The sequence below is a fragment of the Curtobacterium sp. PsM8 genome (assembly GCF_030433875.1).
In the GTDB taxonomy this organism is placed as follows: Bacteria; Actinomycetota; Actinomycetes; order Actinomycetales; family Microbacteriaceae; genus Curtobacterium.
The window spans coordinates 1-47,562 of the sequence record NZ_JARUXD010000024.1 but is presented as its reverse complement, the minus strand read 5'-3'; the positions used below and the strand labels follow the sequence as shown (position 1 = coordinate 47,562).

Sequence of the window (47,562 nt, the reverse complement as noted above, 5' to 3'; positions counted from 1 at the left end):
GCCCGGTACCAGCTGGTACCGGGCCTCCCGTCGGTCAGGCGGTTGCGTCCGTCAGGCGGTTGCGTCCGTCAGGCGCGCGCCGCGCCGACCCGCCCCGTGAAGGAGGCGTGCAGCGGGTGCTCGCCGCCGAGACCGGTGATCTCGGACGCGATGTCGGCGTCCGAGCGGTCCGAACGCAGCAGCGCCTGCAGCTCGACACTCTGCTCGTCGTCCGCGACGTCGAACCGCAGTGCGGCGCCCATCGCGTCGAGGAGCGCGGTCGGCTCGGTGCCGTTCTCGGCCAGCGCGGCGGCCGGCGACACGAAGCGCTCGTCGCGGGACAGCTTCCGCAGCGGCTGGCGGCCGACGCGGGTGACCGTGTCGGGCAGGTGCGGGTTCTCGAAGCGACCGATGATCGCCTCGACGTAGGCGCGGTGCACCTCGGGGTCGAGCTCGTGACGACGGACGAGCAGGTCGCTCGTCTCGGCGAGCACGGCCTCGAGCGCGGAGCGGACGGCGGGCATCGCGACGGCGTCGGAGATCTTGTCGGCACCGGCGAGGAACCCGTGGTACGCGACGGTGGCGTGCCCGGTGTTCACCGTGAAGAGCTTCCGCTCGATGGACGCGGCGAGCCCGTCGACGTAGTGTGCCCCCGGCAGCTCCGGCTCGGCACCGTGGAACGGGGTGCGGTCGATGGCCCACTCGAAGTAGGTCTCGACGGTGACGTCGAGGCCGCCACCGGGCGCCTGAGCCGGCACGATGCGGTCGACGGCGGTGTTGGCGAACACGGCCTTCGCGAGGGCGTCCTCACGCTCGTCCTCCGGCAGCGCGTCCACGATGAACTCGCGGAGGCGATCGGTGGCGTTGATCGCGTTCTCGCAGGCCATCACGGCGAGCGGGGCGGCGTCGGCGGAGCGCTGCTGCAGCCCCTTCGCGATGACCGGGGCGATGAACTTCAGGACGGTCGGTCCGACGGCGCAGGTGACGATGTCGGCGGTCGCGATCTCGGCGACGACACCGGCCTCGTCCTGGGCGCTGTTCACGGCACGGAAGCCGGTGACGACGTGGTCCTGGGCTCCGGCACCGACCTCGTGCACGGTGTACGAGTCGGCGGCGGCCAGCGCGTCGATCAGCGGGGCGGCGACGTCGGCGAAGACGACCTCGTACCCGGCCTGGTGGAGCAGCAGACCGACGAACCCGCGGCCGATGTTGCCCGCACCGAAGTGGACGGCGGTGCTCACTCGTTGACCTCGCCGAGGATCGCGAGGATCGCGGCCACGTCGGGTGCGTCGGTCAGCGCCTGGACCTGGTCCTCGTCCGAGAACACGATCGCGATCTTGCTGAGGATGTCGAGGTGCTCGTTGTTCACGCCCGCGATGCCGACGACGAAGCGGACGTCGTTGCCGTCCCAGTCGATCGGGGTGGCGTAGCGGACGAAGGACAGCGCGGAGGCCTTGATGGCGTCCTTCGCGTCGTTCGTGCCGTGCGGGATCGCCAGGTAGTTGCCCATGTACGTCGAGACGCTCTTCTCGCGCTCGAGCATGGCGGGGTAGTAGTCCGCGGTGACCGCGCCGACCTCCTGGAGGATCGCAGCCGCCTCCTTCATCGCCTCCGACTTGGTCGGCGCAGCGTCCTCGGTGTGGATGCGGATCTGGCTCTCCTGCAGGACGGGCATACGGTTCTCCTTGTTCGTGGTGGACGGCGGAAGAGGGGACGGTCGCCCGTCCCCTCCCCCATCGTGCTCTTGTCTTACTGGTTCTTGAGCTGGTCGACGACCTGGTCGTACTGCGGTGCGTTCATGAAGTTACCGACCGACACGTGCTGGGCGTTCGGGTTCTTCTGCTTCGCGCGGTCCGTCAGCTCTTCCTGGGTGATGATGAGGTCCTCGTCACCCGAGAGGTTCGCGATCGCCTTGTTGGTGACCGTGACGTTCTCGATCCCGGCCTTCTTGATCTTGTTGCGGAGGACGCTGGCGCCCATCGCACTCGAACCCATGCCGGCGTCGCACGCGAACACGACGTTCTCGACGCGCGTCGCCGTGGCGGTGCTGGCGGAACTGACACCCCCGAGGGAGGCCTCGGCCTCTTCCTCGTTGGCCGGGGAGTTGTTGCCGAGCAGGCCCGAGGTCGCCGAGTTCACGTCGCGGCCCTTGTTCTGCTGCAGCTTCGCCATCGCGGCGCTCATGTCGCCGCCGGTGCCGGAGGCCAGGTCACGCTTGCGGCTGGCGAGGAGGAAGAACGACGCCACCGCGAACGACACCGCTGCGGACAGGACGACCGAGAGGATGACGCCGACGTAGCTGTCCTTCGCCGTCGCGGTGAGGACCGCGATGATCGAACCGGGCGAGGCCGGCGCGACGAGGCCGGACTGGAAGGCGACGTTGGTGGCGACACCGGTCGCGCCACCGAGGATGACGGCGACGAACAGGATCGGCTTCTGCAGCACGTACGGGAAGTAGATCTCGTGGATGCCACCGAAGAACTGGATGAGGATCGCGCCGGGAGCGGTCGAGCGGGCGATGCCGACACCGAAGAAGGTGAAGGCGAGCAGGATGCCGAGACCGGGGCCGGGGTTCGCCTCGAGGAGGAACAGGATCGACTTGCCGGATTCCTGGACCTGCTGCGCGCCCAGCTGGTCGAGCACGCCGTGGTTGATCGCGTTGTTGAGGAAGAACACCTTCGCCGGCTCGATGATGACGCTGGCGAGCGGCAGCAGCGAGCTGTCGACGAGGAACTTCACTGCGGCACCGAGACCCTCGGCGATGAGCTTGAAGAGCGGAGCCAGCCAGAAGAAGCCGACCAAAGCGAGCAGGAACCCGAGGATGCCGGCTGCGTAGTTGTTGACGAGCATCTCGAAGCCGGGCTTGATCTTGCCGTCCCAGATCTTGTCGATCTGCTTGATGAGGTAGGCACCGAGCGGACCACAGATCATCGCGCCGAGGATCATGATCGTGCCGTTGGCACCGATGATGACGCCCATGGCCATCACGGAACCGACGACGGCGCCGCGGGTCTCGTACACCATGCGGCCGCCCTGGAAGGCGATCGCGAGCGGGATGAGGTAGGTCAGGATCGGGCTGACGAGGCCGATGTTGGCGACGCCGTTGGTCTCCCCGAAGCCGCCGAGGACGCCGACCGGCGTCCACCCGGTCTCGATGAAGAACGCGGTGATGAGGCCCCACGCGATGAAGATCGCGATGTTGGGCATCACCATGCCGGACAGGAACGTGCCGAACTTCTGGACGGCGACGCGAGCGCCACCCCGCGACTTGTCGCGGGTGTCTGGCGCTGCAACGGACGACGTTGTCATGTGCGTTGACTCTCTGTGTGGGGTGCTGCTGCAGGGATCGGGTGGGGTGCTGTGGGGCGTGGTGCGGGCTCAGACGGTGTGGGCCGCGGCGGCAGCGGACCTGGCGGTCGCTGCCGTGCTCGCGGCGAGTGCCGCCTGGGCCATCTCGAGGGCTTCGTCGAGGGTGTGCTTGCCGAGTTCGGCACGCACGTCGGCGAGGGCCGCGGGGGTCATCGAGAGGGTGGTGGCGCCGAGGCCGACGAGGACGACGGCGAGCAGCGGGTCGGCCGCGGCCTCACCGCAGATGCCGACCGCCTTGCCGGCGTCCGCTCCGGCCGCGCCGAGCTGGGCGACGAGGCGGAGGACGGCGGGGTGCCACGGGTCCTGGTAGTGCGCGACGGTGCCGAGCATGCGGTCGGCGGCCATCGTGTACTGGGTCAGGTCGTTCGTGCCGATGGACACGAAGTCGGCGGAGCGCAGGACCTGTTCGGCCATCAGCGCCAGGGACGGCACCTCGGCCATCACGCCGGCGGTGCGGATCCCGAGTTCACGGGCGAGGTCGACGAAGTACTCGGTCTCCTCGGCGTCGGCGACCATCGGGGCCATCACCCAGAGGTCGGCCTCGGTCGCGGCGTCGGCCTGGGCCAGCGCGGTCAGCTGGTCACGGAGGACCTGCTCGTGGTTCCGGAGCGCCCGGAGGCCACGACGGCCGAGCGCCGGGTTCTCCTCGTCCTTGTCGGTGAGGAACGGCAGCGGCTTGTCGGCACCGGCGTCGAGCGCACGGACGACGACCTTCTTGCCGGGGAACGCGGCGAGGAGCTGCTCGTAGGACGCCTGCTGGGACGCGACGGTCGGGGCGGTGGGCGAGTCGAGGAACAGGAACTCGGTGCGGAACAGGCCGACACCCTCGGCACCGAGGTCGACGGCGGCCTGGGCGTCGGCGGGGCTGCCGAGGTTCGCGAGCAGGGGCACGACGTGTCCGTCGGCGAGGGCGCCGGCGGTGAGCGGTGCGGCCAGGGCGGCACGGCGGTCGGCGATGCGCTGCTCGACGTCGGCGACGAGCTCGTCGCTCGGCTCGGTGACGACGGTGCCCGCGCCCGCGTCGACGACCACGTGCTGGCCCTCGGCGAGGTCGTCCGCACCGGTGACGCCGACGATCGCGGTGATGCCCTTGGCGCGGGCGAGGATGGCGGTGTGCGAGGTCGGTCCGCCGTCACGGGTGACGAGGGCCAGGACCTTGGCGAGGTCGAGCAGGGCGGTGTCGGCCGGTGCGAGGTCGCGGGCGACGAGCACGAACGGGGTCGCCGACTCCGGCACGCCCGGGGCCGGGACACCGCGGAGCTTCGCGACGATGCGCTGGGCGACGTCGTCGAGGTCGGCGGCACGCTCCCCCATGTAGCCGCCCATGCCGACGAGCAGGTCGCGGAACTGGGCGAACGCCTCGTACACGGCGCGCTCGGCGTTCGTGCCGCCGTCGATGCGGGCGTGCACGTCGTCGAGGAGGGTCGGGTCCTGCGCCATCAGCGCCTGCGCCTCGAGCACGGCCTGGGCGTCTCCGCCGGCCAGCCGGCCCCGCTCGTTCAGTTCTTCGGCCACCGCGGCGAGCGCGGTGTGCACGGCCTGCTTGGCGTCGTCGGCCGAGCCCTCGAGCGGTGCGGTCGAGGGGGCTCCCAGCGGGTCCGCCATCCGGAGCACGGGGCCGTGGGCAACGCCGCGGCCGACGCCGGTTCCGAGCAGATCGGACATGGGGAGACTCCTTCATCTCACGCGCAGCAGCGGTGGGTGGTTCGGGGGGCGGTGCGGTGTCCGGCGCGTGCTGCGTCCGGACGGCTCTGCAGCACCATACATCGCGCCGCGTTGACAAACAAACACATCCGGGGATAAAAATGCAGAAACAGATGCCCGTTTGCGTTTGCCGTCCAGGACCGCGCCGGGCCGACGGGTCGGATCGTGCCCGAGCATGTCCGTTCGGCTCCACATGCCCGTCCCGACCAGATGCACAGCCCGGACGCACAGCCCCGATGCACAGCCCGACCCGAGCGATCCGCTCACCAGATGAGGCCCGATGTACGCACCAGAACGCCACCAGCGCATCGTCGAGCAGGCGCGCGCCCACGGCCGGGTCGACGTCAAGGACCTCGCCGAGCTGCTCGCCGTCACGCCCGAGACGATCCGCCGTGACCTGACGAGCCTCGAGCGTCGCGGGCTCGTCCGCCGCGCCCACGGTGGTGCGATCCCGGTCGAACGGATCACCCTGCACCCGGGCGTTGGCGACCGGGGCGGCATCAACCAGACCGAGAAGATGGTGATCGCCGAGGCCGCCCTCGCCGAACTGCCGGAGAACGGCTCGGTGATGATCGACGCCGGTACCTCGACGATCTGCCTGGCCGAGATGCTGCCCACCGACCGGGGCCTGACCGTCGTCACGCACTCGCTGCCGGTGGCGATGGCGGTCGCGAACCGCCCGGGCATCGACCTGCACCTGCTCGGCGGCAACATCCGGAGCGACTCGCTGGCCGGGGTCGGGACGTGGACGCACCAGCTCATCGGCATGGTCAGCGTCGACGTCGCCTTCGTCAGCATCAACGGCATCACCCCGGAGCGCGGCCTGACGACGCACAACATGGCCGAGGCCGCCGTGAAGAGCGCCATGATCAAGTCCGCGCGCCGGAGCATCCTGCTCGCCGACCACACCAAGTTCGGACGCGAGGAGTTCGGCCGCGTCGCCCCGCTCGCTGCGATCGACACCATCATCACGGACCCCGGTGTCAACCTGGACCTGGTCCGCGAGGTCGAGGCCGCCGGCACCGAGGTCTTCTGGCCCGGCCGCGACTGACGCCCCGACCGCCGGACACGAACCACCAGACCCATCAGACCCACCAGACCCACCCCACAGGCGCTCGCTACCATGAGCGCACCACCCGTCGACAGGAGCCCATCGATGTCCGAAGCCACCCGCACCGTCACCGTCGCCAGCGCCTCCGGCCTGCACGCACGGCCCGCGTCGCTGTTCGTCCAGACCGTCACCGCGTCCGGCCACCAGGTCACCATCGCCAAGGGCGAGAAGTCGGCGAACGCCGGCAGCATCCTCGGCCTCCTCGGCCTCGGCGTCGAGAACGGCGACCAGGTCACGCTGACCGTGTCCGGCGACGACGCCGAGACCACCGCGGACAGCCTGGTCGACTTCCTGCAGACGGACCACGACGCGGCCTGATCGCGCAGGTCGCGCTGCGCGATCCCCTGACGGACGGGAGGCCCGGTACCAGCTGGTACCGGGCCTCCCGTCCGTCGTCCGGGCCGTCGCACGCCGCCGATAGGGTGGTCCGCATGACACGCCTGCGCCTCGCGACCGTCAACGTCAACGGCATCCGTGCCGCGTTCCGGAAGGGGATGGGCGACTGGCTCGCCGACCGCGACGTCGACGTGCTCGCCCTGCAAGAGGTCCGTGCCTCGACCGAGGACCTGACCGGCCTGCTCGGCGACGAGTGGGACGTCGTGCACGACCCCGCGTCGGCGAAGGGCCGCGCCGGTGTCGCGATCGCCTCCCGCCACCGGGCGCAGCTGCACCGCGTCGAACTCGGCGCCGCGGACTTCGACTCCGCCGGTCGCTGGATCGAGGCCGACTACGAGATCGGCGGACGCACCGTCACTGTCGTCTCCACGTACGTGCACTCGGGCGAGGTCGACACCCCCAAGCAGGACGAGAAGTGGAAGTTCCTCGACGCGATGACCGAGCGGCTGCCCGCCCTCCGCGAGCACAACCCGTTCGCCGTCGTCGTCGGCGACCTCAACGTCGGCCACGACCAGCGGGACATCAAGAACTGGAAGGGCAACGTCAAGCGCGCCGGGTTCCTGCCGCGTGAACGTGCCTACTTCAGCCGCTTCTTCGGTGCCGACGGCGAACCGGTCGAGGGTGCCGACGGCAGCACCGGCCCGGGTCTCGGCTGGGTCGACGTCGGACGTGCCCAGGCCGGCGACGTCGACGGGCCGTACACCTGGTGGTCCTGGCGCGGGCAGGCCTTCGACAACGACTCCGGCTGGCGCATCGACTACCAGGTCGCGACGCCCGAGCTCGCCCCCGCGGTGACCTCGTACACCGTCGACCGGGCCGCCGCGTACGACCAGCGATGGTCCGACCACGCTCCCGTGGTCGTCGACTACGAACTCTGATCCCCCACTCGCTCACGAGCACCAGGACTCCCGCATGACCAGCACGCGCATCTTCTCCGGCATCCAGCCCTCGGCCGGGTCCCTCCACCTCGGCAACTACATCGGCGCGCTGATGCAGTGGCGCGACCTGCAGGACGACCACGACGCGATCTACTGCGTGGTCGACATGCACGCGATCACCTCCCCGCAGGACCCCGCCGAACTCCGGGCCAGCACGCGTGCCACGGCGGCGCAGTACATCGCGTCCGGCATCGACCCGTCGCGGTCGACGCTGTTCGTGCAGTCGCACGTCCCCGCGCACGCCGAGCTCGCCTGGGTGCTGAACACCCTGACCGGCTTCGGCGAGGCCAGCCGGATGACCCAGTTCAAGGACAAGTCCGCGCGTCAGGGCGCCGAGGCCGCCTCGGTCGGGCTGTTCACCTACCCGGTCCTGATGGCCGCCGACATCCTGCTCTACGACACGGCGGTCGTGCCCGTCGGCGACGACCAGCGCCAGCACGTCGAACTGACGCGCGACCTCGCCGGCCGCTTCAACTCGCGGTTCGGTGACACGTTCGTCGTGCCGGAGGCCCGGATCGGCGCCGAGACCGCGCGCATCTACGACCTGCAGGACCCCACGAGCAAGATGAGCAAGTCGGCGGCGTCCGACAGCGGCCTCATCCGGCTGCTCGACGACCCGAAGCGCACGGCCAAGAAGATCCGCTCGGCCGTGACGGACACCGAGCGGGAGATCCGCGCCGACCGGCAGGCGAAGCCGGGCGTGACGAACCTGCTCGCGATCCTGTCCGCGTTCACGCACACCCCGGTCGCGGACCTCGAGGCGTCGTTCGTCGGCAAGGGCTACGGCGACCTCAAGGGCGAGGTGGCGGACGCCGTCGTCGCCGAGCTCGAACCGGTCCGCGCCCGCACGCTGGAACTCCTCGACGACCCGGCCGAGCTCGACCGGCTGCTCGCCGTCGGCGCCGACCGTGCCGAGACGATCGCGAACGCCACCCTCGCCCGCGTGTACGACGCGATCGGCTTCGTGCCGCGCGCCCGCTGACCGACCGTGCTCCCCGTCACGCTCGAGTCGGCACGGGTCCGGCTCGACCTGCCGACGCGCGCGGACACGGTCGCGATCACCGAGGCCTGCCAGGACCCGGAGATCGCCCGCTGGACGACGATCCCGCAGCCCTACCGGGCGAAGGACGCGCAGGCGTTCGTCGACGCGCTCGTCGGCCCCGGGTGGGCGTCCGACCGTGAGTACACCTGGGCGATCCGGCGGCAGGGGTCGACCTGGCTCGACGGCGTGATCAGCTACCGGACCGCCCGCCGGGACCTCGGGTTCTGGTTGGCCCCGAGCGCTCGTGGTGCGGGCCTGGTGTCCGACGCCGTGGAGCTCGTGGTGGGCTGGGCCTTCGCACAGGGTGCCCCGGACGTGTACTGGGAGTGCTACGTCGGCAACACGGCCTCGGCCGCCGTCGCCCGTCGTGCCGGCTTCGCGTACACCGGCAGCGGGGACGCCCTCGTGCCGAACCGCGACGGCTCGCCCGCGCCCGCGTGGAAGGGCCTGCGGCGCGCGGACGGGACGCCCGCGTCGGACCTGCCCTGGCCTCCCGGATCGACGTCGGGGCCCGCCGGTAGTCTCGCTCCGTGAGCCACACCGCCCCCGACACCACCCCGGAACCGTCCGGTCCGCCCGCCAGCGAGGCCGAGGTCCGGGCGATGCGCCGTGCCCTCGAACTCGCGGCCCGCGGCCCCGTCGTCGGTGACCACGCCCGGGTCGGTGCCGTCGTGCTCTCCCCCGACGGCCAGGTGCTCGGTGAGGGCTGGCACCGCGGTGCCGGCACCCCGCACGCCGAGGTCGACGCGATGGCGAAGGTCGACCCCGCGCACCTCCGTGGCGCGACCGCCGTGGTGACCCTCGAACCCTGCGACCACGTCGGCCGCACCGGTCCGTGCTCCGTCGCGCTCATCGACGCCGGCGTCGCCCGGGTCGTGTACGCCGTCGACGACCCCGGCCCGGCCGCCCACGGCGGTGCTGACCGACTGCGAGCCGCCGGCGTCGACGTCGTGCCGGACGTGCTCGCCGACCAGGCCGAGGCGTTCCTCGAGCGCTGGCTGCTCTCGGTCCGACTCGGCCGCCCCTGGGTCACCGTGAAGTGGGCCGCCAGCCTGGACGGCCGCGCCGCCGCGGCCGACGGCACCAGCCAGTGGATCACCGGCGCCGCAGCCCGGCAGCACGTCCACGAGCAGCGCGCCGCGCACGACGCCGTCCTCGTCGGCACCGGCACCGCCCTCGCGGACGACCCGAGCCTGACCGCCCGCGGCGACGCCGGGGAGTTCCTCGCCGACCAGCCGCTGCCCGTGGTCCTCGGCGACCGGCCGTTGCCGGCCGACGCGGCCCTGCACCGCCACCCCCGTGGGGTCGTCACCATCCCCGGCCACGACCTCGACGCCGCCCTCCGCTCGCTCCGTCAGCGGGGCGTCCACAGTGTCCTCGTCGAGGGCGGACCGACCGTCGCGTCCGCGTTCATCGCCGCCGGACTGGCCGACGAACTGCTCGTCTACCTGGCCCCGGTGCTCCTCGGCGGACCCCGCGTCGCACTCGGCGACATCGGGGTGGGAAGTATCCACGCAGCGCGAATGTTGCGTGTAATGTCAACGTCCAGCCTCGGCCCCGACCTGCTGGTCCGCGCCCGCACGGTCCCGCAGCGGCCCGACGGCGCGGTCGACGGGGCCCCCACCGACCGGAGCACCACATGACCGACGCACTCACCTCCGCCACCCCCGGGAGCCCGGTCTCGTTCGAAGTCTCCACGAACGTCCCCACCACGCACGGTCTCTTCGAGATGCGCGCCTACCGGGACCTCGTGACGAGCGCCGAGCACGTCGCCGTGATCGCGAAGACCCCCGACGGGCAGGCGCCCGCGGACGGCGCACTCGTCCGCGTGCACTCGGAGTGTCTGACCGGCGAGGCCTTCGGGTCGCTGAAGTGCGAGTGCGGCCCGCAGCTCGACGCCGCGCTCGACACCATCGCGGCGGAGGGCGGGGTCGTCGTCTACCTGCGGGGACACGAGGGTCGCGGCATCGGCCTCATCAACAAGCTCAAGGCGTACCGCCTGCAGGAGGACGGTCTGGACACGCTCGACGCCAACCTGGCGCTCGGCCTGCCCGCCGACTCCCGCGAGTACGGCGGCGCCGCCGGCATCCTCGCCGACCTCGGCATCACCCGCGTGCGGCTCCTCACGAACAACCCCGAGAAGCGTCGGCAGCTCGTCGAGCACGGCATCACGGTGGACTCCCTCGTGCCGCTCGTCGTCGGCATCTCCGCGCAGAACTCGGGGTACCTCGACACCAAGCGCGACCGGATGGGCCACACGCTGCCGTCGCACCTGGGCACCGGCGCGGCCTGACCCGGCTCGGCCTGACCCGGCATGACCGGCTCGGCCTGATCCGGCACGGCGAACTGACGGCTCACTCAGGGTCGATTCGCAGGTGAGCGACATCCGTCGTACACTGATGACCCCGTCACGAGCGGGACCACCACCTCCTAACGCACCCGACCCGGTGTCCGCGCCACCCTGCGCGAACCGTGTCGTCAGTCCGCCGTCCGGTCACCGCAGCGCTCCCCGAACGCGCGCGCACCTCGAAGGTCCTCACACGCATGTCCGCCGCACCGGCCACCACGACGTCCGCCCCGAAGACGAACCCGCGCTCGCGCGTCGTCGTCGCGAGCCTCGTCGGCACCACGATCGAGTTCTACGACTTCTACGTCTACGCGACGGCCGCCGTCCTCGTCTTCCCCACCCTGTTCTTCCCGAACGAGGACCCGACGGCATCGCAGCTGTCCTCGTTCGTCACCTTCGCGCTGGCGTTCTTCGCCCGGCCGGTCGGTTCGATCCTGTTCGGCCACTTCGGTGACCGGATCGGCCGGAAGACCACCCTCGTCGCCTCCCTGCTCGTGATGGGCATCGCGACGTTCCTCATCGGCTGCCTGCCGACCTTCGGCTCGGTCGGGGTCCTGGCGCCGGTGCTGCTCGGCATCCTCCGCTTCGCCCAGGGCGTCGGCCTCGGCGGCGAGTGGTCCGGCGCGGCACTGCTCGCGACCGAGAACGCCCCCGAGGGCAAGCGCGGCGTGTTCGGTTCGATGCCGCAGCTCGGCGCCCCGATCGGCTTCCTGCTCGCCAACGGCCTGTTCATCATCATCAACGCGGCGCTGCCCGCCGGCGCCGACGGCACCCCGAACGCCGACTTCCAGGCGTGGGGCTGGCGGATCCCGTTCCTGGTCTCGTCGGTGTTCGTCCTGATCGGGCTCTACGTGCGCTTCCGTCTGGTCGAGTCCACGGTGTTCCGCGGCGTGCAGGACTCCGGTTCGGTCGCGAAGGTGCCGCTCGGACGGGTGTTCCGCACCTCGTGGCGCGCGGTCGTCGTCGGTACCTTCGGCATGGTCGCCACCTACGTGCTCTTCTACTTCATGACGACCTTCACGCTGAACTACGGCACCACCGGCACCGTTGCCTCGAAGCTCGTCCCGCAGATCGGCCTCGGGTACTCCCGCGGCGAGTTCCTGTCGCTGCTCATGATCGGCGTCGTGTTCTTCGGCATCTGCACCCCCATCGCCGGCATGCTCGCCGACAAGTTCGGACGTCGGCGCACCCTCATCCCGACCACGATCGGCATCGCGCTGTTCGGCCTGACGTTCCAGTTCTGGTTCGCGGCGGCGCACGGACCGATCACCGTCGTCACGTTCCTCATCGTCGGCCTGTCGCTGATGGGACTCACCTTCGGGCCGATGGGTGCCCTGCTGCCGGAGCTGTTCCCGACCAACGTCCGGTACACCGGCTCCGCCCTGGCGTACAACGTCGCGTCGATCCTCGGCGCCTCGCTGGCACCGTCGATCGCCCTGAAGCTGTGGCAGCCGGACGGCAACATCTTCCTCGTCGGCCTGTACCTGACCATCGCGGCGGTCGTGACGCTGGTCGCGCTGTTCCTCGTCCGCGAGACCCGTGGCAGCGACCTCGAGGACGCCGCCGACGACCAGCCGCTCCCGGAGCGGGTGGCTCGGTAGCGACGACCGCGCCGGCGCGCGCACCCGACGGACGGGAGGCTCCCCCACGGACCAGTGGGGAGCCTCCCGTCCGTCTGTCGGTCCTGCAGTGAGAGAATCCATGCACGATGAGCAACTTGTTCGCACGCCCGAAGAAGACCGACGGCCCCCGCGCCACCTTCGGCCGACTGCTGTCCTACCTGTTCGAGAACAAGCCGGCGATGGTCGTCATCATCGTGCTGAGCATCCTCGGGGCCGGGGCGTCCCTGGCGCAGCCGCTGCTCGTCAACCAGGTCGTCACCGCCGTCCAGCAGGGCACCGGCATGTCGACGCTCGTGTGGATCCTCGTCGTCCTGGTGCTCGTCGCCGGGGTCCTCAACGGCGTGCAGCACTTCCTGCTGCAGCGGGCCGGCGAGGGCGTCGTGCTCTCCACCCGACGCAAGCTCATCGCGCGGATCCTCAACCTGCCCATCTCGGAGTTCGACGTCCGCCGCACCGGTGACCTGGTGTCCCGCGTCGGCAGTGACACGACGCTCCTCCGGGCCGTCCTGACCCAGGGGCTCATCGAGTCGATCGGCGGCGCGCTCACCTTCACCGGTGCCGTGATCGCGATGGCGGTCATCGACCCGCTGCTCCTCGTCGTGGTGATCGTCATCGTGATCGTCGCCGTCGTCGTCGTCGGCGGGCTCAGCCGGCGCATCCGGGTCGCCTCGAAGGCCGCGCAGGAGAAGGTCGGCGACCTCACCGCAGCCGTCGAACGCGGCATCGGCGCCGTCCGCACCATCCGTGCCGCGGGTGCCACCGCGCGTGAGGTCAGCGAGGTGGACCAGCACGCGACCGAGGCGTACCAGCGCGGCCTCGTCATCGCCCGGATGTCGGCGTTCGTCGTGCCGGTCGCGAGCATCGTCATGCAGGTCGCGTTCATCGCCGTGCTCGGCATCGGCGGTGCGCAGGTCGCGGCGGGCACGATCACCATCGCGACCCTCATCACGTTCATCCTGCTGCTCTTCATGATGATCATGCCGCTCGGTCAGGCGCTCGGCGCGGTCGTCGCCGTGGCGCAGGCACTCGGCGCGCTCGGACGCATCGAAGAGGTCCTGCACCTGCCGACCGAGGACCAGGACGACGCCGCCGTCCGGCCGGCCGCGGCGATCGCGACCGGCGACGCCATCACGTTCGAGCACGTCACCTTCCGGTACGCGGCAGCCCCGGACGCCGTGGGCGCGGACGGCGCACGGGCGTCCGATGCTGGTGCCGGTGCTCCGGCTGGCGGGGCCGGTGACGACCCGGCCGTGCTGCACGACGTGTCGTTCAGCGTCCCCCGCGGCGCTCGGGTCGCCCTGGTCGGGCCGTCCGGCGCCGGCAAGTCGACCACGCTGGCGCTCATCGAACGGTTCTACGACCCGACCGAGGGCGTCATCCGACTCGGTGGTCTGGACGTCCGGGGCCTCGACCGCGGCGAGCTGCGGGCGCAGATCGGGTACGTCGAGCAGGACGCCCCGGTGCTCGCCGGCACGATCCGGGCGAACCTGCTGCTCGGGTCACCGGACGCGTCGGAGTCCGAGTGCATCCGGGTGCTCGAAGCCGTGAACCTGGGCGACGTGCTGCACCGCGACCCCCGGGGCCTCGACGCGCAGGTCGGCGAGGACGGCGTGATGCTCTCGGGCGGTGAACGGCAGCGCCTGGCCATCGCGCGGGCCCTGCTCGCCGCTCCCCCGATCCTCCTGCTCGACGAGTCGACGTCCTCGCTCGACGGCGTGAACGAGCAGAAGATGCGCCTGGCCATCGACGCGGTCGCCGAGGACCGCACGCTGCTCGTCATCGCCCACCGGCTGTCCACCGTGGTGGACTCGGACGTCATCGTCGTGCTCGAGCACGGACGGGTCGTCGGCGTCGGCACCCACTCCGAGCTCGTGCAGAGCACCCCGCTCTACCGGGACCTGGCGAAGCACCAGCTCCTCGTCTGAGGCCCTCCCGCAACACGCAACGTGGGCGGCGCCACGCGACGGAGTACCGCTGCGAGGAACCGCCCACGTTGCGTTTCGCGGTGGTGTCAGGCGGCGAAGGGGTCGGGCGTCAGGACGTAGACCGTCTCGAGGTACTCCTCGAGGCCCTCGTGCGAACCCTCACGGCCGAGCCCGGAGGCCTTCACGCCGCCGAACGGGAACGCCGCGTTCGACACGACGCCCGTGTTCCACCCGAGCATCCCCGTCTCCAGGCGCTCGGCCAGACGCTGCCCCCGGCGCATGTCCTCGGTGAACGCGTAGGCGACCAGGCCGTACTCGGTGTCGTTCGCGAGGCGGATGCCCTCTTCCTCGGTCGCGAAGCGCGTGATCGACACCACCGGGCCGAAGATCTCGGTCGTCAGGATGTCGGACCCGGGCTGCACGTCGTCCAGCAGCGTCGGCGCGTAGTAGGTGCCCTCGCGCTCGACCCGCTGCCCGCCGGAGACCAGTCGGGCGCCTCGCTCGACGGCGTCGTCGACGAGCCCCGCGGCCTTGTCGACCGCGCGGGAGTCGATGAGCGGCCCGATGTCCGTACCCTCCTCGGTGCCCCGGCCGATCCGCAGCGCGTCGATCCGCTCGGCGAGTGCCGCCGTGAACGCGTCCGCGATGCCCTCCTGCACGAAGAAGCGGTTCGCCGCCGTGCAGGCCTCACCGACGTTGCGGAACTTCGCCTGCATGGCCGCGTCCACCGCCCGGTCGAGGTCGGCGTCGTCGAACACCAGCAGCGGGGCGTTGCCGCCGAGCTCCATGCTCGTCTTCAGCACGTTGTCCGCCGCCTGCTTGAGCAGCGCCGAGCCGACCGGGGTCGAGCCGGTGAACGTGAGCTTCCGGAGCCGTCGGTCCGCGATCACCGGTGCGGACAGGGCCTTCGCGTCGGAGGCCGGCACCACGTTGAGCACGCCGTCCGGCAGCCCGGCACGGCGGAACAGCTCGACCAGGTACAGCGTCGTCAGCGGGGTGAGGTCGGCGGGCTTCAGGACGACCGTGCACCCGGCGGCCAGGGCCGGTGCGATCTTCCGGGTCGCCATCGCGAGCGGGAAGTTCCACGGCGTGATCGCGTACACCGGACCGACCGGGCGCTTGAGGACGATGCCGCGACCGGTGCCCTCGGGGTTCGTGCGGTAGTCGCCGCCGATGCGTACGGCCTCCTCCGAGAACCAGCGGAGGAACTCGGCGCCGTAGACGACCTCGCCGCGGGACTCCGCCAGCGGCTTGCCCATCTCGAGCGTCATGATCGCGGCGATGTCGTCCGCGTGCTCGTGCACGAGGTCGAAGGTCCGCCGGAGCAGGTCGGAGCGACGCCGCGGTGCGGTCGCGGCCCAGTCCTCCTGCGCGGCGACGGCGGCGTCCAGGGCGGCGAGGCCGTCCTCCGGGGTGGCGTCCGCGACGCTCGCGAGCACCGCGCCGGTGGACGGGTCACGCACGTCGAAGGTCGCGCCGCCGCTGGCCGGGCGCCAGGAGCCGCCGATGAAGAGGCCGGTGGGGACGTCCGGGACGCTGACGTGCGCGTCCGCGACCGTGGTGCTGGTGGCTGCGGTGTCCGTCGTCGTGGCGGTGTTGCTGGTGGTGGTCTGGTCGGTCACAGGACCGCTCCTCCCGGGCGCTGACGCCCCTCGTCCATGTCGCTGTGCCCGGTGTGTCCGCCCTCGTCGCGGACCTCCTCGAGCGCAGCCTCACTGCTGGCCGGGTCGATGCCCACCACGAGGTCCTCATACACGAAGACGTCGAGGCCCGCGTGCACCCCGTCGAGCGCGGACGCCCGGACGCAGTGGTCGGTGGCGATGCCCACGATGTCGACGGCGTGCACGTCACGGTCGAAGAAGACGTCGACGAGGTCGGCTCCTGCGTCCGTCGTGCCCTCGAACGCCGAGTACGCCGGTTCGCCCTGGCCCTTGCGGACGTGGACGTCGACGAACGACAGGTCGAGTGCCGGGTGGTACTCGGCCCCCGACGTGTCGGCGACACAGTGCGCCGGCCACGTCGTCCGGAAGTCCGGGCCGTCCGCGCCGTCCGGGCTGTCGGTCACGGCGAAGTGTCCACCGTTGTCGCCGGTGGCGTCGTGCCAGTCGCGGGAGGCGACCACGAGGTCGTACTCGTCGGCGTGCCGGCGGAGGAAGGCGGTGATGCGCTCGGCGAGTGCCGCTCCCCCGTCGACCGCGAGCGCGCCGCCCTCGGTGAAGTCGTTCTGGACGTCGGTGATGAGCAGTGCCCTGGCCATGAGTCCATCCAACACCCGTCGGGTCAGGAGCCGGTGAGCGAGCCTCCGCACCGGTAGACCGCGGCCGTGACGGTGTCCAGTGCCGGCAGCGCGGCGGCCCGCGGCGACCCGATGGCGTAGAAGGCGAAGGTCAGCTTCGTGCCGTCGGCGGCGTCGATGTAGCCGCCGAGGGTGTTCGCGCTGTCGATCCACCCGGTCTTCGCGTGCACCTTGCCACGGGCGACCGCGTTCGCCCCGGTGAAGCGGCTCGACAGCGTGCCGGACACCCCGGCGACCGGCAGGACCTGCGCCAGGGTGCCGAGGCCCTTGTCGCCCCGGGTCACGGGCACCATCAGGTGTGCGACGAACGACGGCGACACGGCGTTCGACGCGCTCTCACCGGAGCCGTCGACGATCCGGATGCCGGACGGGTCGACGCCGTACCCGCGGAGGGCGTTGCTGTAGACACTGGTCAGCGAGGCCGCGGTCCCACCGGCGCCGGCCTGCTTCGACGAGACGCGGGCGAGCATCTCGGCGAGGGTGTTGTCCGAGTTCGGGATCATCTGCCCGATCAGCGTCGACACCGGCTGCGACTGCACCTGGGCGATGGTGTTCTGCGAGGTCGTCGCCCGCTGCGTCACCTGGGCGGTGGCGGCCCCGACGACACCGGCGTCCGCGAGCGCCGCACGGAAGGCCACGCCCGCCCGGCCGATCGGGTCCGTGGACCGCGGGGAGGTCGCGGCTGCCGGGTTCGCGCGGTCGCCGTCGACCATTAACGCGGTCACGTTCGGCTGGTACCCGATGGTCCGCTCGCTGATCGGCCAGGTCGGGTCCCAGGCGTCGGCGGCACTCCACCAGGTGCCGTCGGCGACGATGGTCGTCACCGGCGTGTTGCCGAGTCGCGCCTTCACCTGCTGCGCGAGCTGCCCGAGGCTCGGGGCCCCGGGGTAGACGGAGCCGCGGCCCGCCGTCAGGGTCGCGTCGCCGTGTCCGACGAGGGCGATGCTGCCGTTCCCCTCGTCGGTCACGGTCGTCGGGATGGTGTGCCCGCCGCCGAGGACCGCCAGTGCGGTGGCGCTCGTCAGGGTCTTCATCACGCTGCCGGTCTGCGCGGGCGTCCCGCCGTCACGGGAGAACAGCTCTTCCCCGGTGGCCGCGTTCATCACGTAGCCCTCGAAGCGGCCGAGACCGCTGGCCGAGGCCGCAGCGGCGACCGAGCAGGTCCGAGCGGTCGCCTGCGCCGACGCAGTCGGTGTCGGCGTCGCTGTCGGCTTCGCGGTCGGCGTGGCCGTCGGGGTCCGCGTCGGTGTCGCGGACGACGTCGGCGTCCGGGTGGCGAGCGGCGTCCGGGAGGCGCTGGCCGACCCCGCAGCGCTCGGCTGGTCCGCAGTCGCCGCGTTCACCGCGACCACCCCGCCAGAGGCGACCGCGAGGACCACGACGAGTCCACCGACCGCCCACGGCACGGGCTTCCGGCGGACGGAGGCGCGCAGGGCAGCCACGGAACGGTGGACGGGGCCGCCGACGGGCGGCTGGGGTGACTGCGGAGACATCCAGGCGATCCTACGAGACGCGGGCCCGAGCCTCCAGGCCCAGGGTCGACAGCGGGCCGTCGTCAGACGGGGTCAACCGTGGCACTCAGTCGACGTCGTCGGCCGGGTAGCGGACGCCGACCTGCCGCCGGGCTTCGTCCATCACGGCCAGGATCGCGATGGTGTGGTCGAGGTGCGTGCTGCTGTCCGCCGGTACGCCGGCGGTGATCGCCGCTTCGAAGCCGCGGGCCTCGTGGTGGTAGCCGGCCAGTTCCTCGCGCCCGTCGAACTCCTCCACCACCGCGCCGTCGGCGTCGCGGATGCGCCAGGTGGTGGGCGTGCACCAGGTCGGGTCGAGGTCGATGCGCCCCTCGGTACCGATGATCGACGCACTGTTCGGGCTGCGCAGGTCGAGGGCGAAGTGCACCGTCGACTGGGCACCGCCCGGATGCGTCAGGACGATGCCCATCTGCGTGTCGACGCCCTGGTCGCTCAGCGTGCCGGAGGCTGCGACACCGGTCGGCACGCCCAGCACGTCGACCGCGAACGACACCGGGTACACGCCGAGGTCGAGCAGGGCGCCGCCACCCAGCGAGGGGTCGTTGAGTCGGTGCCGCGGGTCCGTCGGCAGCGCCTGGTGGTGCGTCGCCTGCACCAGCCGGGGGGTGCCGATCCGGCCCTCGGAGAGGACCCGGCGCATCATCGCGGTCTGCGGCAGGAAGCGGGTCCACATCGCCTCCATCACGAGGACACCGCGCTCGTGCGCGGCGTCACGCACCCGTCGGGCCTCTGCTGCGGTGATCGTGAACGCCTTCTCGACCAGGACGTGCTTGCCGGCGGCGATCGCGAGCAGGGCGTCCTCGGCGTGTCGGGAGTGCGGCGTCGCCACGTAGACCGCGTCGACCTGGTCGTCCGCCACCAGGGCGGCGTAGTCACCGTGGGCACGCGGGATGCCGTGTTCGTCGGCGAAGGCCCGAGCGGACTCGTCGGTCCGGGAACCGACCGCGGTGAACACCACCCCCGCGGCACGGCAGTCGCGGACGAAGGACCGGGCGATGCCGCCGGTCCCGAGTACTCCCCATCGGATGGCCATGCGTCGTGTCTACCAGCAGCGCCCGACCCGGTCGTGGCGAGATAGGCGACCTGTGGACAGATGCGTCCTCCACAGGGTGCTCCCTCCACAGGTCGCTCCGTGCGCAGGTCGTTCCGTGCACCGGCCGTCAGGACGCGGAGCGTACCGTACGGGTCACCAGCCGGCACGACTGGAGGCCCGACACCGGAACGCGGGGCGGGCCTCCAGTCCGACGCACTGGTGGGCACGCGCGCCGGGGGCGCGCACCGACGCGAGGAGGCGCCGTGACCGGACCGGAACCGTGGTGGACAGGAGCCGTCGTCTACCAGGTGTACCCGCGGAGCTTCGCCGACGGGAACGGCGACGGGGTCGGCGACCTCGCCGGCCTGCGACGCCGCCTGGACCACATCGCAGAGCTCGGCGTGGACGTCGTCTGGCTGTCACCGGTGTACCGGTCGCCCCAGGCCGACAACGGCTACGACATCGCCGACTACGAGGACATCGACCCGCTGTTCGGCACCATCGACGAGTTCGACGCGCTGCTGGTCGAGGTGCACCAGCGTGGCATGAAGCTCGTCATGGACCTCGTCGTCAACCACTCCAGCGACCAGCACCCCTGGTTCCGCGCCGCCCGGCAGTCCCGCACCTGCCCGAAGCACGACTGGTACATCTGGCGCGACCCGGTGGACGGCCACGAGCCGAACAACTGGCGTGCCGCGTTCGGTGGCCCGGCCTGGTCGTGGGACCCCGGCACCGGTCAGTACTACCTGCACATGTTCACGCCCCAGCAGCCGGATCTGAACTGGGAGAACCCGGACCTCCGCGCCGCCGTGTACGACATGATGAACCGCTGGCTGGACCGCGGCGTCGACGGGTTCCGGATGGACGTCATCAACCACATCGCGAAGGACGACGACGCCCTCTCCGGCGACAGCGACGCGTACGTCATGCAACCCCGCATCCACGACCACCTGCAGGAGATGCACGAACGCGTCTTCGCCGGTCGGGAGGCCCTGCTCACCGTCGGCGAGATGCCCGGCGTCACCGTCGAGGACGCCGCGCTCTTCACCGACCCGGAACGCCACGAGCTCGACATGGTGTTCCAGTTCGAGCACGTCGGACTCGACCACGCACCCTCGTCGAAGTTCACCCGGCAGGACACCGACCTGCCGGCGCTCAAGCGCTCGCTCGCACGGTGGCAGACCGGGCTCGAGGACCGCGGGTGGAACTCGCTCTACCTGTCGAACCACGACCAGCCGCGGCCGGTGTCGCGGTTCGGCGCCGGGCTGTCCGACCCCTTCGCCTTCCGCTACGAGTCGGCCACGCTGCTCGCGACCGTGCTGCACCTGCACCGCGGCACCCCGTACGTCTACCAGGGCGACGAGATCGGCATGGTGAACGCCGGCTTCACCAGCCTCGACGAGTACCGGGACATCGAGTCGCTGAACTGGTTCCGCGGAGCCGTCGGCGGCGGGATGCCCGAGCCCGAGGCGATCGAGGCCCTCGCCTTCCGCAGCCGCGACAACGCCCGCACGCCCATCCCCTGGGACGACAGCGAGCCAGCCGGCGGGTTCTCCACCGCCGAACCGTGGATCGGCATGGGGCAGGGCTGGCCGCAGGTCACCGTCGCGGGTGACCGAGCCGCCGGGGACCGCTCGGTGTACGAACACCACCGACGACTCATCGACCTGCGGCACCGCTCCCGCACGGTGCGGCTCGGGACCTTCGCGCTGCTCGAGCCCGAGCACCCGGCGCTGTGGGCGTTCACGCGGGCGCTCCCCGACGCGGACGAGGCACCGCTCGTCGTGGTCGCGAACCTGTCGGCGTCGGACCTGGAGCTGCCGGAGTCGGTCGGGAGGCTCGTGGGGGCGTTGGTGCTGGGGAACCTCGGTGAGCCGGCGGTCGCCGGGCGGCTGCGTCCGTGGGAGGCGCGCGTGCACGAGTGCCGGTGACGGGCCTCCCGGGGTGGGGCCGGGTGATCGTCGACGTGCGTGCGGGTTGCGCGCTGCACTGGTGCGGGCTGCACTGCTCCGGGCTGCACTGCTCCGGGCTGCACTGCTGTGCACTGAGCCGCTCCGGGAACGGAGAACCCCCTCGCTCCGGGAGGAACGAGGGGGTTTCGGAGCCGCCTGTCGGAATCGAACCGACGACCTATTCATTACGAGTGAATCGCTCTACCGACTGAGCTAAGGCGGCGGACGCTTCGGAGATCCGGAGCGGCACGAGAAATCACTGTACAGGATCAGACGAGGGAGCGCGAAACGAGCGCGCCGAGATCGGCGAAGGACCGCGCGAGTTCGTCGACGAGGTGCGCGTCGGCATCCCCCTCGGACCACTCCCACCAGGCGTGCCGCAGTGCGGCCATGCCCACGAGCGACGCCAGCCGGGCGCGGCGACGGACCTCGTCGTCTGCCGGCGTCGCGGGCGCGCTGCTCTCGTCCGGCAGGCCGTCCTCGCGCCGCAGCCGTCGCTCGACGACCGACTGGACAGCGGCCTGGAACTCCTTCATCGACGCCATCCGCTGGCTGAAGAGCTCCGGGTTCGCGCGGAGGACCTGCTGCCGCTCGCCGATCAGCCCACGCTCGTCGATGAGTTCGTGGGCCGAGTGCACGAGCAGGGCGCCGAGGTCGGCGAGCAACTCCCCCGACGGGCCGCCGGCGACGAAGGTCTCGACGTCCTCGCCCTGGGGCAGGGTCGGGTCGTCGCCGAGGATCGCCTGCTCCTTGCTCGGGAAGTAGTTGAAGAACGTGCGCGGCGAGACGTCCGCGCGACGGGAGACCTCGTCGACCGTGACCGCCGAGAGCCCGTGCTCGATCGCGATGCTGAGCGCGGCCTGCTGGATCGCCAGGCGGGTGGCGCGGCGCTTCCGTTCGCGGAGGCCCGGTGCAGCGTCGGTCATGGGGCGATCCTCCCACGTCGACCATCGCGCTCAGCATGAGAACCCTGTCGGGATCCCCAGGCTGCGTCGAGGTCCCGTCCGCTCATGTGCCGGTCCTCAGCGGACGGCGCGGGCGACCGTGACGAGCAGCGCCTCGAGGGCCAGGAGCGCGGCGACGTTCGCCCCGATCCGCTGCCGGGCCGTCGCGATGGCATCGAGCACCTCGAGCGCCGCCGCGGGCGGGACCGACGGCAGGGCCCGCTCGAGCTCGTGTCGGATCGCCAGGTTCACCGGCTCGGTCGGCGCGCCGAGTCCGAGCAACAGCAGGTCGCGGTAGAGCGAGGACACGTCGACCAGGATGCGGTCCAGGCCGTCGCGGAGGCTGCGGGTCGCCCGGCGCTTCTGGTCCTCCTCGAGCACGCGGAGCTGCGAGCGGAGGGCCGGGGGGACGGTGCCGCCCGGCTGCACGCCGAGGGACCGGAGGGCGGCATCGCGCTCCTCGGCGTCCCGTTCGAGGGTGATCGCCTTCGCGTCCTCGTCCGCCACGGCCAGCAACGCGGCCGCGGCGTTCACGGCGTCGCCCACGCTGCGGATCGCGAGGACCGTGGTCAGTGTCCGTCGACGACGGTCGCGGGCGTCCTCGCTCGTGGCCAGGCGCTGCGCCATGCCGATGTGGCTCTGGGCCTGACGGGCGGCATCGGTCGCGAGGACGCGGTCCACACCGGTCCGCGCCACGATCAGGTCGGCGACCGACTCGATGCCCGGCACCCGCAGTCGGACCGAACGCACGCGCGACCGGATCGTCGGCAGCAGGTCGGCCTCACTCGGCGCGCACAGGATCCACACGGTGCGCTCCGGCGGTTCCTCGAGCGCCTTGAGCAGCAGGTTCGAGGTCCGTTCGGTCATCCGGTCGGCGTCCTCGACGATGAGCACGCGGTACCGGCCCACCGAGGGCGAGAAGTGCGACGAGGTCACCAGCTGCCGGATCTCGTCGATCGTGATGATGACGCGCTGGGTCGTCAGTCGGGCGACGTCGGGGTGCGTGCCGGCGCTGATCAGCCGGAGCGTGTGGTCGTCGTCCGGGCCGTTGCCGACCAGGGCGGCGGCGAAGGCCGCGGCGACGTTGGAGCGGCCTGAGCCGGGCGGGCCGGTGATCAACCACGAGTGGGTCATGCCCCCCGAGCCGTCGGTCGACTCGGCGGCACTCCGCAGCGCCGCGACGGACTCTTCCTGCCCGGTCAGGCCCTCCCACACACTCACGGGACGATCCTCGCAGGATCCACCGACGGGGCGGACCGTCGGCCGGCGGACGGCCGCGTCGCTGCGTCGTGTGGCATCACGCAGCGCCGATCAGGGCGGCGACGGCCGTTCGGATGCGCTCCTGCACCAGGTCGGCGGACTCGGCGGCGTCGACGACCAGGAACCGGTGCGGCTCGGCACGGGCCATGTCGAGGAACGCCTGCCGGACGGTCTCGTGGAATGCCGCCGCCTCGGACTCGAGGCGATCGAACACGTCACCGCGAGCGGCAGCGACACGTTCGCGCCCGATGCTGACGTCGAGGTCGAGCAGCACCGTGAGGTCCGGCGTCATGCCGTCGGCCGCCCAGTCCGACACCGAACGGATCTGGTCGGCGCCGAGATCACGCGCCACGCCCTGGTACGCCACCGACGAGTCGATGTACCGGTCCTGCAGGACGACGTCACCGCGGGCCACGGCCGGACGGACGACCGTCTCGACGTGGTGTGCGCGGTCGGCGGCGTAGAGCAGAGCCTCGGCACGGGGTGTCACGTGGCCGCGGTCGTGCAGGACTATTTCGCGGATGCGCTGCCCGAGGTCCGTGCCACCGGGTTCCCGGGTCCGGACCACCCGCCGACCGTGCGCCCCGAGCCACTGCTCGAGACGCTCGGCCTGCGTGGTCTTGCCTGCGCCGTCACCGCCCTCGAGGGTGATGAACCAGCCGCGGTCGGCGCCGTCCGTCGTCACTTCTTCTTCGCGGGGGCGCGACGGGCCGGGGCCTTCTTCTTGACCGGGCCCTTGGCGCGCTTGTCGGCGAGCAGCTGGACGGCTCGCTCGAAGTCGACCGTCTCGACCTCTTCACCGCGCGGGATCGTGGCGTTCGTCTCACCGTCGGTGACGTACGGGCCGAAGCGGCCGTCCTTCACCTTGATCGGCTTGCCGGACACCGGGTCCGCGTCGAACTCCTTGAGCGCAGCGCTGGCGGCACGCTTGGCGCCGTACTTCGGCTGCGCGAACAGTTCGAGGGCGCCGGGCAGGTCCACGTCGAAGATGGCGTCCTCGCTCGGGAGGGTCCGGGTGTCCGTGCCCTTCTTGAGGTACGGCCCGTACCGCCCGTTCTGCGCGGTGATCTCGTCGCCGGACTCCGGGTCCTTCCCGACGGTGCGCGGGAGGTCCAGGAGCTTCAGCGCGGTCTCGAGGTCGACCGAACCCGGGTCCATCGACTTGAAGAGGGACGCGGTGCGCTCCTTCGGCGCGGCGGCCTTCTTGGCCGTCGTCTTCTTGGCGGGCGCCTTCTTCGCAGCCGCGGTCTTGCTCGCGGCCGTCTTGGTGGTGGTCTTCGTGTCGGCTGCCGCTGCTGCCGGCTCGGGTTCGGCCGCCAGGACTTCTCCCGTGGCCGGATCGACGGTCGGCTCGGGCTCGGGGGTGCGCTCGGTCACGTACGGACCGAAGCGGCCGTCCTTCGCGAGGACCTCCTTCCCCGTCTCCGGGTTGATGCCGACCACGCGGTCGCTGACGACCGGGGCCTCGACCAGTTCGCGGGCCTTGTCGAGGGTGAGTTCGTCCGGCGCGATGTCCTCGGGCACGTTGACGCGGCGCGGCTTCTCCGGGTCGTCGCTCGGGGTCTCGATGTAGGGGCCGTACCGACCGATGCGGAGGGTCAGACCCGGCGCGAGTTCGACCGAGTTGATCTCGCGGGCGTCGATCTCGCCGAGGTTGTCGATGACCGTGCGGAGACCGCGCTGGTCACCGCCACCGAAGTAGAACTCCTTGAGCCAGTCGACGCGGTCTTCCTCGCCGTTGGCGATCCGGTCGAGGTCGTTCTCCATCTCGGCGGTGAAGTCGTACTGCACCAGGTCGCCGAAGTAGTCCTCGAGCAGGCGGACGACGCTGAACGCGATCCAGTTCGGCACCAGGGCGGTACCGCGCTGCGTCACGTACCCACGGTCCATGATCGTGGAGAGGATCGCAGCGTAGGTCGACGGGCGTCCGATGCCGAGCTCTTCGAGCGTCTTCACCAGGCTGGCCTCGGTGTAGCGCGGCGGAGCGGAGGTGTCGTGTCCCTTGGCAGCGACGTCCGAGACGCCCAGGTGGTCGCCCTCGGCCATCTGCGGCAGCTTCGCGTCGTCGGCGGAGTCGTTCGAGGCGCGTTCTTCGTCCCGGCCCTCTTCGTAGGCGTTGAGGAAGCCACGGAACGTGATGACGGTGCCGGAGGCGGTGAACTCGACGTCGGTGCCGTTCGCAGTGCTCGCGAGACCCTCGACCGGTTCGGTCGACGCGATGCCGAGCACGACCGACGCGGTGGAACCCTTCGCGTCGGCCATCTGCGACGCGACGGTGCGCTTCCAGATGAGGTCGTAGAGACGGAGGTCGTTGCCCCGGAGGACACCCTCCATCTGCGACGGCGTCTTGAACGTGTCACCGGCGGGACGGATGGCCTCGTGGGCCTCCTGCGCGTTCTTGCTCTTGCCGGCGTAGGAACGGGGCTTGGCCGGGATCGAGTCCGCTCCGTAGAGCGTGGTCGCCTGCTTCCGAGCCGCGGAGATCGCTTGCTGCGACAGCGACGCGGAGTCGGTACGCATGTAGGTGATGTGGCCGTTCTCGTACAGCGACTGCGCGACGCTCATCGTCTGGCGAGCCGAGAAGCGGAGCTTGCGCGCCGCTTCCTGCTGCAGCGTCGACGTGGTGAACGGAGCGGCCGGTCGCCGCGTGTACGGCTTCGACTCGACGCTGCGGACGACGGCGTCGCCGGCCCGGTCGAGGACCGCGGACAGCGAGCTGGCGGACCCCTCGTCGAGACGGACGACGTCGGACGTGTGCTGGCCCTGGTCGTCGAAGTCACGACCAGAGGCGACGCGCTTGCCGTGGATCCGGGCAAGGCGAGCCGTGAAGCCGCCCTGCTCGGGCTTCTCGAAGCGGGCCGTCAGGTCCCAGTAGTTGGCGGAGACGAACGCGAGGCGCTCGCGCTCCCGGTCGACGACGAGACGCGTCGCAGCGGACTGCACACGACCGGCGGAGAGCCCGGGCCCGACCTTGCGCCAGAGCACCGGCGAGACCTCGTACCCGTAGAGACGGTCGAGGATGCGGCGGGTCTCCTGGGCGTCGACCAGCGCGGTGTCGAGTTCACGCGTGGCTTCCTGGGCGCGCTGGATCGCTTCCTTGGTGATCTCGTGGAACACCATGCGCTTCACGGGCACCTTGGGCTTCAGCACCTGGAGCAGGTGCCACGCGATGGCCTCGCCTTCGCGGTCTTCATCTGTTGCGAGGTAGAGCTCGTCGGCGTCCTTCAGGGCGCGCTTGAGGTCGGCGACGGTCTTCTTCTTCGCATCGGAGACGACGTAGTACGGCTCGAAGCCGTTGTCGACGTCGACCGAGAACTTGCCGAGGGAGCCCTTCTTGAGCTCGGCCGGGAGGTTCTTGGGCTCGACGAGGTCACGGATGTGTCCGACGGAGGCCTGGACCTCGTATCCGTCGCCGAGGTATTGCGCGATCGTCTTCGCCTTCGCGGGGCTCTCGACGATCACGAGCTTCTTCGTGCCTGGCACGTGTCTCCTTGATCGATGGTGCTGATCGGCCGACGGACGTCGTGGAAGCGTCCGGGTCGACCGGGAATTCGGTGACCGGCGGGCCGACAGGCACACCATACACACTCCGGTGGGGATGGCCGGTGGAGCCGGAGCCGGTCCGCCACACATGACCGGACCGCTCGGACTGCCGTCGGCGCGTCGCCGATCACGGCCGCGGACCGGCGACGGCGACCGCGTGGGCGGACAGCGGACCGGTGCCGACGGAGACCTCGACCCGGGCGCGCGCGCCGTCGACACCGCAGCCGACGAGCACGGCTGCGTTGACCCGAGCGAGTCGTTCAGCGGCGACGCAGGGTGGGTCCGTCACGAGGCCGACGGTCGCGGCCGCCGCGGCGAGCGCCGCCGCGTCGGCTGCGCCTCGGGCACGCGCGGCCGCGACCCGGTGGCCGGCGGCACCGAGCAACGAGGCCGTCACGATGCTGGTCGTCGCCAGGACCGCGATGAGCACGACCGTCGCGGAACCTTGCTCACCGACCGGCCGCATCGGCTTCGTCCGCCGCGCAGCTGTCCCCCTGCAGGACGATGCCCGAGAAGGGCCCCGTCCCGGCGGGACGTCCGGCGTGGACGCAGACGAGACCGGCAGCGTGCTCGACCCGGACGGACTCGGCGTCCGCCTGGTCGAGTGCATGCCGAGCAGCCGGGTCGTCCCCGCGAGCGGTGGCCCGGGCAGCGACGGCAGCGGCGGTCTGCAGCCGCCCCTGCCCGTCAACGGCGAGCACCCCGGCGATCCCGACTGTCAGGACGACCGCGACGACGGGCAGTGCGAGGGCGAACTCGACCGTGACCGAGCCGCGGTCGTGCCCGGGGCCGCACCTGACGCGCTGTACCGCTCTCATGGAGTCAGTGCCGTTCGGACCAGGTCGGTCAGGATCGCCTGGACCTCTCCGGAGCGCATCACTGCGACGAGCACCCCGGCGAAGGCGACCGCGGCGAGGATGACGACCGCGTACTCCGCCGTGGCGGATCCCCGGTCCTCGGCGATCCGGCTCCGCAGCGCCGTCCAGTGCACCCGATGGTGTTCCCGCATCTCTTCGTTCCTCTCTACTGTGGCGCCGGCCGCTCCGGCGCTCTGGGCGGACCCGGCAACGAGGTGGTCCGTCGTTCCGTGCCGTGGATCCACCTTCGGCGAGGACGACCTCGGGCAGGAGAGCCACGATCCGGTCCGTGCAGAGGTCAGCGGAGTCCGGGAGATGTGGAGGAGAGGATCCCGAGCACGACGGGCACCACCCCGACGCACACGAACGCCGGCAGCACGCAGACCCCGAGCGGCAGCACCAACCGCACCCCGAGTCGTTCGGCCCGCACCAGACCCTCGGCAGCGGCGTCAGCGCGTCGGTCGACGGCAGCGGCGCGGAGGAGCCCGGCTGCCGGGACGCCGGCGTGGTCTGCCAGGGCGAGGGTCTCGGCGAGTCGCCGCCGGTCCGCCTCGGGCCAGTCGCGGTCGCCGTAGACCGCCGCGACCGTCCGGTCAGCGTCGGACCAGGCGCCGCCGCCGGACAGCGCGACGGCCCAGACCTCGAGGAGCAGGCCGGGCGCTCCCCCGGTGTCGGCGGCCGCGGCGAGCAGGTGCCGGCTCCAGCGCACGGCCACGGCCACGAGCAGTGCTGCGACGACGACGCAGGACCATCCGAGTGGCGTCCTGGTGAGCACACCGACCGTGTCGACGCCCCATGCCGAGCCCAGCAGCACACCGAAGGCCGGCAGTGTCAGTACCACCCGGGCACTGGCCCGCGGACCGGCGAGGGCCGTGCGCACCGCTCGCTCCGCCGCGGCCCGGTCACGCAGGGCTCCGGCGAGCGCGCGGAGTGCGGGGACGACGGGCGATCCGGTCCGGGCAGCCACGGCGAGCACGCCGTCGACCTCGGACCCACCGGTGCTGGGCGGCCTCCCGACGGACGACGACCGGCGTGGTCCGGTGCCGGCTCCGGCGCCGGCTCCGAGTTCGGCCACCAGCGTCAGCGCCCGGGGCGGCGGCACCCCGGCCGCCACCAACACCGCGACGCGATCCACCGCGCGCGCCAGGGCGAGCGCATCATCCGGCGGCGTCACGCTCCGCGGGTCCGTCGATGGGCCCCGCCGGCGGCGCGAGGTCGCTGGCGCGCCGCACCGCCGTGACCGGTGTCGGCGTCGACGTGCGCTCCAGCGGGACCGGCACCACCGCCGGCGCCACCGCCGGGACCGCCGGCACCGCCGATGACGCCACGATCGACCCCGCTGCCGTTCCCGCTGGCGGGCACAGGGCAGAGACCGTCATCGCGGTCGCCTTCGGGTCGTGCCGGAACAACCCTGGCGCGGCGCGCCCGCTCCCCGCCGGACACCCCGGCGGGCGAACCGGACCGCCCGCGCCCCTCGAACCCCGTGCTCGCTCCGACCGACACCGCCGCAGGCCCCCGCCCGGGCCTGAACCCAGCCCCGGACTCCGACACCGGCACCGGCACCACCTCGAGCCGCCCCTGCCGGTCCACGCCGAACCGCCCGACCTCCGCGAGCCGCCGGACCCCGTTCCGGCGCTCCACGTGCAGGACGAGGTCGAACGCACTCGCCGCCTGCCGTGCCAAGGACTCCGGACCCAGCCCGGCGAGCGCCCCGAGCGCCTCGAGCCGCGCCGCGACGTCGCCGACCCCGTTCGCGTGGACCGTCCCCGCCCCCCCGTCGTGCCCGGTGTTCAGCGCCGAGGTGAGCTCGCGGATCTCGGCGCCCCGACACTCCCCCACGACGATGCGGTCGGGCCGCATCCGCAGCGCTTCGCGGAGCAGCCGTTCCGTCCCGAGCGCACCCGCGCCCTCTGCGTTGGCCTGCCGCGCTTCGAGGGCGACGACGTGCGGGTGGTCGATCCGGAGTTCGGCGACGTCCTCGACCGTGACGATCCGCTCGTCCGTCGGGACCGACCCGAGCATCGCCGCGAGCAGGGTCGTCTTGCCGCTGCCGGTCGCCCCGGTGATGAGGACGTTCCGTCGCTCCTGCACAGCCCGGTCGACGACGGCGCGCGGCACGTGCTGGAAGAAGCCGCCGTCGGCGAGCCGGTCGATCGTCGGGAGCGCGTTCTGTGGCAGTCGGATCGAGATGGTGGTGCCGAGGACGCTCACCGGCGCCAGGACCACGTGGACCCGGATGCCGTCGCCGTGACGGACGTCCGCGCACGGTGTGGTCTCGTCGACGTGGCGACCACCGCGGGCCACGAGGGCTCGAGCGAGGTCACGGGTCCGCCGTTCCGAGAGGACGAGGCCGCTGACCGCGGTGAGTGCGCCGCCACGGTCGGTCCAGACCCCGCGTCCCCCGAGCACCAGCACGTCGGTGACGCGGTCGTCGGCGACGAGGGGTGCGAGTTCCTCGAAGTCGACGAGCGCGGCGGCCTGACGACGGTGCTCCGGACGTGGGGTGCCGGGGAGGAACGGTGCGCGATGCCGGTGCATGTCGATGACGGTACGGACGGGGCGGGCGCGTCCAGTGCCTCCAGGACGGACCGGTGGAGAATGCAACCACCGGTGGCCAGGGTGCGGGACTTGTACCCCGAACTCATCGGCCGTACCCCGCCGTCGAGCCCCGGATCCCGAGGATTCCGGGGCTCTCGCCGGTCCGCAATGAGGGGGACACTCGAAGAACGGTCGGTCCAGTCCGTGTGGTTGCAGGAGCACGATGCGTCATCCTGCCGGTGGACCGCTCTGTCCACCGTTCCGCGTACCTGCGCGGATCGAGCAGGTCTGAGCGGGCCTCACGGAGGGCCCGGGAGATGCGGGCGCCGCGGGAAAAAGAAGAGGCGGCACCTGTTGGGGGGAACGGGTGCCGCCAGGACACCGGCGGATTGGGGGGAATCTTGGCCGGCGCCACCGGGAACGAGCCCGGCAGGAACAACTGTACCCCAGGAACCGGATCCGACGACACCTCTGACCGGAGAACGCGATCGAGTGCGTGGATCGACCATCTGGCCGTGCGGGACCGGACCCGAGCATCCGCGGTGAGCGAGTTGTCCACAGGCGCCTCGGCGGCGTCGGCGCTCGGAGTAGTCTCCGGAGGCGCCCGGTCATCGACTGCCTCGGTGGTCCGACCGCGCCCCCGGCGGACGAGACGAGAGGACATCGATGACGATTCCGCAGCAGGACCAGACCCGTACCGACCAGACCGGTGCCGGCCAGAACCCGGCCGACCAGAACCAGACCGACCAGACCCCCGGTGACGCCACGACGTTCCCGCCGTCGCCGGAGTTCGTGGCCGACGCGGTGGCGGACCGTGCCCTGCACGACGCCGCCAGCGCGGACCGGGTGGCCTTCTGGGCCGAGCAGTCCCGCGCCCTGCTGGAGTGGCGGACGCCGTTCACGAGCACGCTCGATTGGTCCGCGGCCCCGTTCGCCCGCTGGTTCGCGGACGGCGAGTTGAACGTCGCCGAGAACTGCCTGGACCGGCACGTCCGCGCGGGCAACGGTGACCGCGTCGCGATCCACTTCGAGGGCGCGAACGGTGACACCCGCACCATCACCTACGCACAGCTGACCGCCGACGTGCAGCGGGCGGCGAACATGCTCGCGGGCCTCGGCGTCACGCAGGGCGACCGAGTCGTCGTCTACCTGCCGCTGATCCCGGAGGCCGTGGTCACCATGCTGGCGATCGCCCGCCTCGGTGCGATCCACTCCGTCGTCTTCGGCGGCTTCAGCGCCGAGAGTCTGCGCGCCCGCATCGAGGACGCCGGCGCCAAGGTCGTCGTGACGGCCGACGGCGGCTGGCGCCGGGGTGCCGTCTCGCCGCTCAAGCCCGCGGTCGACGAGGCCCTGCAGGGCGAGGGCACCGACAGCGTCGAGCACGTGCTGGTGGTGCAGCGCGGCGGCAACGACGTCGAGTGGACCGACCGGGACCGCTGGTGGCACGACGAGTTCGCCGCAGCCGCCCCGGAGCACGAGGCGCAGGCGTTCCCCGCCGAGAACCCCCTCTTCATCCTCTACACGTCCGGCACGACCGGCAAGCCCAAGGGCATCGTGCACACCTCCGGTGGCTACCTGACCCAGGCGGCGTACACGCACAAGAACGTGTTCGACATGCACCCGGAGAAGGACGTCTACTGGTGCACCGCCGACATCGGCTGGATCACCGGCCACACCTACGTCGTCTACGGCCCGCTCGCGAACGGCGTGACACAGGTCCTGTACGAAGGCACCCCCGACGAGCCGAAGCCCGGCCGGTGGTGGGACCTCGTCGACGCGTACGGCGTCACGGTCCTCTACACCGCACCGACCGCGGTGCGCGCGGCGATGAAGGCCGGCCGGCAGATCCCCGAGGCACGCAGCCTCGAGAGCCTGCGCCTGCTCGGCAGCGTCGGGGAACCGATCAACCCCGAGGCCTGGCAGTGGTACCGGCAGGTCATCGGTCACGACCGCACCCCGATCGTCGACACCTGGTGGCAGACCGAGACCGGCGGCATCATGATCTCGGCCCTGCCCGGCGTCACGAAGCTCAAGCCCGGCGCCGCCCAGACGCCGCTGCCCGGCATCGTCGCCGAGATCGTCGACGACGACGGCCACCGTGTCGAGCCGGGCGGCAGCGGCTACCTCACGATCACCGAGCCCTGGCCCGCGATGGCCCGCGGCATCTGGGGAGACCAGGACCGCTTCGTCGAGACCTACTGGTCACGCTTCCCCGGCCGCTACTTCGCCGGCGACGGTGCCCGCCTGGACGGCGAGGGCGACATCTGGGTGCAGGGACGCGTCGACGACGTCATGAACGTCTCCGGACACCGGCTGTCCACGGCCGAGATCGAGTCGGCACTGGTCGGTCACGAGGGCGTCGCCGAGGCGGCGGTCGTCGGTGCCGCCGACGAGACCACCGGACAGGCGGTGGTCGCGTTCGTGATCCTCACCGCCGACGCTGCGGCGGACGTCGACCGCGTGTCCGCGGCGACCGAGCTCCGCAACTGGGTCGGCAAGCGGATCGGCCCGATCGCGAAGCCGCGCCAGGTCGTCATCGTCCCCGAGCTGCCGAAGACGCGCTCGGGCAAGATCATGCGCCGCCTGCTCCGCGACGCGGCCGAGGGCCGTCGCATCGGCGACACGACGACGTTGGCCGACCCGACGGTGATGGCGACCATCGCGGAACTGATGTGATGCGGTGAACGTGCGGAGAGCCTCCAGGCCGGTCGGTCTGGAGGCTCTCCTGCTTTCCGTGGACGGGTCCCGTCCGCCGGTGGTTCAGTCCGTCAACTCGACGATCAGCTCCACCTCGACCGGGGCGTCGAGCGGGAGCACCGCGACGCCGACGGCGCTGCGGGCGTGGATGCCCGCTTCACCGAAGACGTCGCCGACGAGCTGCGAGGCGCCGTTCGCGACGCCGGGCTGACCGGTGAAGGAGGGGTCCGAGGCGACGAAGACGGTCACCTTGACGACCTTCGCCACCCGGTCGAGCGACCCGGCGACGCTCTGCACGGCGGCGAGGCCGTTCAGTGCGGCCTGCCGAGCCTGCGCGGTCGCGGTCTCGGCGTCGACCGCGGACCCGACCTTGCCGGTGACCAGGAGGGCGCCGTCGACGAAGGGCAGCTGCCCCGCGGTGAAGACGTGCGAGCCCGAGACCACGGCCGGGACGTACGCCGCGACGGGCGCGGCGACGGCCGGGATCGTGAGGCCGAGCTCGCGCAGGCGGTCCTCGATGCTCATGCGTCGGCCTTCGGACGCTTCAGGTAGGCGACCAGGCCGCCCTCGGGGCCGGTGACGACCTGGACCAGTTCCCAGCCCTGGTCACCGAAGTTGTTCAGGATGGCAGTGGTGTTGTGGATGATCAACGGAGTCGTGAGGTATTCCCAGCGGCGCATGCGGTTCCTTGCCAGCCTTTCAGTCCGAGGTGTCGTTTAGGCTGCATCCTATGTCTGCCCAGAAGACGTCTGCCCGTCGGACCAAGCCCGTCTCCGCAGTCGGCGCCTTCATCGGTTTCGTCGGCTTCAGCGCACTCGCCGGTCTGCTCGTCACGATCGGGGTCACCCCGGCCATCGCGGTCGCCGGTGTCACGACGACCTCGACCATCGGGGTGTTCGAGTCCCTGCCCGAGTACATCGAGCTCGGCGACCTGCCCCAGCGCAACGAAGTGCTGGCGTACCAGGGCGGCAAGCCCGTGCACCTGGCGACGGTCTACGACCAGAACCGCCAGGAACTGAAGTACGACCAGATCAGCGACAACCTGAAGAACGCGGCCATCGACGGCGAGGACAAGCGCTTCTGGGACCACGGCGGGGTCGACATGACCTCACTGGTGCGAGCTGGCGTGGGGACGGTCGCGGGCGGTGGCCTCGGCGACTCCGGCGGAGGCTCGACCCTGACCATGCAGCTGGTCCGCAACATCAAGATGCAGCAGGCCCTCGAGCTCCCGACACAGGAAGAGCGCCTCAAGGCCTACAACGAGGCCACGAAGGTCTCGGTCTCCCGCAAGCTGGAGGAGATGAAGCTCGCGATCGGGCTCGCGAAGAAGTACTCGAAGAAGGACATCCTCACCGGGTACCTCAACATCGCCTTCTTCGGCGACCAGACCTACGGCGTGCAGGCCGCGGCCCAGCACTACTACGGCAAGAACGCCACGGACCTGACCCCCGCCGAGGGCGCGTCGATCCTGGCCATCGTGCAGTCGCCGAACACCCGCAATCTGTCGGACCCCAAGTTCTACGAGGCCAACGTCGCCCGACGTGACGTCATCCTCAAGTCGATGTACGCGCAGAAGCACATCGACAAGAAGCAGTTCGACGAGGCCATCGCCTCGAAGCCGGCCGACTACGTGCACCTGACCGACCCGACCCAGGGCTGCAAGGCTTCCGCCGGCAACGGTTCGCAGTTCTTCTGCGACTACGCGGTGCAGATCGTCAAGGAGATGTCGCAGCTCGGTGCGACGCAGAAGCAGCGCGACGCCGCCTGGCGCAACGGCGGGTACACGATCCAGACCACGCTGAACCTGGACCTGAACAACGCGCAGAAGGACCTGATCAACCAGTACGCGCCGAACACCGAGTCCCGGTTCGCCCTGGGTGGCGTGCTGAACTCGGTCGAGGCCGACACCGGCCGTGTGCTGACGATGGTGCAGAACAAGAACTACAACCAGCTGGCCAAGTGCGGCTCGCAAGGGGCGGACCCGAACGCCTGTGCGCCGGCCACCGACACGGGTCTGAACCTCAGTGTCGACCAGCAGTACGGCGGCGGTGAGGGCTTCCAGACCGGTTCGACGTTCAAGCCGTTCACGCTGCTGAACTGGCTGCAGAACGGCCACGGGCTGCAGGAGATCGTGAACGGGACGCCGCGGACGTTCTCGAGCTTCACGCAGTGCAAGACGCCGATCTACACGCCGTACACGGTCAAGAACGATGCACCCGGCGAGGGCGGCAACATGACCGTCGAGAACGCGACCTACCGCTCGATCAACAACTCGTACGTCCAGATGGCCCAGAAGCTCGACTTCTGCGACATCCGCGACACGGCCGAGAGCCTCGGCGTACACCTGGCCAAGCCGCGCCTCACCTCGACTGAGTACGCAGACGACATGTCCAAGAAGACGACGAGCGACGTCAGGACCAACCCGTCGTTCGTACTCGGTACCAACTACATCGCACCGCTGACGATGGCTGCGGCGTACGCGGGCATCGCGAACAAGGGCACGTTCTGCCGGCCGATCGCGATCGACAACGTCACGAACGCCGACGGCAAGTCGCTCGGCGGCCAGCCGAAGGACTGCACCCAGGCGATCGACCCGCAGGTCGCGGCCACCGCGATCTACGCGCTCAAGAAGGTCCTGACCGTCGGTACCGCCGTCGGTGGCCGGACTCCTGACGGCTTCGACGAGTTCGCCAAGACCGGTACCACCGACGAAGCAGACCAGATCTGGCTCGTCGGCGCGACCAGCAAGGCCGCGACCGCTGCGTGGATGGGCAACATCGAGGGCAAGCAGAGCCTCCGGTTCGTCTACGGTCCGAACGGCCAGTACGCCGGCTCCCGCACCGCGCTCTGGCGCCAGGCGCAGGCCGTCGTGAACACCCAGTACCCGGGCGGCGAGTTCGAGACCCCGTCCGCGGCGGCCATCCGCGGCAACAGCATCACCGTCCCGAACGTGGCCGGGCAGACCCCCGACGCGGCACGGGCAGCGCTCGCGAACGTCGGCCTGACCTACGTCGACGGCGGAGTGCAGTCCGGCGGCGGAACCGCGGGGACGGTCTCGTCGACCAGTCCGGCAGCCGGACTCCAGCTCTCCAAGGGCTCGAGCGTGACGGTCTACACCACCGACGGCTCCCAGGCCTCGGTCCCCGATGTCGGCGGCAAGAAGGTCGACGACGCGAAATCGACCCTGTCCGATGCCGGGTTCACGAACGTGGCCGTCGCCGGTGACTACGAGCGGGGCAACGGCAAGAACGAGTGCACGGTCGCCGCGGTGGCTCCGGGCGCCGGGACGGCCACGGCGAAGACCACCGGGGTGACCCTCAAGCTGTTCGGCAACAAGGACGGCAAGGCGCCGAAGGACTGCCGATGAGCCGCGGCCGCGGTGCCCTCGGCGTCCTGGCCGCGGGTGCCGCGGTCGGTGTCGCCTCGGCAGCCTGGGGCGCACTGGTCGAACGCCGGCGGTTCGGCATCCGGTGGGAGACGGTCCCCGTCCTGCCCGCCGGTTCCCGTGACGTGACGGTGCTGCACCTCTCAGACATCCACATGGCCCCGTGGCAGGCCGACAAGCAGCAGTGGATCCGCGACCTCAGCCTGGTCGAGCCGGACTTCATCGTGAACACCGGCGACAACCTCGGGCACGAGACCGCCAACGCCGCCGTCGAGTACGCCCTCGAGCCGTTCCGCGGCATCCCCGGAGCGTTCGTGTACGGCTCGAACGACTTCTTCGCCCCGTCCCCGCGGAACCCGGCGCGCTACCTGTCTGGTCCGAGCACGATGCGGCCCGAGGCGCCTCCGGCGAAGCTCGACGTCGATCGGCAGACGGCCTTCTTCGAGTCCCTCGGCTGGCTCGACCTCAACGACCACGCCCGCGCGATCGAGGTCCGCGGCTCACGCTTCGAGCTCTTCGGCACGTCCGACGCGCACCGCGACTGGGACCGTCTCGACCTGCTGCCGGCCAACGTCGACGAGATGCGCTCCGAGGTCCCCTGGTCCGAGGACGAAACCGGCCCCTCCCCCGTCTCCATCGGCGTCACGCATGCGCCCTACCGTCGAGTGTTGGACGCCTTCGTCACGCAGGGCGCGGACGTCGTGTTCGCCGGGCACACCCACGGCGGCCAGGTCGCCGTCCCCGGAGTCGGGGCACTGGTGACGAATTCGGACCTCCCCCGTCGGTACGCCAGCGGACTGCACCAGTGGCAGAACCGGACGCACTGGTCGTGGCTCAACGTCTCGGCCGGGCTCGGTACCTCGATCTACGCGCCGATCCGGTTCGCCGTCCGGCCTGAGGCCGTGGTCGTCACCCTCACCGCCCGAGCCTGAGCCACACCGGGGTCCGTATCGCAGGTCGGCCTCTCGGCTGTCACCTGTGCAACTGGTGGTCACGTGCGTCCCGATCGGGTCCGTCGAGGACCTCTCCGCCGGATCCACAGCCGGGCGCCGGAGGGGGTCGTGGGTCGGACCCCCGCGTGACCTGGTTCCCACGACCGCTGCGGTCTCGGGCCGGTTGCGCGCATCTCCCTGTTCCCGCGCCGCGTCGGTAGGCGCCAGGCCGGTCCTCGGGCACCCCGCCGCTCTGCTTGCGTCCGCGCGGGTCGGTGGCGACAGCGCCGGTCCGGGGGCGTCTGCGACCGCAGCGGTGTTCCGAGGCCCGGCCGTGTGGTCCGACTGAACGCGGCAGCCCGCGACGCGCCCGGCCGACATCGCGTGGTCGTGAGCACCCCCGAACATCGGATAGACTTCTGGGGTTGCTCCGGGAACGGAGTGATCACACCGCGGGGTGTGGCGCAGCTTGGTAGCGCGCGTCGTTCGGGACGACGAGGTCGCAGGTTCAAATCCTGTCACCCCGACAGCCACGGCCCTGGTTCCACTCGGAACCAGGGCCGTTCTGCTTATCCGCGGGCTGTCCTTGTTTCCGGATCAGCCGTCGTCCCGCTTGGCCGCCGGCCGGGTCGCCGCACAACGAAAACCGATCCGCGCCAGGGCTTCCCGCGGTGCGAACCGGTTCCGGTAGTGCCTGTCCATGCCGAACCGGCGCAGTGCGACCCGGGCCGGTGTGCCGGCTGGGTCGCCGCACAACAAGAACCGGTCCGCACCAGGGTTTCCCGCGGTGCGAACCGGTTCCGGTAGCGCGTGTCCAGGCCGAACCGGCGCAGCGCAAGCCAGGCCGAGCGGGCAGCGCCAGCAGCAGCGCCAGCCGCTCCCCTACGCCACCGCGACGCCCGGGCGGACCAGACGCCCGTCGCCGTGCAGCCCGGCGACGACCTCGAGCGCCTGGTGCCGGTAGCGCGCCTGTGCGGCACCCGGAGCGACGATGACACCGTCCGCCCCGGTCGACTCGACCAGGTCGTTGATCTTCGCTGCGACCTGCTCGCGCGTGCCGTACGCCTGACGCTCGGTGCGTGCGGCGATGAACCGACGCTCCAGGTCCGAGAACTGGTAAGCCCGCGCCTCGTCCATGGACACCGGCTCCGGCTTCGTGCCCTGACGCATCCTGATGAAGGAGATCATGCCCGGGGCGCTCTGCTCCTCGACCACGGCGGGGTCCTCATCGGTGACGACCTGCACGCCGATGAGGGCGAGGGGCTCCGACCGGAAGCGCGACGGCCGGAACGACTGGTGGTAGAGCGCCAGTGCCGCTTCGGTGTTGTCCGAGGCGAAGTGGTGGGCGAACGCGAAGGCGATGCCGAGTGCACCGGCGACCTGCGCGCTGTACCCGGAGGAACCGAGCAGCCAGAACTCGGGCACGTCGCCGTAGCCGGGGACGGCGCGGATCCGGGAGAGCGGGTTCGACTCCTCCATGCCGGTGAAGAACCCGATCAGGTCGGCGAGCTGCTGCGGGAAGTCGTCGACGTCCAGGCGGTCGGTGCGGCGCAGCGCCATCGCGGTCGCGCCGTCCGTACCGGGTGCCCGACCGATGCCGAGGTCCACGCGGTCGCCGTACAGGGCGCGGAGGGTGCCGAACTGCTCGGCGATGACGAGGGGTGCGTGGTTGGGCAGCATCACGCCACCGGACCCGATCCGGATGGTGGAGGTCGCGGCTCCGACGGCGCTCAGCAGCACGGCGGGTGCGGACGAGGTGATGCCCGGCATGCCGTGGTGCTCGGCGACCCAGATCCGTTCGTAGCCGAGTTGCTCGGCCCGCACGGCCATGTCGATCGAGCCCTGCAGGGCTTCGGTGTTGGACTGGCCATACTCGCGCGTGGCGAGGTCGAGGACGGAAAGGTGCAGGGGTGCGTCACTCATGTCGGAGCCAACGTGAGCCGCCCCGAGACCATTCCGCGCCTCCAGTCCGGGACGGAGCGTCAACAGTCCGGGACGGAGCGTCAACAGTCCGGGACGGAGCGTCAGCGCCCGCTCGCGCCGTCCAGCCGCCCACCGGACTCGGTGAGGTAGCAGTTGGCGCAGAGCGACTCGTACTCGACGTCGGCGCCGTCGATGGCGACCTGCGATCCGTCGAAGACGAACTGTCCGTGGATCTTCCGCGCGTTGAACACGGCCTTGCGGCCGCACCGGCAGATCGTCTTGAGCTCTTCGAGGGAGTGCGCGACCTCGAGCAACCGCCGGCTGCCGGGGAACGCCTCGGTGCGGAAGTCGGTGCGGATGCCGTACGCCAGGACCGGGATCTGGTCGAGGACGGCGATCCGCAGCAGGTCGTCGACCTGGCGGGGGGTGAGGAACTGGGCCTCGTCGACGAGCACGCAGCTGACCGGGCGGACCATGCCGTCCAGGCGGGCGGACTCCGGGTCGGTGGCACCGGCCTCGGCGACGGCGGCACGGACGTCCACGTCGGCGGGCAGGACCACGTCGACGGTCCGGGTGACGCCGAGCCGCGAGACGATCTCGCGGTCACCCTTCGTGTCGACGGCGGGCTTCGCGAGCAGGACCCGCTGGCCGCGTTCCTCGTAGTTGTAGGCGGCTTGCAGGAGTCCGGTGCTCTTGCCGCTGTTCATCGCGCCGAAGCGGAAGTAGAGCTTCGCCACTACGCGAGGAACCCGTCCTCCGCCGCACGACGGATCAGGTCGGACTTCTTCGACGCCGGGCGGCCGACCTTGGCGTACTTCTCGCGGACGCGCCGCAGGTAGGTCTTCGCGGTCTCGTACTGCACGTTCATCTGCGCGGCGACCTCGTTGGTGGAGTAGCCGGAGACGTACAGGCGGAGCGCTTCCTCTTCACCGTGGCTGAGCTTCGGCCGCTGGTGGGCGCTCGCGCCGGTGGGCAACGGCCGCCACTCGCGCTGCGCGGGGGTCTCGCGGGCGACGCCCATGACCTCGCGCGCGATGTCCATGACCTCGCGCATCGGCAGGGACTTCGACAGGAACGCGGCCGCGCCGGCGGCGAGCGACCGGTCGCGGGACTCACGCGCGTCGACGCTGGAGAGCACGATGACCTTCGCACCAGCGGCACGGCAGGTGCGCACCCGGGCCTCGATGGAGACGGGCTCCTTGAGCTGGAAGTCGAGGAACACCAGGTCGGTCGGGAAGCTGTCGCTGTGCACCATCTCGAGCCAGGTGTGGGCGGTGAGGGCCAGGTCGAAGTCGAAGGCGTTCACCGCGATCCAGCTCGACAGGCTGTCGAGCAGGACCTCGTGGTCGTCGAGGATGGCCAGGCGCACCCGTCGCGAACCCGGGGTCGGCATCGACGGACCGCCCTCCGTGAGACGGTTCGGGTCAGTGCTGGTCATACGAGAACCTTAATGTCAGTGACGATGGTCGGACGGCGACGTCGGTGTCGGGGAACGTCACGCGGAGCACGGCGAAGTAGGGGTCGAAGGTCCGGTGGATCCCGACGTCGGAGTCCGCGACCACGACGTCGAAGGTCATCCCGACCCGCGGCGTCGTCGGGCCCGCCGCACCGGCCGTCGGTCTGGCCGCTGGCCCGTCCGCACCCAGGCCGGGCGCGAGCGCGCCGACGGGGGCGACCGTGACCCGGACGCCGGCCGGGTCGACCGTCGCGGCGCCGAGCAGCGCCCGGACGAACGTCCGGACGACGGTCCGCTGGTCCGCGTCCATGGCGGACGCCAGTCCCTCCGGGTCGTGCACGGTCGCCGCTGCGTCGCCCGACACCCGGACGGCGTACTCGAGCCAGGTGCGGTCCGCCTCGGCGACCATCCCCTGGCGGATGCCGTCGGCGATCGCGCGGGCTCGAGCACGGTCGGCGTCGGTGATCGAGGCGCGGGTCCGGAGCTCGGCGAAGAACGGTGCGACGTCGCGCGCCAGGATCGTGGACCGGTCCTGCTGGACGCTCGCGGTGATGCCGTCCCGTTCAGCCCGCTCGACGGAGTAGGACCCGGCACGGATCTGGACCCGTTCCGCCAGACCGGCGAAGGTCCGCGCGAACACGGCGGCCGCGGCGGTCAGGACCAGGGTCGGCGCAGCCGCCAGGAACGCGGCCACGGACACCGGAACGCCGGCCGGGTACACCGCAGCGACCGTCCCGGCGGTCACGCCGTTGACCACCGCCAGGACGAGCCCGCCGACGACCAGGTCCACCCACGGCCGGTACGGCGCGACCTCGACGATGCCGACCGCGCACAGCAGGACCATGAAGTCGTTGACGAGGGAACGGTCCGGCCCCCACTGCGCTGCCGAACTGGTCACCGTCGCGGCGGCGAGCAACCCGACGTGGGCGACGAACGCCCAGCGCGGGAACGGCGCACGGAACGGACTGGAGGCGCTGATCACCACCACCGCGGAGGCCGCCAGCAGCAGGACGGTCAGGGCACTGACCGTCGGGGTGCCGACGACGTCGCGGTCGAACAGGGACACCAGGCTCGCCCAGAGCACCCCGCCGGCACCGATCACGACCGCGAGGGGTCGGGAACCCATCGCGCCGAGCGGGTCGTACTGCTGAGCGGTCCGGCGTCCGCTGCCGCTGCCGCGACCGCGGTCCGCGCGGCCGGCGGTCACGACGCACGCTCCACGTCGCCGTCACCGGCGAGGTGCACGACCGGCGCGGAGCCGATCGTCGCCGCGTACGGGACGCTCATCATCACGCTCGTGCCGGAACCGGGCGACGACCACACCTGGACGTCGCCGCCGACGCGGCCGATGCGTTCGCGGACGGAGTTCCGCAGGCCCATCCGGTCGGCGCCGGTCGCCTGCTCGTCGAACCCGCGCCCGTCGTCGACCACCATCACGGTGCAGGCCGCACCGTCGTCGAAGACGCTGACCTCGGCGGTGTCGGTGCCGGCGTGCTTGAGGACGTTCGCCAGGCACTGCCCGACGGCGCGGACGACGGCGGTCATGGCCCGCGGGTCCAGCCGCCCGACGGACGACGGGTCGCCCGTCACGGCGACCTGGAGGCCCGTGGCCCGCTGCTCGTCGATCATCCGCTCGAACGCGGTGACCGCTTCGGACGCGGCGTCGGCCGCATCGGCGCCGTCCGACGCGGCGGCGTCCCCTGCGAGCCAGGCCCGGCCGGTGAGCATCGCGACGTCGGACTCCATGGTCCGGGCGAGGTGCTCGTCCATCGGTCCGGCCGGTGCGAGGGCGATGGCGTTGAGGTGGTTCAGGATCGTGTCGTGCAGGATCGCGGCGGCTTCGGCCTCGATGCCGGCGCGGTACGCGGTGACGTGTTCCTCACGGGCGGACCGCAGCAGTTCGGGTTGGACGCGCTCGGACCGCGCGGTCGAGCGGCTGACGGCGACGACGAGCGCGATGACGAAGCCGAGCGTCACCCAGGCGAGCACGAGGGGGTGGTCGGGGCCGCCGGAGCGTGCGGCGGCGACGGAGGTCACGACCCTCCCGACGGTGAAGCCGGACACCGACCAGAGGACGACACGGAGGGTGCCACTCCCCGATCCGCCGATGAGGACGAGCGGCACGACGACCAAGGACAGCAGGTAGGAGCTGACCCAGGGGACGTCGGCGAGTTCACGTTGCACGACGGTGGCGAACCACCACGCGCAGATGCCCCCGACGACGAGGAAGGCCGCTCCGGACCGCCACGTGCCGACGTGGGTGTGCACGGCGATCATGACGAGCATCGGCACGACGGCCAGGACGGCGCCGAGGATGTGGTCGTTCGGGGCGTCGAGACGGTAGAGGACCAACAGCAGCGCCGCGGCCACGAGGGACCCGATCGCCGCCGCGTGGAAGGCGCGCACCGTCGACCACGCGTTCACCCGGGGGGCGAGATGCGTGGGGATGCCGAGCACCGGGGCTGTCCTTCCGTGCGGTCGAGGGGTCACGGAGCACCCGGCCAGCGAGTGCTCTCCACCGCCGACGACCGTTCGGGAGGCCGTTCAGCGGCAGGGGCGCCACCATCGATCCAACCACGATGCACGAGGTTGTGTACCCCGATCAGGTCCTCAGACGGCAGACCGGACCATGGTACCGGCGACCACCGACCCTCTGCTGTCCCCCGGACACGGGCTCGCGGACCTCCGGCGCCTCAGAACAGGCGCGGCCCGCCGGTGCCGGACGACGTCGGTCGGACCGGGGTCGACGTCGGCGACAGCGACGGGGACAGCGACGGGGACAGCGACGACGGTGCAACAGCCTGCGCCGGCTGCCGCCCGTTCGTCGGTCGGTACTCGGCCCGCTGGGCGTACCCGGGGTCGGCGCGCTTCAACGGCGACTGGTCGGACGTGCGCGGGACGGCGTCGTCCGAGAAGCCCATCGACCCGGTGGCGGGGTCGACCTGCCCGAGGGACAGCCCGTGCTCGCGGAGGATCGGGCGGACCCGCTCCGCCAGCCACCGCCGGTAGTCCTTCGGCGCGTAGGTGTTGTCGAGGTACATCGCCCGGTACCGGCCGACCAGGTCCGGGTGGGTGCGGCCGAGCCACTCGTACCACCACGGCTTGATGCCCGGCTTGAGGTGCAGCGCCGAGTACATCAGGCTCGTGGCGCCCGACGCCGCGGCGCGTCCGACCGCGTCCTGCAGGTGGGCGCGGGTGTCCGTGATGTAGGGCAGGACCGGCATGAGGAAGACCGAGCAGTCGAGTCCGGCGTCACGGACGGCACGGACGGTCGCCAGGCGGGCCGAGGTCGTCGGTGTCCCCGGTTCGACGGACTGCTGCAGGTCGTCGTCGTACACCGCGATCGACATGGCGATGTCGACCGGCACGGACTTCGCCGCTTCGACCAGCAGCGGGATGTCCCGGCGGAGCAGGCTGCCCTTGGTGAGGATGCTGAAGGGCGTCCCCGACTCCGCCAGCGCTTGGATGATGCCGGGCATCAGGCGGTAGCGCCCCTCGGCCCGCTGGTACGGATCGGTGTTCGTGCCGAGGGCCACCGGGTGCCGGTCCCAGCTCGGCTTCGCGAGTTCGCGCGTCAGGACGTCCGCCACGTTCGTCTTCACGACGATCTGCTGGTCGAAGTCCGCGCCACCGTCGAACTCCAGGTAGGTGTGGGTCGGGCGGGCGAAGCAGTACACGCACGCGTGGCTGCAGCCGCGGTAGGGGTTGATCGTCATCCCCCAGGTGCCGCCGTCCGCTCCCCCGACCTTGTTCAGCGCCGACTTCGCCAGGACTTCGTGGAACGTCACGCCGGCGAACTCCGGGGTCGTCACACTCCGGACGAACCCGCTGTTCGACTCGAGCCCGGAGAGCATGTCGCTCCGCTCGGCCGTGATCGCCTGCCCGTCCCACCGCATGCACCCATTCGAACACACGTTCGAACGCGGCGCAAGGCGACCGAAGTCAGCGGTGCAGTCCGAGCACCGCCGCAGTGCGGTCGAGTGTGGCGTCCGCCAGCGCGGCGTCGTCGCCGAGGTCCTGCCCGTAGGTCGGGACCATCTTCCGCACCGTGGGCTGCCAGCCGTCCCACCGGTCCGGGAAGCACTTGCGGAGCATGCTCAGCATGATCGGCACCGCCGTCGACGCACCCGGCGAGGCCCCGAGCAGCCCGGCGATCGAGCCGTCCGCCGACGTGATGACCTCGGTCCCGAACTGCAGGACGCCGCCCTTGTCCTTGTCCGGCTTGATGACCTGGACGCGCTGGCCGGCCGTGATCCGGTGCCAGTTCTCGGGCTCGGCTGCGGGCATGAAGTCGCGGAGGGCGTCGAACTTGGTCTGCTTGGACGCCAGGAGCTGCCCGATCAGGTACCGGACCAGGTCGAAGTTCGAGAACGCGACGCTGAGCATCGGCCGTAGGTTGTGCGGCCGGATCGAGGCGAACAGATCGAGGACCGAGCCCTGCTTGAGGAACTTCGGGCTGAACCCGGCGTACGGGCCGAACATCAGCGAGGCGCTGCCGTCGACGATGCGGGTGTCGAGGTGTGGCACGGACATCGGCGGAGCACCGACGCTCGCCTTGCCGTAGACCTTCGCCGAGTGCTTCTGCACCACCTCGGGGTCATCGGTGCGGAGGAACTCGCCGGACACCGGGAACCCGCCGTAGCCGCGGATCTCCGGGATGCCGGACTTCTGCAGCAGCTGCAGGGCACCACCACCCGCACCGACGAAGACGAAGTCCGCCGCGATGCGCTGCTTGGTGCGACCGACCTCGTTGCGGACGTCGAGCACCCAGCCGTCGGACACCTTCGAGCGGACGATCTTCGTGACGCGGTGCGACGGCTCGAACTCGAGCCCGTCGATCTCGAGCCGGTCGAACAGCTGTCGGGTCAGCGAGCCGAAGTCGACGTCCGAGCCGGCCGCCGAGTAGGTCGCCGCGATCGGCTGGTCCTTCTTACGGCCCGGGATGAGCGCCGGCGCCCACTTGCGGATCTGCTCGGCGTCCTCGCTGTACTCGAGCCCGGCGAACAGCGGGTGGTCCTTCATGGCGTCGTAGCGGGCACGCATGTAGGCGACATTGTCCGCACCCCAGACGAACGAGATGTGCGGTGTCGGGTTGATGAAGCTCTTCGGGTCGGGCAGGGTGCCGTCCTCGACCAGGTGCGACCAGAACTGGCGCGACACCTGGAACTGCTCGTTGACCGTCACGGCCTTCGCGATCTCGACACGACCGTCCGGCAGCTCCGGCGTGTAGTTCAGCTCGCAGAGTGCAGAGTGACCCGTCCCGGCGTTGTTCCACGGGTTCGAGGACTCCTGCGCGGCCGAGCCGAGCCGCTCGTAGACGCGGATCTTCCAGTCCGGCTCGAGCCGGTGGATGATCGCGGCGAGCGTGGCGCTCATGATCCCTCCCCCGACGAGGACGACATCGATGGGGTCCACCTGCTTCACTGCCACCCGTCGAGCCTACCTCCGTTCCCTGCGCGGCCGCGGATCACCTCGCACCTGATGGTCGATTGCGATCCCACATATCTCATACAGTATTGGGGTTCCTGGCCCTCCATCGAAAGCACACCATGCGCCGCACCACGACCATGGCCGGGCTCGTCGCCGTCCCCCTCCTCGCGACCGCCCCGCTCCTCGCCGTCTCCACGTCGGCTTCCGCCCAGACCGTCGTCGACGCGACCACGTCCGACTCGACGGTCACCAGCACGCTCCGCCTCGCCGGCTCGAACGGGTTCGTCGCCGTGGGCACCGTCGACGGCGTCGAGCAGGCTCACACGAACGCCGCCACCGCCGACGCCGTGCTCCACTCGGAGCCGGGCGCCACCGGTCCGCTGGTCATCGGCGATCGGTGCTTCAGCCCGCTCAACGGACCGGGTCTGCCCTACGCGATCGTCATCGACGCCACGGACCCGTCACGGTGCCTCACCATGCGCACCGTCGCGGGTGCCGACGGTTCCCTCCGGTTCGTCGCGGACGACGCGCTCTCCCCCGGCAACGGACTGACGCTCGAGCAGACCCCCGGGTCCTCCGCACTCCGTCTCGGCGACGCCGGCTCCGACTTCGACGTCGTCACCCGCGGGGAGTTCACGGCTCCGGAGCTCACCGAGACGACGATCACGGTCGGTTCCGACTTGGCCGGCACCGCGCAGCCCGGTGCCCACGTCGTGGTCGTCCGAGGTACCGACGTGCTCTGCGAAGCGGACGCCGCCGGCGAGGACGCCCCCCAGCCCGGCACGTGGTCGTGCGCCGCCGACCTGCAGGTCGGCGAGCACGACCTCGAGCTCTACGGCGTCTCGGCGGCGAACCAGCCGGCAGGCCCCCGCGCGGTGCACGTCGTCGTCGCCGACGCCAGCACCGATCCCGGGACGGATCCGGGCACCGACCCCGGCACCGACCCGGGCACCGACCCCAGCCCCGAGCCCGGACCCGACCCCGACCCGGGCACCGACCCGGAGCCCGGCACGGACCCGGCGCCCGGCGTCGATCCCGCCCCCGGCGCCGGATCCCTGCCGGGTACCCCGTCCGCGACCACCGCACCGACGCCGACCAGCAGCCCGACGGCGACGGCAGCACTCCCCGATCGGCTCGCCTACACGGGTGCCGAGGTCGGCACGGCCACTGCCGCCGCGGGCGTGCTCCTCGGCCTGGGCGGTCTCCTGACCGTCCTCCGTCGACGCCTGCGTCGCTCCTGACGAACGGACACGACGACGGGCGGGGGGGGCCCCCGCCCCGGGGTGGGGGGCGCCCCCGCCCGCGGGGGGGGGGGGGGGGCCGGGCGGCCCCCCCCCGGGGCGGGGGGGGG

39 protein-coding genes, 2 tRNA genes and 1 pseudogene are annotated in these 47,562 nt (G+C 71.3%); 15 read left to right on the top strand and 27 right to left on the bottom strand.

The features are described 5' to 3' along the window. Positions 1-68 precede the first annotated feature (68 nt). The 4 genes from QCD68_RS07810 to ptsP all read right to left on the bottom strand — a co-directional run bounded on the left by QCD68_RS07810 (position 69) and on the right by ptsP (position 5,013). Positions 69-1,220 carry a mannitol-1-phosphate 5-dehydrogenase gene (locus QCD68_RS07810; RefSeq protein ID WP_221849689.1) on the bottom strand — a complete coding sequence of 384 codons (1,152 nt, stop codon included), beginning with the start codon at positions 1,218-1,220 and terminating at the stop codon, positions 69-71. Continuing rightward, entirely contained in the window at positions 1,217-1,654 is a 438-nt protein-coding gene (locus tag QCD68_RS07805; RefSeq protein ID WP_166781155.1) for a PTS sugar transporter subunit IIA, read from the bottom strand. The genes QCD68_RS07810 and QCD68_RS07805 overlap by 4 nt, the downstream gene beginning before the upstream one ends. Before the next feature lie 74 nt (positions 1,655-1,728). Beyond that, positions 1,729-3,288 (bottom strand): PTS mannitol transporter subunit IICB, encoded by a 1,560-nt coding sequence (locus QCD68_RS07800; RefSeq protein WP_301222611.1) that lies wholly within the window; start codon positions 3,286-3,288, stop codon positions 1,729-1,731. Positions 3,289-3,357: 69 nt separating this feature from the next. Further along, a complete protein-coding gene (gene ptsP, locus QCD68_RS07795) occupies positions 3,358-5,013 on the bottom strand; it encodes a phosphoenolpyruvate--protein phosphotransferase (RefSeq protein ID WP_301222610.1) in 1,656 nt (551 codons plus the stop codon). Positions 5,014-5,332: 319 nt separating this feature from the next. On the opposite strand from ptsP, the gene QCD68_RS07790 reads away from it, so the two are divergent. The 9 genes and pseudogenes from QCD68_RS07790 (at position 5,333) to QCD68_RS07750 (ending at position 14,433) form a co-directional block, all read left to right on the top strand. Continuing rightward, a complete protein-coding gene (locus tag QCD68_RS07790) occupies positions 5,333-6,103 on the top strand; it encodes a DeoR/GlpR family DNA-binding transcription regulator (RefSeq protein WP_110902695.1) in 771 nt (256 codons plus the stop codon). A 105-nt stretch (positions 6,104-6,208) separates the two neighbouring features. Then, the gene (locus tag QCD68_RS07785) at positions 6,209-6,481 is read left to right on the top strand and encodes an HPr family phosphocarrier protein (RefSeq protein ID WP_111074289.1); all 273 of its coding nucleotides are present in this window, start codon (positions 6,209-6,211) and stop codon (positions 6,479-6,481) included. A 113-nt stretch (positions 6,482-6,594) separates the two neighbouring features. After that, on the top strand, positions 6,595-7,437 hold the full coding sequence (locus QCD68_RS07780) for an exodeoxyribonuclease III (RefSeq protein WP_301222609.1): 843 nt from the start codon (positions 6,595-6,597) through the stop codon (positions 7,435-7,437). A 34-nt stretch (positions 7,438-7,471) separates the two neighbouring features. After that, a complete protein-coding gene (gene trpS, locus QCD68_RS07775) occupies positions 7,472-8,479 on the top strand; it encodes a tryptophan--tRNA ligase (protein ID WP_111074291.1) in 1,008 nt (335 codons plus the stop codon). 6 nt (positions 8,480-8,485) lie between these two features. Then, positions 8,486-9,073 carry a GNAT family N-acetyltransferase gene (locus tag QCD68_RS07770; RefSeq protein ID WP_221849692.1) on the top strand — a complete coding sequence of 196 codons (588 nt, stop codon included), beginning with the start codon at positions 8,486-8,488 and terminating at the stop codon, positions 9,071-9,073. A gap of 68 nt (positions 9,074-9,141) precedes the next feature. After that, positions 9,142-10,182 carry a bifunctional diaminohydroxyphosphoribosylaminopyrimidine deaminase/5-amino-6-(5-phosphoribosylamino)uracil reductase RibD gene (gene ribD / locus QCD68_RS07765; protein WP_111074416.1) on the top strand — a complete coding sequence of 347 codons (1,041 nt, stop codon included), beginning with the start codon at positions 9,142-9,144 and terminating at the stop codon, positions 10,180-10,182. A 29-nt stretch (positions 10,183-10,211) separates the two neighbouring features. Beyond that, positions 10,212-10,832, top strand: a pseudogene (gene ribA / locus QCD68_RS07760) (GTP cyclohydrolase II); the annotation flags it as partial. A gap of 251 nt (positions 10,833-11,083) precedes the next feature. Further along, entirely contained in the window at positions 11,084-12,487 is a 1,404-nt protein-coding gene (locus QCD68_RS07755; protein WP_301222613.1) for an MFS transporter, read from the top strand. A gap of 107 nt (positions 12,488-12,594) precedes the next feature. Continuing rightward, complete coding sequence (locus QCD68_RS07750; protein WP_301222608.1) at positions 12,595-14,433, top strand: ABC transporter ATP-binding protein; 1,839 nt, start codon at positions 12,595-12,597, stop codon at positions 14,431-14,433. A gap of 86 nt (positions 14,434-14,519) precedes the next feature. Here the strand turns inward: QCD68_RS07750 and QCD68_RS07745 are convergent, their stop codons facing one another. The 4 genes from QCD68_RS07745 to QCD68_RS07730 all read right to left on the bottom strand — a co-directional run bounded on the left by QCD68_RS07745 (position 14,520) and on the right by QCD68_RS07730 (position 19,294). After that, on the bottom strand, positions 14,520-15,941 hold the full coding sequence (locus QCD68_RS07745) for an NAD-dependent succinate-semialdehyde dehydrogenase (protein WP_301222612.1): 1,422 nt from the start codon (positions 15,939-15,941) through the stop codon (positions 14,520-14,522). 110 nt (positions 15,942-16,051) lie between these two features. Beyond that, complete coding sequence (locus tag QCD68_RS07740) at positions 16,052-16,690, bottom strand: isochorismatase family protein (RefSeq protein ID WP_301222607.1); 639 nt, start codon at positions 16,688-16,690, stop codon at positions 16,052-16,054. Between the two features lie 23 nt (positions 16,691-16,713). Next, on the bottom strand, positions 16,714-18,222 hold the full coding sequence (dacB, locus tag QCD68_RS07735) for a D-alanyl-D-alanine carboxypeptidase/D-alanyl-D-alanine endopeptidase (protein ID WP_301222606.1): 1,509 nt from the start codon (positions 18,220-18,222) through the stop codon (positions 16,714-16,716). A gap of 85 nt (positions 18,223-18,307) precedes the next feature. Beyond that, complete coding sequence (locus QCD68_RS07730) at positions 18,308-19,294, bottom strand: Gfo/Idh/MocA family protein (protein ID WP_301222605.1); 987 nt, start codon at positions 19,292-19,294, stop codon at positions 18,308-18,310. A 263-nt stretch (positions 19,295-19,557) separates the two neighbouring features. Between QCD68_RS07730 and QCD68_RS07725 the strand changes: the two genes are divergently transcribed. Then, the gene (locus QCD68_RS07725; protein ID WP_301222604.1) at positions 19,558-21,225 is read left to right on the top strand and encodes a glycoside hydrolase family 13 protein; all 1,668 of its coding nucleotides are present in this window, start codon (positions 19,558-19,560) and stop codon (positions 21,223-21,225) included. 171 nt (positions 21,226-21,396) lie between these two features. Here the strand turns inward: QCD68_RS07725 and QCD68_RS07720 are convergent. From QCD68_RS07720 to QCD68_RS07675, 10 genes are all read right to left on the bottom strand, one after another. Then, positions 21,397-21,469: transfer RNA gene (locus tag QCD68_RS07720), tRNA-Thr, on the bottom strand. 46 nt (positions 21,470-21,515) lie between these two features. Then, positions 21,516-22,172: a TetR/AcrR family transcriptional regulator gene (locus QCD68_RS07715; RefSeq protein ID WP_111074300.1), complete on the bottom strand. Its 657-nt coding sequence runs from the start codon at positions 22,170-22,172 to the stop codon at positions 21,516-21,518. A 96-nt stretch (positions 22,173-22,268) separates the two neighbouring features. Then, positions 22,269-23,411: a DNA polymerase III subunit delta' gene (locus tag QCD68_RS07710; RefSeq protein WP_253463675.1), complete on the bottom strand. Its 1,143-nt coding sequence runs from the start codon at positions 23,409-23,411 to the stop codon at positions 22,269-22,271. Positions 23,412-23,487: 76 nt separating this feature from the next. Further along, the gene (gene tmk, locus QCD68_RS07705; protein ID WP_301222603.1) at positions 23,488-24,135 is read right to left on the bottom strand and encodes a dTMP kinase; all 648 of its coding nucleotides are present in this window, start codon (positions 24,133-24,135) and stop codon (positions 23,488-23,490) included. Continuing rightward, complete coding sequence (gene topA / locus QCD68_RS07700; RefSeq protein WP_301222602.1) at positions 24,132-26,933, bottom strand: type I DNA topoisomerase; 2,802 nt, start codon at positions 26,931-26,933, stop codon at positions 24,132-24,134. The genes tmk and topA overlap by 4 nt, the downstream gene beginning before the upstream one ends. A gap of 187 nt (positions 26,934-27,120) precedes the next feature. Further along, positions 27,121-27,459 (bottom strand): Rv3654c family TadE-like protein, encoded by a 339-nt coding sequence (locus QCD68_RS07695; protein ID WP_301222601.1) that lies wholly within the window; start codon positions 27,457-27,459, stop codon positions 27,121-27,123. Further along, on the bottom strand, positions 27,443-27,811 hold the full coding sequence (locus tag QCD68_RS07690) for a TadE/TadG family type IV pilus assembly protein (RefSeq protein ID WP_301222600.1): 369 nt from the start codon (positions 27,809-27,811) through the stop codon (positions 27,443-27,445). Before QCD68_RS07690 ends, QCD68_RS07695 begins: the two co-directional genes overlap by 17 nt. Further along, complete coding sequence (locus QCD68_RS07685; protein WP_290156796.1) at positions 27,808-28,002, bottom strand: DUF4244 domain-containing protein; 195 nt, start codon at positions 28,000-28,002, stop codon at positions 27,808-27,810. Before QCD68_RS07685 ends, QCD68_RS07690 begins: the two co-directional genes overlap by 4 nt. A gap of 146 nt (positions 28,003-28,148) precedes the next feature. Then, a complete protein-coding gene (locus tag QCD68_RS07680) occupies positions 28,149-29,024 on the bottom strand; it encodes a type II secretion system F family protein (protein WP_301222599.1) in 876 nt (291 codons plus the stop codon). Beyond that, positions 29,021-30,388, bottom strand: coding sequence for a CpaF family protein (locus tag QCD68_RS07675; protein WP_301222598.1), 1,368 nt, complete (start codon positions 30,386-30,388; stop codon positions 29,021-29,023). Before QCD68_RS07675 ends, QCD68_RS07680 begins: the two co-directional genes overlap by 4 nt. 666 nt (positions 30,389-31,054) lie before the next feature. Between QCD68_RS07675 and acs the strand changes: the two genes are divergently transcribed. After that, positions 31,055-33,064 carry an acetate--CoA ligase gene (gene acs / locus QCD68_RS07670; RefSeq protein ID WP_301222597.1) on the top strand — a complete coding sequence of 670 codons (2,010 nt, stop codon included), beginning with the start codon at positions 31,055-31,057 and terminating at the stop codon, positions 33,062-33,064. An 84-nt stretch (positions 33,065-33,148) separates the two neighbouring features. On the opposite strand, the gene QCD68_RS07665 is transcribed toward acs, so the two are convergent. Next, entirely contained in the window at positions 33,149-33,610 is a 462-nt protein-coding gene (locus QCD68_RS07665) for a RidA family protein (protein ID WP_301222596.1), read from the bottom strand. Next, positions 33,607-33,765, bottom strand: coding sequence for a hypothetical protein (locus QCD68_RS07660; RefSeq protein ID WP_181431068.1), 159 nt, complete (start codon positions 33,763-33,765; stop codon positions 33,607-33,609). The genes QCD68_RS07665 and QCD68_RS07660 overlap by 4 nt, the downstream gene beginning before the upstream one ends. 50 nt (positions 33,766-33,815) lie before the next feature. Here QCD68_RS07660 and QCD68_RS07655 point away from each other — a divergent pair, with 50 nt between their 5' ends. From QCD68_RS07655 to QCD68_RS07645, 3 genes are all read left to right on the top strand, one after another. Beyond that, on the top strand, positions 33,816-36,452 hold the full coding sequence (locus QCD68_RS07655; protein ID WP_301222595.1) for a transglycosylase domain-containing protein: 2,637 nt from the start codon (positions 33,816-33,818) through the stop codon (positions 36,450-36,452). Then, a complete protein-coding gene (locus QCD68_RS07650; RefSeq protein ID WP_301222594.1) occupies positions 36,449-37,402 on the top strand; it encodes a metallophosphoesterase in 954 nt (317 codons plus the stop codon). Before QCD68_RS07655 ends, QCD68_RS07650 begins: the two co-directional genes overlap by 4 nt. Positions 37,403-37,855: 453 nt before the next feature. Further along, positions 37,856-37,929, top strand: a tRNA-Pro gene (locus tag QCD68_RS07645). A gap of 355 nt (positions 37,930-38,284) precedes the next feature. On the opposite strand, the gene QCD68_RS07640 is transcribed toward QCD68_RS07645, so the two are convergent. The 7 genes from QCD68_RS07640 to QCD68_RS07610 form a co-directional block, all read right to left on the bottom strand. After that, on the bottom strand, positions 38,285-39,325 hold the full coding sequence (locus QCD68_RS07640) for an LLM class flavin-dependent oxidoreductase (RefSeq protein ID WP_301222593.1): 1,041 nt from the start codon (positions 39,323-39,325) through the stop codon (positions 38,285-38,287). A gap of 101 nt (positions 39,326-39,426) precedes the next feature. After that, positions 39,427-40,062, bottom strand: coding sequence for a thymidine kinase (locus QCD68_RS07635; protein WP_301222592.1), 636 nt, complete (start codon positions 40,060-40,062; stop codon positions 39,427-39,429). Then, entirely contained in the window at positions 40,062-40,763 is a 702-nt protein-coding gene (locus QCD68_RS07630; protein ID WP_290156784.1) for a DNA-binding response regulator, read from the bottom strand. The genes QCD68_RS07635 and QCD68_RS07630 overlap by 1 nt, the downstream gene beginning before the upstream one ends. Further along, on the bottom strand, positions 40,750-41,988 hold the full coding sequence (locus QCD68_RS07625) for a hypothetical protein (RefSeq protein ID WP_301222591.1): 1,239 nt from the start codon (positions 41,986-41,988) through the stop codon (positions 40,750-40,752). Before QCD68_RS07625 ends, QCD68_RS07630 begins: the two co-directional genes overlap by 14 nt. Continuing rightward, on the bottom strand, positions 41,985-43,238 hold the full coding sequence (locus QCD68_RS07620) for a sensor histidine kinase (protein ID WP_301222590.1): 1,254 nt from the start codon (positions 43,236-43,238) through the stop codon (positions 41,985-41,987). Before QCD68_RS07620 ends, QCD68_RS07625 begins: the two co-directional genes overlap by 4 nt. Before the next feature lie 236 nt (positions 43,239-43,474). Further along, on the bottom strand, positions 43,475-44,677 hold the full coding sequence (locus QCD68_RS07615; RefSeq protein ID WP_301222589.1) for an Rv2578c family radical SAM protein: 1,203 nt from the start codon (positions 44,675-44,677) through the stop codon (positions 43,475-43,477). A gap of 46 nt (positions 44,678-44,723) precedes the next feature. Further along, positions 44,724-46,211, bottom strand: coding sequence for a malate:quinone oxidoreductase (locus QCD68_RS07610; protein WP_301222588.1), 1,488 nt, complete (start codon positions 46,209-46,211; stop codon positions 44,724-44,726). Positions 46,212-46,330: 119 nt separating this feature from the next. Between QCD68_RS07610 and QCD68_RS07605 the strand changes: the two genes are divergently transcribed. Beyond that, positions 46,331-47,452, top strand: coding sequence for a hypothetical protein (locus QCD68_RS07605; RefSeq protein WP_301222587.1), 1,122 nt, complete (start codon positions 46,331-46,333; stop codon positions 47,450-47,452). Positions 47,453-47,562 lie beyond the last annotated feature (110 nt).

Excerpts from the sequence above, each read along its gene's own strand:
- QCD68_RS07785 (WP_111074289.1), top strand. The coding sequence starts at position 6,209 with ATGTCCGAAGCCACCCGCACCGTCACCGTCGCCAGCGCCTCCGGCCTG.
- ribD (WP_111074416.1), top strand. The coding sequence starts at position 9,142 with ATGCGCCGTGCCCTCGAACTCGCGGCCCGCGGCCCCGTCGTCGGTGAC.
- QCD68_RS07715 (WP_111074300.1), bottom strand. The coding sequence starts at position 22,172 with ATGACCGACGCTGCACCGGGCCTCCGCGAACGGAAGCGCCGCGCCACC.
- QCD68_RS07660 (WP_181431068.1), bottom strand. The coding sequence starts at position 33,765 with ATGCGCCGCTGGGAATACCTCACGACTCCGTTGATCATCCACAACACC.
- QCD68_RS07690 (WP_301222600.1), bottom strand. The coding sequence starts at position 27,811 with ATGAGAGCGGTACAGCGCGTCAGGTGCGGCCCCGGGCACGACCGCGGC.
- acs (WP_301222597.1), top strand. The coding sequence starts at position 31,055 with ATGACGATTCCGCAGCAGGACCAGACCCGTACCGACCAGACCGGTGCC.
- QCD68_RS07685 (WP_290156796.1), bottom strand. The coding sequence starts at position 28,002 with ATGCGGGAACACCATCGGGTGCACTGGACGGCGCTGCGGAGCCGGATC.
- QCD68_RS07805 (WP_166781155.1), bottom strand. The coding sequence starts at position 1,654 with ATGCCCGTCCTGCAGGAGAGCCAGATCCGCATCCACACCGAGGACGCT.
- QCD68_RS07740 (WP_301222607.1), bottom strand. The coding sequence starts at position 16,690 with ATGGCCAGGGCACTGCTCATCACCGACGTCCAGAACGACTTCACCGAG.
- QCD68_RS07615 (WP_301222589.1), bottom strand. The coding sequence starts at position 44,677 with ATGCGGTGGGACGGGCAGGCGATCACGGCCGAGCGGAGCGACATGCTC.
- QCD68_RS07780 (WP_301222609.1), top strand. The coding sequence starts at position 6,595 with ATGACACGCCTGCGCCTCGCGACCGTCAACGTCAACGGCATCCGTGCC.
- QCD68_RS07695 (WP_301222601.1), bottom strand. The coding sequence starts at position 27,459 with ATGCGGCCGGTCGGTGAGCAAGGTTCCGCGACGGTCGTGCTCATCGCG.
- ptsP (WP_301222610.1), bottom strand. The coding sequence starts at position 5,013 with ATGTCCGATCTGCTCGGAACCGGCGTCGGCCGCGGCGTTGCCCACGGC.
- QCD68_RS07800 (WP_301222611.1), bottom strand. The coding sequence starts at position 3,288 with ATGACAACGTCGTCCGTTGCAGCGCCAGACACCCGCGACAAGTCGCGG.
- QCD68_RS07665 (WP_301222596.1), bottom strand. The coding sequence starts at position 33,610 with ATGAGCATCGAGGACCGCCTGCGCGAGCTCGGCCTCACGATCCCGGCC.
- trpS (WP_111074291.1), top strand. The coding sequence starts at position 7,472 with ATGACCAGCACGCGCATCTTCTCCGGCATCCAGCCCTCGGCCGGGTCC.
- QCD68_RS07750 (WP_301222608.1), top strand. The coding sequence starts at position 12,595 with ATGAGCAACTTGTTCGCACGCCCGAAGAAGACCGACGGCCCCCGCGCC.
- QCD68_RS07655 (WP_301222595.1), top strand. The coding sequence starts at position 33,816 with ATGTCTGCCCAGAAGACGTCTGCCCGTCGGACCAAGCCCGTCTCCGCA.
- QCD68_RS07730 (WP_301222605.1), bottom strand. The coding sequence starts at position 19,294 with ATGGCCATCCGATGGGGAGTACTCGGGACCGGCGGCATCGCCCGGTCC.
- QCD68_RS07790 (WP_110902695.1), top strand. The coding sequence starts at position 5,333 with ATGTACGCACCAGAACGCCACCAGCGCATCGTCGAGCAGGCGCGCGCC.
- dacB (WP_301222606.1), bottom strand. The coding sequence starts at position 18,222 with ATGTCTCCGCAGTCACCCCAGCCGCCCGTCGGCGGCCCCGTCCACCGT.
- QCD68_RS07640 (WP_301222593.1), bottom strand. The coding sequence starts at position 39,325 with ATGAGTGACGCACCCCTGCACCTTTCCGTCCTCGACCTCGCCACGCGC.
- QCD68_RS07630 (WP_290156784.1), bottom strand. The coding sequence starts at position 40,763 with ATGACCAGCACTGACCCGAACCGTCTCACGGAGGGCGGTCCGTCGATG.
- QCD68_RS07605 (WP_301222587.1), top strand. The coding sequence starts at position 46,331 with ATGCGCCGCACCACGACCATGGCCGGGCTCGTCGCCGTCCCCCTCCTC.
- QCD68_RS07675 (WP_301222598.1), bottom strand. The coding sequence starts at position 30,388 with ATGCACCGGCATCGCGCACCGTTCCTCCCCGGCACCCCACGTCCGGAG.
- QCD68_RS07755 (WP_301222613.1), top strand. The coding sequence starts at position 11,084 with ATGTCCGCCGCACCGGCCACCACGACGTCCGCCCCGAAGACGAACCCG.
- QCD68_RS07650 (WP_301222594.1), top strand. The coding sequence starts at position 36,449 with ATGAGCCGCGGCCGCGGTGCCCTCGGCGTCCTGGCCGCGGGTGCCGCG.